The sequence below is a fragment of the Austwickia sp. TVS 96-490-7B genome (assembly GCF_019331795.1).
GTDB lineage: Bacteria > Actinomycetota > Actinomycetes > Actinomycetales > Dermatophilaceae > Austwickia.
In genome coordinates this window covers 178717-236387 of sequence record NZ_JAHPZL010000001.1, presented here as the reverse complement: position 1 = coordinate 236387, position 57671 = coordinate 178717, and the positions used below count along the sequence as shown (strand labels likewise).

Below are 57671 nucleotides of genomic sequence, written 5' to 3'. Positions count from 1 at the left end.
CCAGCGGCAAGTCCAAATTGCGGGCTAACAAATTGCCGGTCCCGCCAGGCAACAACCCCAACGGCATCTGCGTACCCACCAACGCTGTGGCCACCGCCCGGACAGTCCCGTCCCCGCCCAATGCACACACCACATCCACGCCCTGCTCGACCGCCAGGCGAGCCTGCGGCGTACCCGTCTCCTCCGGCGTGGTCTCCAGGATCAACGGGTCATCCCAGCCCTGCTCCTCGCTGACCCGACGCAACACCTCCACCACCGGAGCCATGTCGTCGAACTTTGTCGGGTTCACCACCACCGCAGCTCGCTGACGTGGTCCATCACCAGCATGATCCCGTGTCACCGCAATCAACTCCTCACCACGTCGACGACCCCACCGAGTGCGCCCTCCTAGCATCCGCCGACGCCGCCGCCGCGCAGCCAACGACCTCGCCGGACGAGCCGCCCTCGCAGGCCTCGTCGAGGATCGGCGCCCACCTGCCTGCTGCGCGCCCTGCCGTCTCCTGCGGGAAAGTACGCCGAAAACCAAGAGAGCCAGTGCTATTGCGCCCACCATCAGAAATGCCAGTACCACGGCAAGGTCGGACGCATGATTCACCTCATGAGATTAGCCGCTGCTGGTCATCGGTCTGCCGCCGCCTAGGCCCCTCGCGCGTCACCACCATGCCCCCCTCGCCCCATCCGCCTGGGATCTGACCCCACCCGCGCCGATTAACGGCCAGTCACCACCAGCACCGTGGGGATATGTGCTGGCCTGTCTGCACCTGCGACCGATACGCTGACATGCGTGATCGACATCAAATTGCTGCGTGACGACCCGGAGGCCGTACGAAAGTCTCAACAGGCCCGAGGGGAGGACGTCGGTCTCGTCGACGCGATCCTCGATGCCGACAAGCACCGCCGTGAAGCGCTCGCAGAGTTTGAGCAGCGCCGCGCCGAGCAGAAGATCACCAGCAAAGACGTCGGCGCCGCCATGGGTCGTCTGCAAGCTGCGAAGAAGAGTGGCCAGTCCGCGCAGGATGTCGCCCGCCTCGAAGGTGAAGCCAACGAAGCTCGTCGCTTCGCTGGAGACCTGTCCAACCGGGTCAAAGCGTTGGAGGCAGAAGCCGCTGAGGCCGACAAACAGCTCAACGCGCTGTTACGCCGGGTCGGCAATGTGATCATCGACGGTGTCCCCGTCGGTGGCGAGGATGATTACGTCGTCCTGGAGGAGCACGGTACGCCGCGTGATTTCGCCGCGGAAGGTTTTGCCCCGAAGGACCACCTGGAAATTTTGGAAGGACTGGGCGCCGTCGACATGGGTCGTGGCGTGAAAGTCGCCGAGTCGCGGTTTTATTACCTGGTCGGGCAGGGAGCCCGGCTGGAGTCAGCGTTGATGAATCTGGCCTTATCTCAGGCTTACGACAACGGGTTCACTCAGCTCGCCGTACCAACGCTGGTCAACCGGCCCACGATGGCTGGTGCCGGATTCATCGATGCCCATGAAGAGGAGGTCTATCTGCTGCGTGATGATGACCTTTTCCTGACGGGGACCTCTGAGGTCGCCTTGGCCGGATTCCACACCGACGAAATCATCGACCTGTCCGGTGGGCCCAAACGGTATTGCGCCCAGTCGACGTGTTACCGCCGGGAGGCGGGAAGCTACGGCAAAGACACCCGCGGCGTGATCCGGGTGCACCAGTTCCAGAAAATCGAAATGTTCATCTACTGCCGTCCTGAGGACGCACAAGCCGAGCACCAGCGGTTGCTGCGCCACGAACGAGACATGCTCGACCTGATGGAAATCCCCTACCGGGTCATTGATGTCGCTGCGGGCGACCTGGGTGGCCCAGCGGCCCGGAAGTATGACTGTGAGGGGTGGGTGCCCACCCAAGGCAAATACCGCGAGCTCACGTCGACCTCGAACTGCACGACGTACCAGGCACGCCGGTTGGCGATCCGTGAGAAACGTGACAGCCGCACCGAAATCGTCGCCACGTTGAACGGGACGTTGGCGACCTCACCGCGATGGTTGGTTGCGCTGGTGGAAAACCATCAGCAGGCGGATGGTTCGGTGCGGATCCCGGCCGCATTACAACCCTTCATGGGCGCAGATGTGCTCGTCCCCGGCGCTCGGTGAGGGGTCGCCGCCGGTGAGGTTGTCGCCGGTCTGATGCATCCCGATGCTCAGGCTCTCAGCTGTCCTGTCGAGTGGGAGGTGAGAGAGGGGGACCGGTGACGGGTAACGGGCGTCTGTGGTGCACCGCTGCGGTGACGTGGGGGGTGGCTGCGGTGATGGGAATGGGCGTGGCGGTGTTTGCGCCCCAGCTATTGCCCCAAGTTGGGCCGAGTGTGGCTGTGGCGCAACCCGCCCCGTCAGGGTCCCCGAGTGTTCGTCGAGTCGGAGTGCTCGGTGCCCCGGTCGGAGCGCGATCGGTGGCAGCCGATGAAGAACCCGGGGCCCGACAGCGGGCCGCTGACCAGGCCGCAGAATATGCGCGTTCCCGAGGATGGCGCACCGGAATCGCCGTCATCGACGTGACCACCGGGGATCGGACGTACGCCGGGGACGCGTGGGGTCTGTACCGCACCGAGTCCGGAGTGAAGCTGCTCATCGCCGCCCGCCTCCTCGCGGAAGGTCACTTGGATGGCAGGACAGAGCCGATGGCACGTCGGATGATCACCCTGTCTGACGACGACGCCGCCAACTCCTTGTACGCCGCTGCCGGCGGTGATGGCGTCCAGACCTGGGCTGCTGCTCGCTACCGAATTTCCCGGTTTGGGACGCCACCGGTGTCAGGGCCCGGAGTGTGGGGGAGTACCCAGGTCACTCCGGCAGGAATGGCAGCCTTCCTCGCCGCGGTGAAGAACGATCAGCGGGTCGGTCCGTGGCTGACCGATGCGATGTCCGAGATGACGGTGGTTGCCGCGGATGGCACCAATCAGATCTTCGGGTTGCGCGCCGCTGATCCTGGAGCGGTCGTCAAACAAGGCTGGGGTGGAGACGACGTCGCTTCCGGCCACGTTGAAGGAACCCCCAGCGTCGGATACGTCGACCGCGGCCGATATGCCGTGGCGATCTACACCACCCGACTCCCAGAGACCCCTCTGGCACAAGCCCAATCCGTGATCAGTGCGCAAGCCAAACTGTTGATGCCTCATGGAAGGATGCCGACGCGCTGACTCTGGTGCGGTTACGCTCGGCACCATGCGCACGGGACAGCGGTGGGTGGGGCGCGGAGCAGAAGCCGTGCGGGTGTTTTTTGACGTCGACGATCCGTGGACTAGACCCGGACCGACCCGCGCTGAATGCCGCTTCGATGTCTGGGTCGCGGTGTTGTTTTACCTGCTGGCTGCGCTGTCATTAGAAGTAGCTCGTAGCATGTCGATGCTGACCACAGTGTCGGTGCCCATCTGGGCGCAACATGCTGTCACCGCTTCAGCGGTGATCCCCCTGGTATGGCGCCGTCGATTTCCCGTCACCGTCATGGTCATCTTGCAACTTCACCTGCTGGTGGTGAGCGTGTGGCTCCCGATGATCGCCCAACAGTGGATCATGCTGGTCGTCTATTTTCTGGCCCTCGTCACCGGGATGGCCTGGGCTCAAGACCGCTGGGCACTCCTCTGGGCAGTGCTGGCCTCTTTGACCATGATGTTCGGTGGGACCGTGTGGTCATTCGCGCTGGGACAAGCCTGGGAACAGATCACTTCAAACTTTTCCGCAGTCCGGCAACCACAGGGACTGTTTAGCTTCGCCACCGCCACTACTCTGCTCGTCCTGATGGTCAACGGGGCGTTCTTCGGTGGTGCGCTGATCTGGGGACGCAGCAACTGGCGTGGCGCTCGCCGGCTGGCGGTCATGCAAGCGCAAGCCGTCACCATCGAGAAACAGGCAGAAGATTTACGGCGGCGCGCCGTGGTGGAGGAACGGCTGCGCATCGCCCGAGAATTACATGACGTCGTCGCCCACCACGTCTCGGTGATGGGGGTGCAGGCAGCGGGAGCGCGACGGGTGCTGACCAGAGATGTCGACGCAGCAGCGACGGCACTGTCAGCGGTGGAAAGTTCCTCCCGCCAAGCGGTCCAAGAGTTGAGGAACCTGCTGGGGACACTGCGGGATGTGTCCTCGGGCACGGCCAGAGCCGACATGAGCGACCTGGTGGATCGGGCCCCAGAACCGGGATTACGCGATCTGCCTGCGCTGGTCGCGCAGTCCGTCCGGCCCGGGTTCACTCCGACGTACACGCTGGTCGAAGACACCCCTGGCGCCTTGGACACGGTAGGTGCGCCCTTGTCGCTCTCCGCGTACCGGATCGTGCAGGAAGCGTTGTCCAATGTGGCAAAACATTCCACGGCGAAGCGTGCCACGGTCGTGGTCCGGGTGCGTCGCCACGGCAGCTCCGGAATCTCGCCGTACGTCGAGGTGGAGGTCGTCGACGACGGGAGCCCGTGCGGGGCGACTACTGGCACTGGGTTGGGCCTGGTCGGGATGCGGGAACGGGTCACTTCTCACAGCGGGCAGTTAGATGTCGGTCCCCGCCTGTCGGGGGGTTTTCGAGTGCGGGCCCGATTCCCACTGGAACCTCAGCTCGTTCCGACGGCACTCACGGCCGACCCGGCAAGGATGGCATGACCATGCAGCAGATGATCACTGGACCAGAGCAGACGTTGCGGGTGTTGTTGGTCGATGACCAGCAACTGGTGCGGTCCGGTTTTGCGTTGATCCTGTCGGTGGAAGATGACATCGACGTTGTCGGATCCGTCGCGGACGGTGCCCAAGCGGTGGAAGCAGCGCGGCGACTCCGACCAGATGTGATCCTCATGGATGTGCAGATGCCTGTCCTTGACGGGATTGCGGCGACCGCGCAGATCACCGAGGAAGACCTCTCGAAGGTCATCATCTTGACCACTTTTGACCGAGATGACTATCTCTTCGATGCCTTGCAAGCTGGCGCCAGCGGGTTCCTGCTGAAGAATGCTGACCCGGAGCATCTCGTCGACGCCGTCCGGGCCGTCGGGCAGGGGCATGCCTTGCTAGCACCGGAAGTGACCAGGCGGGTCATTGCCAGGATGACAGCCCGCGCTGACGACGGGCCGCGAATCCCGATCCAGCTGTCCCATGCGATGTCCCCAGCCGGGCGCCGCGTGTCCCTTTCCGGTGCGTCGGGACAGCCAGATCCCGGGGATGCTGCCCGGCACGGCTCAGCCGATCGGTTGTCGCTGCTGACCGACCGGGAACGTGAGGTGCTCCGGCTCGTCGCCAGAGGGATGAGCAACGCGGAGATCGCCACCACGTTGTTCCTCGGTGAAGCCACCGTCAAAACCCATGTCAGCAACTGCCTGGCCAAACTGAGAGTTCGTGACCGCGTGCAGGCGGTCGTGGTCGCATATCAGGGCGGACTCGTCCGGTCCTGAGATCGCCGTTCGGCTCCCCCTTGAGTCGGAGAAGACCGGAGAGACGACCCCTTCGGATCGCTGTCGTTCCCCCGCCGGATCCCTCCCAAGAGGGATCCGCAATCGGAGGTGCGGCCTCTAGCGTGATTCCTCTAGCGGAGCGTGAGAAGTGCCTCCGCCGAGGGAGGACGATGATGATTGAGCTCGAGGGGTTGACGCGGCGATTCGGCGATTTCACCGCGGTCGACGATCTCAGTCTGACCGTGCCAGAGGGCACCCTGGTCGGTTTTGTCGGAGCGAACGGCGCCGGAAAGACCACCACTATGCGCATGACGATGGGGGTGCTCGCCGCCCATGCCGGGCAGGTGCGTTGGCAAGGCCGACCCATCACCGCTGCTGACCGGCGGCGCTTTGGATATATGCCCGAAGAGCGAGGGCTCTATCCCAAACAGAAGGTCAGCGATCAGCTGATTTATTTAGCGAGGTTGCATGGCATGCCGGTCGGGGCAGCCCGTCGTGCGGTCACGGAACACCTCGACCGTTTTGGCCTGGCTGATCGCGCTAAGGACCATGTGGAAAAACTGTCCCTCGGCAATCAGCAACGGGTGCAGATCATCGCGGCGATGCTCGCCGACCCCATCGCGCTGATCCTGGACGAGCCGTTCTCTGGGTTGGATCCGATTGCCGTCGACGCGATGGTCGGGTTGCTGCGTGAGCACACCAAACGGGGAGTGCCGGTGCTGTTTTCCAGCCACCAACTCGACCTGGTTGAGCGTCTCTGCGACCAGGTTGTGGTGCTCTCCCATGGCCGGGTCGTGGCCAGCGGCGTTGTCGCAGACCTGCGGGCTCAAGCCACCACCCGGCACCGCCTCGTCGTCGACCATGACGCCGGCTGGATCAGAGACGTCCCGGGGATCGCCGTGGAGGATGTGGATGGTCCTCGCGCGTTGCTGCAGATTCAGGGGTCTGGCGCGGAACATGCTCTGCTCAGCGAAGCCCTCCGACGAGGCACCATCATCGAATTCGGTGCAGTCGTCCCCACCCTCTCCGAGATCTACCGCGAGGTGACCGCATGAGCGCCCCCATTGATCCCACCTCGGCCGACCGCCCCACCGAAGCTGCCAGTGACGCCGCTCGCCACCAGCTGGCCTGGCCACTGGTGGCGATGCGTGAGATCCACGTTCGACTCACCGACCGGAATTTCCTCATTGCCACCGCCATGACCACCGCTGTCCTCATCGGGATCATGGTCCTGCAGGGGTGGCTCGCCGACCGGGGTGACCACCACACGATGGTCGTCAGCAGCACCCAGGGCAAAGAACTCGCTGAAGCGGTCAGCACGGAAGTCCACCGCGCCAACGACAAAAACACGCTGACGGTCCGGCAGGTCAGTGACGCTTCCGCTGCACACGCTGCCCTCCGTGATGGCACCGCAGACACCTACCTGCATCACCAAGACCGCGGATGGACTCTCACCACCAAAGATGGCGCCGCATCCCAGCAGATCAGCGCTGCCACCGCCGACCTCGTGCGCACTCGGGCACTCACCGATAACGCCACCAAAGCCGGGACCACCGTGGAAGCCCTCACCGCAGGAAGCGCTCTGGCCCAAGACCATCTCGACGGGTCGCAATCAGCTCCGTTGATCCAGCTGATCGCTGGTTATGTCCTGGCGATGCTGTTTTACTTCGTCAGCCTGATGTTTGGGGTGGCGATCGCGCAGAGCGTGGTCGAAGAAAAACAGTCCCGCATCGTTGAGATCATCGCCAGCGCGGTGTCGCTGCGTCAGTTGCTTTTCGGCAAAGTCATCGGCAATACCGCCCTGGCCTTGGCTCAGATGGGTTTGTTCGTGGTGACCGGCCTGGTGGGTCTGCAGTTCACGCCGTACTCGGCTGTCCTCGCCTCGGTCGGTGGCCCGGTTGGCTGGTTTGTGGGGTTCTTCCTCGTCGGGTTCGTCGCCCTGGCCTGCTTGTGGGCTGTCGCAGGGTCCCTGGCGAGTCGGGTCGAAGATCTCCAAGCCACGCAGCAACCCCTGTTGCTGTTGGTGATGCTGGCCTTTTTTGGCGGGATGTTCAGCAGCGGCACTGTGCAGGTCGCGCTGTCCTTCGTGCCGATCTCTTCCGCAGTGACCATGCCGATCCGGTTGCTGGCTGGTCCGGTCCCGATCTGGCAGCCGCTGATCGCTTTGGCCAGCAATCTCGCCTTCGCTGCGGTGAGTGTGTACGTCGCTGAGCGGCTGTACCGTCGCAGCATCCTGGCGTCCGGGGGGCGCGTCGGGTGGCGTCAGGCCTGGTCTGCCGCCGACTGAGTCGGCAGTCGGTCCGGGGCGAAGAGATCCGATCCGCCCCGGACCGGTCGATAGGTCGACGACTGTTCGTCCGCGCGATGCCGGGGCGACATGCCCGGTCGGTGGCGGACACAGTACGGTCGCAGAGGTCGACCGACGACACAGACTGACGACAGCCGCCAACACCCTGGCCGTCAGGGGGACGAGGAGTGGGACGCCACCTGGTCGCCCGGGCACACCGGGCCGCAGGTCAGCGCAGCGGACGGGGCGCCGGCGGCGAGGAGGACATGATGGGTAGGACTGGGCACAGCATCACCGTGGGACATGACGGCCGGAGTGACACTGCGGAGCGCGCCGAGCTGATAGCTCGCACTGATCGGCCGTACTGCCCGACGGTGCTGCCTACCGCGACGGGACGACACCTCGTTGCCCTCGACATTGACGGCACCATCCTGCGTCATGACGGCACATTGTCACCGCGGGTTTCTCGGGCAGTGCGGTCCTGCGTCAGCGCCGGTCATGAGGTGGTCATTGCCACGGGACGTTCACTCCTGGCAGCTATCCCGGTGGTGCGCAAGCTGGGTTTACGGCGTGGCTATCTGGTCTGCAGCAATGGTGCGGTCCTCGCTGAGATCGACCCGCAACGTCCGCTGGGGGCGAGGCTGCTGCTCACTCACACCTTTGATGCGGCCCCCGCGTTGACTCGGTTGCGGGATGCCTGGCCGGGCGCGCAGATCGCTGTCGAGGAGGTCGGTGTGGGTTTCAAGGTGAGCGCGCCGTTCGCACCGGGGGAGCTCGACGGCCGTATCAGGGTGGTCGATTGGGATGAACTGGTGGCTGGCCCGGCCACTCGGGTCACGTTCCGTAGCGATACCGGCACCGCGCAGGACTTCATCACGCTGGCCTCCCGGCTGGGCTTGCATGGGGTGAATTATGCGGTGGGATTCACCGCATGGCTGGATATCGCCCCGGACGGCGTGAGCAAGGCGTCAGCGCTGCAGGAGGTACGTCGTCGCTTAGGGATCAACGATCGACGTACGGTCGCCGCCGGTGACCAACGCAACGATCTGGAAATGCTGGCCTGGGCGCAGTGCGGAGTGGCGATGGGCAATGCGCCAGCTGAGGTGCGCGCTGCGGCGGATTACGTCACTGGCACGGTCGATGAGGACGGATTGGTGCGTGTCTTGCGGGCGGTGCCCTCCGCGCGTGCGCGCCGACGCTGCGCCTGAGGCGTCATAGCCGGCCATGGACACCTGTCCGTATTGGACGTCCAGAATGTTTTTATTGCCGACGCTGTCATTCTTATCGGTCGTCCGAAGATGAGTTCTCGCCTGGGTAAATGTCGGCGACAAAGCTCGGCGTCAACGAAATTCGAGCAGTATGACGACTCTCTTCCGAGAGTCCTACATGACCGTTCTTCCGGGTCGATTGAAAGGGTGCAATCGCCCCTACACCTCTGACGCACAGAAAGGAGGATCGTGCTCATTTCAGCTGCTACCGGCCCCGCCGTCGGGGAGGGTACGCCGACGGTGGCCGACCCTATCTTCGCCAATCATCTGCGAATCGCCGATTTTGCGGCCGCGCTGTCTCAGCGACTCCTCGCCGAGACGCGGACCAACAGCGAAGCGCCCGACGACGAATATTTGCGAGGTTATGCCCGCGCAATGTCCGATTTCTCCGAAGCCCTCACTGCGGGGGACATGTGTCCCGGAGGGATGTTCTGCCCAGAAAAACAGGCCAGCTGAGCCTCAGATCGACGACCGCCGAGCCAGGCTCCTCTACACCTGGCGCCCCACCTGGTCATCTGCCGAAGCGCCCACCCCCTATGTGGGCGCTTCGGCATGTGTGCTGACTGTCCGGGGCGTACCGCGTCCTCGACGTGCCGTCGTGCGGCCTAGTCAGCGCTGCTGACGGTGGTAGGGGATGGGATGATGGAATTGCCATGAGCGATGACCTCTTCATTTCCAGTCCTGCTAATCCCCGCTTGAAGTCCTTGGTGGCGTTACGCCGTCGCCGAGTGCGTGACCTCCAGGGCCTGACGTTGTTAGAAGGTTTGGCCGAGACGGGATTGGCGGTGGCGGCCGGGGTGCGCCCCCAATGCGTGTATTGGTGTCCCGAGTTGGCGGGGGAGTTGGCCGCGACGGAGACGTTGATCTCGCTGGTCGCTCAGGGAGGTGGCCAGGTGGTGCGCTTGTCCCGGCAGGCGTTCGAGAAGGTCGCCTATCGGGAGGGCCCGGATGGGGTGCTGGCGGTGGTGTCGACGCCGGGCAGAGCTTTGGCGGAATTGGCCTTGCCGGAATCGCCGTTGGTGCTGATCGCTCAAGGGGTGGAGAAGCCGGGCAACTTGGGGGCGATGCTGCGCACTGCTGATGCGGCGGGGGTGGCTGCGGTGGTCTCGGCGGACCCGGTGACGGACTGGGGCAACCCCAACGTGGTGCGCTCCAGCAAGGGAGCGGTGTTTTCGGTGCCAGTGGCGGCGGCGTCGTGGCCTGACGTGTCCGCGTGGGCGAGCGACCGAGGGCTGGCACTGGTGGCGACGACGCCGGAGACGCAGGTGGGTTATGCGCAGGTGGATTACACCGGTGGGGTGGCGTTGATGGTGGGCGCGGAGAAGACAGGTCTGACCCCTGAGGCATTGGCGGCAGCGCATCATCGGGTCCGTATTCCGATGTCGGGGCGGGTGGATTCCTTGAATGTGGCGACGTCTGCGGCAATTGTGTTGTATGAGGCCGTACGGCAGCGTTCTGTGACTTCTGGGGCAGATGTTTCCGGAGTGATTCAGTAAAGCTAGTGTGATTGCCTGGGAGTGGCTCTCAATGCCCTGGCATCGTCAGTCGACCACCCATTCAGCGAGCTTCCCTTTTAATACGCTAAACCCTTCTGCTCCAGGCGTTTTCCGGCAGGCGTGGGGGCTATGCCACCATGAACCCATGCGAGTCGATCATGTGTCCTATGCCGCTGAGAAGGATGGGGTGCGGGCGACCGCCGACCGCCTTGCGGCGCAGCTCGGTGTCCGAGCGGTCAACGGCGGGGTCCACCCGAGTTTTGGGACCCGCAATGTCATCCTGCCGATGGCCCACGAGCGATACGTCGAGGTGGTGGAACCCCTAGACCACCCGGCAACTGACAAAGCCCCCTTCGGGCAGGCCGTCAAAACCGCCTGCGAAGCCGGTGGCGGCTGGATGGGTTGGGTCGTCCGAGTCGAGGACATCGCCGCGGTAGAGCAGCGCCTTGACCGGGCCTCTGACGAAGGCCACCGGGTCTTCCCGGACGGGCGACGGCTCGACTGGCGTCAGATCGGTGTCCACGGCTTGATCAACGACCCCCAATTGCCCTACTTCATTCACTTCCTCAACCCGGAGCTGCACCCGTCCCGCGCAGTCGAGGTGGAGCCTGAGGTCAACATCAGCGGTCTGACTCTGGCTGGCGACCCGGCCCGGGTGCGCGAATGGTTGGGGCTGCCCGCAGACAAGACCTCCACCGTGATCGACTTCTCGTTCATCGCGCCCAAGGGCAACGCGGGTCTGCTCTCGGTCACCTTCGATACTCCAGCCGGACAGATCACCATCTGATCCAGGACCGCCCGCGGGCAGGGGTGAGGCAGCCACCGAACTCGGGTGGCAGCTCGCCCCTGCCGCGGTCCGATTTCTCTTCGGTCAGAGGGTTGCTGGGGTGACCCTCGGCTGAGAACGGCTGGGCTTACACCCCGGTGATACGGCAGAAGCTGTCGTAATGGTCGCCGGTGTAATACCACTGCGGTGGGGCCGTCGCCGGATCACCGCCGGTGACAATCCGTCGCTGCGCCCGATGCTTCGCCCCAGGAGTAGGGACGGTGTATTCGCGGTAGTACCCACGCGGATGGGCAGGGAGGCGCCCCTCATGGTTACCAAACGTGACCCCGTCATTCCGCGGATGCGGGAACGGACCACCGGCACGGATCAACTCCGCCGTACGGCGTGCTTCTTCCGGCAGTGAAGCTAATTCGCAGCTCTTCGGCTCACCAGGAGCAGCCGAGGAGCCAGTGCGGCCCGGTGCATCGGAGGCGCTGGGCTTCCCAGCCGCACCGGTCGAACTGCGAGCGCTCCCGGCCGCAGCTCGACTACTCGCGGTGCTTCCCGGCTGTACCAGTGGGGCACTGCTGTCCTTCCACGGCTGCGCGATGAGCACCACCGCGATGGCGAGGACCACTAGCAGCGGTGCCCAGATTTTACGCGCGGCCGCCCACGGACCCCGGGACATTGAGAACTGACGGTCACCCACGGTTTTCTGTCCTTGATCGGGAAGAGGATGCACCCGGCGGGAGTGCCCTGTCATCAAAATCGGGGCTGACCGGGAAAAGCACCGTTTCAAAGGCGAAACCGGCAGTGGCCAGATCGCCACTGGCATCAGCGAGCACCTGACATATCACCGTCCACAGATGCGGAGCAGCTGCGGCAAAAGAGTCAGGTCCGTGCCAACACAACAGCAAACGCTGGTGCTCAGGCCACCACTGCGGCAAGTCGCGCAAGGCATCAACGATCGCATCGACGTTGTGGTCGGCTGCGCCAGGCAGACGCAACGCCCCCGCCAAAGCAGGCAGCACGCGCGACCGTGACGTCAACGCGGCGCCGTCCAGATCTCGCAGCAGATACCCGTGGCGGCGCGCCGCCGCAGCAATGGCGTCATAGCGGTGTGCTGCGGCGGTCAAGACATGCTGACCGACCAGGTCAGGGACGACATCGGCGATGCCGGGCACAGAAGCAGTCATGGCCGGGGCGTCAGCTCAGTCGAGGTAGTCGTGGACCAGGCGCGGCGCCGCACCGACGTACGTCAGCGGGGTGAGACCCACCAGCCGGTCCTCAACGTCAGCAGGCAGCCCTAGCCCCCGAACGAACTCGACCAGTTCGTCCTGTCCGATCCGACGACCCCGGGTCAGCTCCTTCAACCGTTCGTAGGGATTTTCCATCCCGGTGACGCCTTGAGCACCCAGCGCCCGCATCGCCGACTGGATCGGCTCACCCAGCACTTCCCAGTTGGCGTCGAGGTCACGGGCCATGGCGGTCGGCACGGCATCGAGTCCGGCCAACCCGCGACCGACGTTATCCACCGCCAACAAGGAATGCCCCAGAGCGGTGCCGATATTGCGCTGCATGGACGAGTCGGTCAAGTCGCGTTGCAGCCTGCTGGTGACGAGCGTGGAGCCCAAGACGTCCAGCAGAGCGTTGGAGACCTCCACGTTAGCTTCGGCGTTCTCAAACCGAATCGGGTTGACCTTGTGCGGCATCGTCGACGACCCGACCGTGCCTTGACCCCGCACCTGCGCGAAATAGCCCAGCGAGATGTAGGTCCACATATCAGTGCACAGGTTGTGCACAATCCGATTGAAGCGGGCCACGTCGGCATAAATCTCGGCCTGCCAGTCATGTGACTCGATCTGTGTGGTCAAAGGATTCCAGGTCAAGCCCAAAACCTTCTCCACAAACCTGCGTGACACAGCCGGCCAGTTCGCATCGGGTACGGCGGCCAGATGAGCGCCGTAGGTACCCGTAGCGCCATTGAGTTTGCCGAGGTATTCGGCCCGATCAATCCGAGCGAGCTGACGACGCAACCGATGCGCAGTCACCGCCAACTCCTTGCCCATCGTGGTAGGTGTCGCAGGCTGGCCATGAGTGTGCGCCAGCAGCGGAACCTCCGCCAAGTCACGGGCCATCGTCGCTACCTGGTCGGCCAGAGCGGTCGCGGCGGGCAGCCACACCTCAGTGACAGCACCCTTGACCATCAAGGCATAAGAGAGGTTGTTGATGTCCTCGCTGGTGCAGCAAAAATGGATGAGCTCCGCCAGTCCAGGCTCCTCCGGGGTGATCTGGGCGAGGCGCCGCTTGAGGTAATACTCGACCGCTTTGACGTCATGGACGGTCTCGCGTTCGATGGCGGCCAGCTCAGCAACATCCTCCGCCGAGAAATCCTCGACAACAGCTCGCAGGGCTGCCTGCTCCTCACCGGTGAGGGCTCGTACGCCGGGAACGACCTGCTCAGTGGTGAGATGAATCAGCCATTCGACCTCGACGTGGACGCGCTCGCGGTTGAGCGCAGCCTCGGAAAGGTGATCCACCAGAGGTGCGACAGCGCCCCGGTAACGACCGTCGAGCGCGGTGAGGGCGATGGCGGGGGAGGCGTCAGCAAGTGAACCCATAGCGTCATCCTCCCATCGTCAGCCGACAACCCTGGCGCGGGTCAGCTCAGTGGACTCTGCTGACCACCGGAGATCGAAGCTCTTCCGCAGAGCTACGAGCTGCGGGGACGCTGGCTAAACACCGGACCAGCAAGGATGGCAGGGCTGTCGGCTCCAACGGCTCAAACAGAATCCGGCCGCCTTCCTGTACCCGCACAAACCCACCGTGGGGTGCGGCCACGAAATCACCGGCGATATCGCCGAGCTGCCGACCCTCACGATCCTCACGGGCGGCGCCGAAGAACCCGTGCGCGACGGTGCGCTCAGAGATTTTCTCCATCATCCGGTAGAGCCCCATCGGGAATCCCTCCCGGGCCATGGCTCGATCGATGGTGGCGGCAGGCACGGAACGGGTGGTCATCTCCGCGATCGATTGGAGTCCTTCAGCACGCACCGACAGCGTCGGGAAAGACCACGACGGGATCTGCGGCAGGAAGCCGGCCAACATCGTGCCGAGGCGGTCCCAAGGCGTCATGGTGATCCAGATCCCGGTCGGTGACTCAACCACCACGATGGGCCGGTCATCGCCGACGATGGCGGTAGCTGTCACCCGGGAGTCGAATTCGTCCCGATCTTCAGCGACCACATAGAGGAAAGCTGAACTGACTGTTGTCCGCAGAGTGGACACCAACGTGAGCAAGTGTCGAGTCCTGAGGGGCCCCCATCGCTGGGTCAACGCGTCAATGTCGTCCTCGACGCGACGGCCGGTCCGGCTGCGCGATGTGGACACCCCCACTGGCCCTGACGGCCCCAGATGCAACGGAAATGGCAGGGAGATGCCGTAATCCCACAGGACGTTCTCGAAGTCCTCGATCGACCACAACTCGTCACCCATGGGCCACCTTCTTCCAGGGGCTCTCGCCCGGTCGGACGACCGACCTGAAGAATGATGACATATCCACCAGGGACGAGTCGGGACAATCTGCCCGCAACGTGCCAGACCCCGCCCCTCTCTCAGCACCGGTGAGGCCTGTGGTGAACTCCGCTGCGCCAGTGACGAATGTGACGAGATGACGCAGCGGGGATTCACTCAGCGGTCCGCTAAGACTCCCTGGAGATGCACCACCACACCCCGGCACGCCTTCTCGACCTGGGCCAGGCATCGCTCGAAGTCTTCGGCGTTCCCGTAATACGGATCGTCTAGACCGATATCACCTGCCGCGCGAGCCTGCGGATCGTACCGACGCAACAGCTCGATCTCTACGTCGCCACCGGCATGTCGGGGACCCACCGGCACTCCAGCCTGATCTGCCCATCGTCGTAACTGACGAACATGCCCCTCATCAGCCGCGAGGATCAGGTCGTGGACGTCGAACCAGGCGAGGTCATACTCCCGAGCGACATGGGATGACCCGTCATACCCCGCTCGCGCTAACGCAGCCACCGCCCGAGGATCCGCACCGTCACCAGCGTGCCAGCCACCGGTTCCTGCCGAGTCCACCTCGACCAGGGCCGCTAAGCCAGCGTCGTCGAGCATCGAGCGGAGCACCACCTCTCCCATCGGGGAGCGGCAGATGTTGCCGGAGCACACCACACACACTCGGAACGGTCGCCTCCGCCCAGTGACAGCACCGTCCGATGAGATCTTGCTCACTGCGAGTCCGAGTCCTTCAACGCCGCAGCCATGTCAGTCAAGTTGACGCACAGTTCGAGGAACAACCGGGCCACCGTCACCTTCACGACACCCCAAAAGATGGCGCTGATGAACATCGTGGCGAGGATGGCTGTCGGAGCTGAATACGGAGCCGTATTCAGCAAATGCTGGAGCGCGGTGATGATATCGATGACTGCCCACATCACGACCACCCAGAACAACACCGGAGCTAACGCCCGGGTCGCTCGCGATGAGAAGGAAAAGTCGAGCATCGCGCCGAAACCGTCGTGATGTGCCGGTGCCGACGGCGTACCAAACTGTGGTGACTCGTGCCAGCCCCACTGCTGCCCACCTGGCTGAGCCCCTGGCGCAGTCTGTGCACCGGTCGGCGCACCCGGAACACCCTGCTGCGGATACCCGCCAAACTGAGGGGGCTGATAGCTGCTCTGCTGCGGGTATGACCCTGGAGCGGCATATCCGGCTTGCTGCGGATAGCTGCTCTGCTGGTAGCCCCCCATGGGTGCAGCTTGCTGACCGTACGGCGACGCCGCCTCACCCGGCTTCGGCGCCGCGGGAGCAGCTGGCGCTGATCCGCTCTGCGGTGTGCTCGTGGCGCGTGCCTGCTGCTCAGAGGGGACATTCAACCGCAGCGGCCCTGATTCGGCGTGACCAGGGGTCCCCCATCCGCCCGACGACGCGCTCTCATAACTCGTCTGAGGCTGAGCTCCCCATCCCGGATGCACCCCGGATTCGGCGTCTGCCGTCTCTGCCGCAGACGGTTGCGGCGCTGGCGCCGACTGGTGCGACTCCTCGGCCTCCGCAGCGGGGGTGGGGCTGGGCCCCGCAGGCACGCGCCCTTCAGGATGGGGCTGGTTGGGGTGGGCGCTCGAAGGCCCGCCGTGGCCCTGGCTGTCGCTCATCAGGGGTACCTCCTGGAAATGGGTGTGATCACCACTGTGTCATACCGACGGCCCGGCGCCATACGGTGCCGATAGTCCGTGCCTCGAGACACCCGTAGAGCTCTAGGGCGTGCTCGTTGACGGACTGTTGGCACAGGTCACCGCGATTCGCTGCGCGGTATCTTCACCGAGGCCCCGCCAGTGGGGTCGGTGCTTCAGGAGTCAGATCCAGCACCTCGTCCGCGTTGTCAATGCCTTCGGCGCGGTGGGCGACCACCACGACAGTGCGGCCCTGACTGGACCGACGGACATCAGCCATCACCGCAACCGCCGTGGGATGGTCCAGATGGGCTACCGGCTCGTCCAGCAACAGCACTGGGCGGTGAGAGAGCACGGCCCGGGCGATGGACAGTCGAGCTCTTTCTCCGCCGGATACGCCCTGACCGCCGGAGCCCAATCGGGTATCCAACCCCTCTGGGAGCCCTGAATACCACGGGTGCAAACCTGCCAGCTGCAAGGCTGATTCGATCTGGGCATCAGAACAGTCCGGCAGCGCGAAACGCATGTTTTCCCGCAACGACGAGGCAAACACGTGCGGTTCATCATCTACGACCGCGAGGTGCGCCCGTACCTGGCTTAAGGCCAATCGGGTGACATCTTCCCCATCGACGCGATAAGCACCGCTGGCCGGATCGATATGGCGGGCCAAGACCGCCAACAAAGTCGACTTTCCGGAACCATTCGGTCCGACCACAGCGACATGACGTCCCGGCTTGATCGCCGTGGACAGTCGTTGCATCGCGGCGCGTTCACCATCCCACGACGCGGTGACCCGGTCCAAGGACAACTCCGGCGGGACAGTGTCGTGTCCACCAGAATCACGCCAGGACACCGGTGGGGGAGTGACCCCACCAGGACCGACCGCCAAGGTCGGCGCCACCGTCGCTGGGTCACGCACCGCAGCAGTCTGATTCAGCAAGGTATCCAGCCGGTGAGCAGCACCACGAGCGCGGGCCGCGGCACCCACCGCATCTGGGATAGCCGCAGTCACCTCGCCCAACGCGATCGGGGTCAACAGGAGGAACGCCGCCAATGGGGTAGGCAACCCCTGCGGCACCCATGTCGACACCACCGCGGCCATGACGGCAGCGTGGGCCACCGTCACCAGCGGCACTAGTGTCACTCCGACCGCACGGCCCCAAGACTGGCTGCGCAACGCCCGCCCTAAGGCAGCCTGTGCGTCGTCCAACCATTGTGTGGCACTGGCTTGCGCACCAATCGCGGCGATCTCCAACGCATTGTCCGTGATGAGCGTCGAGACCCGAGACACCTCGGCGCGTGCCGCGACCACCGCTTCCTGGCGTCGGCTTTCCAGACGATGGTCGACCCATCCCACCACCAAGGTGCACGCCGCTGTGGACAAGGTCACGGCCGCAGCGGGGAACAGGATGACGGCATTGGCTAACGCTGCTAACCCTGCCGTCACCACCAACGCGACGAATGGCACCACTACACGCACCTGGGCATACGCGATGTCGTCCAAGTCATCGACCACTCCGGCCAACACATCACCGCGGCTACGCCGACCCAGCCGCGCCGGAGTCAGCGGGATCAACCGTTCATACGTGCGGGCCCGCTCATCAGCGAGAAACCGCAATGCGGCGTCGTGGCTGCGGACCCGCTCGACGTACCGCAACGCGGGCCGAGCGATCCCCACCGCCCGGACTAGCACGATCGCCGCCAATAACGTCAAAATCTGCGGATGGTACGACGCCGCAACGATCAACCACCCGGCCGTCGTCGTCAACGCCACCCCGCACGTCAGAGCGACCCCACCGACCAACGCGGCAGACATCACCCCTGGGACGATCCGTGGTCGACCCCCGACCCGACCCGGGACCGCAGCGTCATCGCCACCGGTCGTCGACCCTGACGATCCAGTGCGCTTCCCATCGGCAGCGGACGGCTGCGGGGTCATGCGCCACCTCCCAGATCGAGGACACGATCAGCGCGCCGTAACAGCCCCTGACGATGCGTCACCACCACCACCGGGCGGGTGCGCGACATGGACACCACCAGATCATCGATCAGAGCTTCCGCTTCCCGATCCAGGTGGGCGGTCGGTTCGTCCAGGACCACCATCGGCGGATCAGCCAGCACAGCCCGAGCCAACGCGATCCGGGCCCGCTGACCAGCAGACAACCCGAAACCATCGTCACCGACCGGGGTGTCCAACCCCAACGGCAGCGAACGCACCATGTCAGTCAATCCCACATCGGCCAACGCTTTGCGCAGATGCCCATCAGTGGGCATCCCCCCAGATCGGCCCGCGCAGCCCAACAGCAGGTTGTCCCGCAGCGTCGCCGCCGCCAGGAACGGGCGTTGAGTGATCAGATGCGCTGGCGGTGCCTCGACGGTGCCCGCATCCGGTTGACGCAACCCCGCCACGATCTCCACCAACGTGGTCTTACCCACCCCGGACGGCCCGATCATCACCGTTAGTCCTGGTGACGGCAGGTCAGCGTCAATGCCGTCAAGGATCACGGGAAGGCCCTCGCCGTAGGCATACCGCACCCCGCGCAACCGCACCGGCGCGGTCTGCTGCGGCTCGGACACCCCCGTCACCCGAGCTGACTCCACCGCTGCGGGTTGCTCACCCAACTCCTGCAACACCGCATCCAGGGCATTTGCCCCATCAGCGGCATTGTGGAATTCGGCCCCGACCCGCCTGATCGGCCAATACGCCTCCGGCGCCAACAGGATCAACGGCATCGCCAACGCCAACGACATCTGATCCTCGGCAAGCTGGATGCCCACCCAGACCGCCACGATCGCCACCGAAATGGTCGCCAACAACTCCAACGCGGCCGAACTGACAAATGCCAACCGCAACGTCCGAACCGTCGCGGCACGATGCTGATGGCTGACCGTACGGATCGTCTCCGTCTGGCGTCGCGCCCGACCGTACGTGACCAGCGTAGGTAACCCCCGCATCACGTCAAGGAAATGGCCAGACAACCCCGCCAACGTGCGCCACCGCCGCTGGGTGGCTTCGGCAGTCGCTGACCCGATCAACGCGGCAAATAACGGCAACAAGGGCACCGTCAGCACGGGGATGAGACCCGTGCGCCAATCCAGGAGCAGCATCGCCAAGATCGCCGCAGGCGGCAAGATCGCCGCATTCGCCAAGGTGGGAAGGTAGCGGGCGACATACGGTTCGATACTCGTCGCGCCCTGCGTCGCCAACGTCAACAGCCGCGCCCCGGCATCCCGCGAAGCCGCATCCCGATGCAACGCCGCAGTCAACAGCAACCGCCGTATCGCCCCGGACACTGCCACCCCGGTCCGTACCGCCACGACCTCAGTCACCCCAGTCGCAAGCGCTCGTACGGCGAAAGCGACAGCCGTGGCTGTCGCCGCAGGCCACCACGGAGCGTTCTGCGCGACAGCGACGACCAACGCAGCGATGGCGAACGCCTGCCCAATGGCGGCCAGCCCTTGGACCGCTCCGAGAGCGAGCAGCCCCACGATCCCGGCTCTGCTGTCAGGCACGACGCGCAACAGGCGAGGGTCGAAAGGCTTCACGGAAGCTAGTTCACCAGATTTCTGGGTTCGGACCGAATGGGGGGTCCCCCGGCAGGACATCGATCAGGCGCCTCAACACGCCTCCCATGCTCAAGGCACACCTCAGGAGAAGGCAGCAGCCTTCCACGACAGCATTCTTGGCGAATAGCGGGTCATCATGTCCCGGACATGCATCCAAGGGGAGAGAACACACAGCGTCGGGCCCGCCCCACGAGGCGAACCCGACGCTGCACATCACACCGTGACCACGGGCCGATCAGATCATCAACGGACCGACCCGACATCGATCAGTAATGTGCCGGAGCAGGAATGTGCTTGGTGCTCAGGCGACGACGGAACACCCAGTACGTCCAGATCTGGTAGGCGAGCACGATCGGCACAAAGACCACCGCAGCGCCCGTCATGATCTGCAAGGTGTACTCCGAACTGGACGCATTCGCGATGGTCAAGCCAGTCTGACCTGCGATCGAGTTGGGCATCACATTGGGGAACAGCGCCACAAACAGGCTGGCCACACCCAACGTCGTACAGGTGAAGGTCCCCGTGAACGCCCATCCCTCACGACCCAGCTTCGCCGCCCACAACGCCGCGAGCAGGCACACCGCGGACAGTGCGGTCAACGCCCACGCCAGCGGCTTGTTGCCAGTGTTGACATTGGTCCAGGACAGGAACACCACAGCAAGGACCGCCGTCGCCAGACCGGACTTCATCGCCACAGCCCGGGCTTGGTGACGAATGTCGCCCTCAGTTTTCAGCGCCACAAAGAACGCCCCATGCGTCAGGAACAGGAACAACGTGGTCAAGCCACCGATCAGACCCAACGGGTTCAACAACGTGAATACGTTGCCGGTGAACTCCATCGTGGCGCTGTCCAATGGCACCCCGTTGACGATGTTGGCAAAGGCCACACCCCACAGCAGCGCCGGCACAAAAGAGCCGCCGATGATGCAGTAGTCCCAGTTACGACGCCACGTCTCGCTCTCACCCTTGCCGCGGTACTCCAGACCCATGGCCCGCAGAATCAGCGCCACCAAGATCAGCAGCAGCGGCAGATAAAAACCAGCAAACAAGGTGGCATACCAGTGCGGGAACGCCGCGAAGGTCGCCCCACCCGCGGTGAGTAGCCACACCTCATTGCCATCCCAGTGCGGGCCAATGGTCGTGATGAGCAGGCGCTTACGGCGCTCGCTCTCCTCGGGGTCGCCCTCGGGGTCTTTGCCCAGGATCCCCATGAGCATGCCGACGCCCATGTCGAAGCCTTCAAGGCAGAAGTAACCGATCCACAGGACGGCGATCAGCAGGAACCACAGGTTCTGCAGCATTTCGTAGCTCATGACAGTTCTCTCCTTCGCCCCGACTCAGTAGGCGTAGGCCAGGGGAGCATCGGTGTCGTCGTGCTCAGGTTCGTGACCTGGCTCGGGGACGGCTTCAGCGCCCATCCGCACGTATTTCAGGAAGAGCTTGACCTCGACGACAGCCAGGGCGGCGTACAGCAGTGTGTAAACGATCATCGAGAACAGCACCTCGCCGGAGCTGACTGACGGGGATACGGCGTGCTGCACGGTCATGAGCCCGTTCACAATCCACGGCTGGCGACCCATTTCGGTGAAGATCCATCCGAAAGAGTTGCCCAGGAGCGGCAGGAAGGGGGTTGCCACAGCGACCCAGTGCCACCATCGCGGGGCGAGGGCTTTCTCGCCGGCGTTCTTGCGGGTGGCCCACAGCACGAGCAGCGAGGCGGCCGTCCCGGCAAAGCCGAAGCCCATCATGAACCGGAAAGTCCAGTAGGTGGTGGGGATGTTCGGGGTGTACGACGTGGAACTGTCGCTGGTGAACTTTCCGCCAGTGAACTTGGCTTTGGCCTCGTCGCGCAGCGGGTTGATGCCCTTGACCTCGGCGTTGAAGTCGCCGTGGCCCAGGAAGGACAGCAGGCCGGGAACCTCGATGATGCGGGTGGCTTTGGTGCCATCCAACGATCCGATGGACAGCACGGAGAACGGCGCGTGCGACTGGGATTCGTAAATCCCTTCGGCGGCGGCCATCTTCATGGGCTGCACTTCGGTCATGATCTTGCCCTGCAGGTCACCGCTGATCATGACGCCCAGCGAGGCGACCAGAGTCACCACAGCACCCACCCGGGTGGCCTTGCGATACATGCTGGCGTTGTCACCGAGGTTTGGCCGACGCAGGTGCCACAGCGCCACGCCCATGACGACAGCTCCAGCGGTCATGTACGCCGCGAAGATGACATGCGGGAACGTGACCAGCTGCACCTTATTGGTGAGCACCGCAACGAAATCGGTGAGTTCAGCGCGGTTGGTCTTGGGGTTGAAGGTGAACCCGACCGGGTTCTGCATGAACGAGTTGGCCGACAGGATGAAGAAGGCGCTCATCACAGTGCCCAGATGCACCAGGCACATGGTCAGGGCGTGCAGCTTCTCCGGGATGCGGCCCCAGCCGAAGATCCACAGCCCCAGGAAGGTGGACTCCAAGAAGAAGGTCAGCAGGGCTTCGAATGCCAGGGGGGCGCCGAAAATGTCGCCCACGAAACGGGAATAGTCCGACCAGTTCATGCCAAACTGGAACTCTTGGACGATTCCGGTGACCAGGCCGAGCGCGAAGTTGATGACAAACAGCTTCCCGAAGAACTTGGTCAGCTTGTACATCTGCGGGTTGTGCCCGCGGACCCACGCCACGTGGAAGCCGGCGACGATGCCGGACAGTCCGATCGTGATCGGCACGAAGAAGAAGTGATAAACGGTCGTGATGGCAAACTGCCATCGCGCCAGATCCAGCGCGTCCATAGCCCTCCTGTCGGTCGTTCGCATCTCTTCCGGAGCTGTTCCGTGCTCCGTTCGCGTCACAGGTCTTCGGAAACGTCAGATGGACGGGATAAATCCGTCCAGAACTGGTGATCACCATGGGTATGGCGTGATCGACGGGGGCGTTCTTCTTTGTTTTCGTGTTGCCTTTCACACGGTGGTGGTGACGCGTGAGGTGCATTTGTTACGGAACTGACCGGTTTTGGTGGTAAACCCTCCGGTCGCCGCGAGACTACCATCCATCCGTCCAAGACGAATGACCAGCTGGAACATCCGGGGAATCGTCTGAGGGCTGTGCTGTCGATGTCATCGACTCAGAAGCTGGCACTCATTCCGATTCCTCACTCCCCCTAAGCGACCCAAGCTCTTGTGGTCTGACATCCCCGGAGGGAGTCATATCGAGCGTGTCCTAGTGGCTCCCGGTGGCGAGAATGCTCGCGCTGGACGAGACTGGCGAGCCAGAGGGGTACGACGTCCCCGACGTACCTCACCATCTCGCGCACCGAGAGTCGCGACACGAAGGAGGACGACGTGGACGCACATGACTGGGACGAGCGATACGCCGCAGGACGGGTCTGGTCCGTCGAACCCAATCGGTGGGTCGTGAGCGAACTGTCCGGGGTGACCCCAGGGCGAGCGCTGGACGCCGCCTGCGGCGAAGGGCGAAATGCTCTCTGGTTGGCAGAGCAGGGCTGGCAGGTCGATGCCGTCGACTACTCCCAGGTGGCTCTCCAGCGAGGCCGCCAGGTCGAAGCCGAATGTCGGGCGGCGGGCCAGACTGACAGCTCACCGATCAGCTGGATCCATGCCGACCTGACTGAGGAAGGCACGGTGGCCGGTCACTACGACCTCGTCCTGGCTGCCTATGTCCAGATTGAGGCTTTCGAACGCACCCCCCTGATTCGTGCTGCCGCAGCGACACTCGCACCCGGCGGCACCTTGCTGGTCGTAGCGCACGACACCAGCAATCTCACCGACGGGTGGGGTGGGCCCCAGGATCCAGCGCATCTCTACACCGCTCGCGACATCGCCTCCGATGTGCAAGACATGATCAGCTCCGGCGCGCTGGCCGTGGAACGAGCTGATCGTGTCGCCCGAGAGGTCGACACTGAAGAAGGCCCTCGCGTCGCTTGGGATGCGCTATTTCGGGCTCACCGGCGCGACAGCACGAAAGGATTGACATTCGTCTGAGCGGATGTTGCTGGCTGCGGCAACGCCGGGCTGGTGAACTCGGGCTGGTGAACCTGGGCTGGTGAACCTGGGCCGGTGAGTTCACTGTGAGCCGATTAGCCCTGACCGGCCAGCTCCGAGGCGGTGGCTTGACGGACCACGAGCCGGGTCCAGGCGCCGACGTACACACGCTTGTCGTCGTCGATTTCCACACGCTGACCAGCGGGGATCGGATCCTCTGGGAGGCGTCCGCTGGCTGGACCCACGAATGTCCCATTGCTCGATCCGAGGTCTTCGACCCACCATCGACGACCATCGGTGGAAAACTCCGCGTGCCGTCGACTCACACCGGAATCTGCGCCGCAGTCCACGTCAGGGACAACCCGTCGACTCGCGGAGTATCTCCCGATCAGGGCCCGTCCACCGATTCGTACGACGTCTGGAACTCCTGGTGAGGGGCAGATGTCATCGCTGTCTTGGACGGCATGCCATGCCGGGTCGATCCACACCTCGACTACCCAGTCCCCCGTGGAACCCCGTGAGGGGGCTTGGTGCGGTGGAGAGGTCACCTCCAGGAAGGAGGTGTCGGCAGTCGCCGACGAGGTCAGCGGGGAGGCGGATGGCATCGGTGGGGTAGCGGGCAGATGCGAGGAAGAAGACAGCGTGGACGAGGCCGATAAGGGTGCGGCCGGAGACAGCGACGACGAGGCGGGCGACGACGCGGGGAGGGACAGCGACCCGGGCGTTGACAACGACGACGAGGAGATCAAGGGGGTCGACGGAGCGGAGGGCAGCGAACTCGGCGACAGGATCTCCGGGATCGATCCGCCCATCCCACTGCTGGGCACGCCAGACGATGGTGGCGCCGTGGGGAGCGGCGACTCCCACGATTGCGCTGGCGCTGGCGATGGTGACGGGGAGAGTGGGGGAGCGGATGAGGGTGAGGGGGGCGAGGCAGCCGACATCCCCCACGCGCTGACTCGGGTGTCGACTCCAGCCAGGCCTTCACTGAGCGGACGGGGCAGCGCGCCTGTGGTGAAGTCATAGCCGCAGACCTCACAAAACAGGTACGTCGTACTCCCTGCGGTGCCGCAATGCGGGCATTCCCGCGACGGACGCGTCGATGCAGCTGGTGTCGCCGGGGTCGGCGCAGCTGACGCCCCAGCCGATCCGGTCAGCGAAGGTGCGCCCGATGCCCCGGCCCATTGTGGCGGCGAGGCAGGCGCCGTCATCGGCGAACCACAGACATCGCAGTAGTCCGACGCCGAACTCGAGTGCCCTTCTGGGCAGACGCTGGTCATGAAGCCACCTGTGTCATCTCGTCGTCGGAGGCTGTCCATCCGTCACGGAGGGCACGACGACATGTCATTACTTCTTGACACGGATCGTCTTCGTCGACGCCGTATCCAAGGCCATCTCATCCAATTTATCCACATCGTGCCGCAATCGGATCCGCCCTGTCGCGGCGTCGTCGATATCTACCACCCGTCGCAACCGATCTGTTGCCGCATCGTCACCTGTCTGTGCTGCCAGCTGCACCGCTCGGCCCAGACGGGAGGTCGCCGTCTCCGCGTCACCGACCGCCTTGGCTGCCAGGCCTTCCTGGATTGCGCTGGCCAGTTCGGTCTGGCCGGTGTAGTGCGCCACCTCTGGGCTGATCTGAGCAGTCAGCCCGAAGTCACCAGACCATTTGGCTTTGACCAAGCCCTGCGCGACCATCTGACCACCTACGACCAGCTGCACCCGAGAAGCCAACTGTTCTTGCCCAATCGCCTTGGGCGACAAGCGAACAGCCACATGGTATTCCCGAGTTTCATCCCCCCAGGAACCCGTTGGATAAGCCCCCGTCAACGGATTGACATCCCGACGACGCGCCGTCAAATCCTCCAACGTCGGCGACACCTGCCGCACAAACAACACCTGCGCCCCCTGCGGCGCCCACACATTCAACGTCGCCTCAGCGACACCGCGCCCCATCGACGTGCGCATCAGCGACTCAAACTCCCGAGCCATGTCCTCCCGACGCGGGATCAAATCCACCGTCCCCAACAACGCCTGCGAAATCCGACGTACCTCATCGACCTGCCACGCGGCACCCAACCCTCGACAGTCGCACTGAAAACGCCCCCGCACCGTGTCAATCGAACGGGTCAGCTGCTCCGGCGACTCATGCTGATTTTCACCGTCCGTCAACAAAATCACATGCTTCTGCACCAACGACGGGACCGTGTCAAACAATTGAGCCGCAGCCAATAACCACGTCCCCATCGCCGTGCCACCATCGGCACGCAACTGATGCAAACTGTCCTTCGCCGCCTGCCGGGTCTGTCCGTTCATCTGGACCATCGCTGCCGAATACCCGTCCGGGTAACACAACCGGGCCTGATGATTCCCCGCCACAATCGCGAACCACACCCCGTCCAGGATCTGGTCCAAAGCGGCACTCGCCGCGTACTGCGCCGCCGCAACTCCGGCCGCTTCCATCGATCGAGACGTATCGACGACGATGATCTCTCCGGCGTCGCCCGCACCAGTCTGGCCCGCTCCACCAGCTCCGGAGCAACTGAGCGTCACGATGGCATGAGCATCGGTGCCGCCCTCGGGCAAGAACTCGTTCTGATAGACCGACGCGCTGAAATCAGCCACTCTCACTCCTTCGTCGCTTGCGAGGCTACGCTGCCGACCCGGTCCCGTGCGGCGCGGCCTCCCCCGGCACGCCGGTGATCACCACTGCTGAATCTTCTGGACTCGCCGGGGCCATACCCGGCGCCAGACGCGCCAGAGCCACCGTGACGTTGTCATGTCCGCCCTGCTCAATGGCCCACTCGACCAGCGCAGCCGCCAACGGAAGGGCCAACGGGCGTTCCTGCACCGACGCCGGTAGACCGAACGTGTGATGCCCCTGGGTCAGATCCCAGGCGCGTTCCTGGAACACCGCTTGCAAGACGATCGGCTCCGACGCGTAGTTCCATAGACCGTCCGAGCAGAGTAGCAACCATCCCGGCTCGGCGATGTGGAGCGAGGTCAACGACGGCATCCGGTCAGGACAATCCTCTCCCAGCCATCGCGTGATGGTGTGGGCATGCGGGCCGCTTTCCGCCTCCTCACGAGACAGGCCCGCGCGGATCTGCTCCGTGGCCCACGAATCATCGGTCGTCAACACCAAAGGATCACCCGCATCTGGGAGCCAATAGGCGCGAGAGTCACCGATATTGCCAATCACTGCCAGGTCGCCTTCGACGACGGCAGCGACCAAGGTGCACGACGGGCCATTCAAACTCGCCGGATCCATCATCGGCGTACCTTGAGCTGCTGCTTCCTGGACCATGAGATCGCGATATTCCTGAGCTGTCGCCGCCACCGCATCAGCTGCAGCGTCCGTTGCGGCCTCCAACCGGTGCCCCATCGCCCCGATCAACGCCGAAGGCACCCCCGCCATGCCACGAGCCTGGGAAGCCGACAACAGGTCGGTCGCAGCCTGCGCCGCAGCCATGCTGGCATGCGAGGAGTACGGCGCCGTGGAGACCCCGTCGCAGACCACCATGGCGGCACGGGCCACGCCGTCGCTGCTGGCCCCTATCGACATCGACAAAGCATCTTCGTTGCCGGGGTGGCGCACTCCTCGGTCACAGATGCCCGCCAGCCAGGGAGCGAGGTCAAATTCGAAGTGATGCCGGGGATCGACGGCCTTGGCGCCGCAATTGCCGCAATAGCCATCGAGATAGGTGCCGCCACACTCTCCGCAGGGGTCCTGTGCACCGGGAGCGGGGGATTCGGTCTCGCTCGGTGCCCCTGAGGTCGGCGGGTGCGCGCCGCCCAGCACCAGCAAGCCATCGACGTCACGGCCGGTCGGAATGCTCGCAGCGGCCGCCGATCCGGTCCCGCCGGGGGGAACTTCGTTCCCGGAGGGGGCTGATGGCGCCACCGACGATGCCATGGTGGGTTCTCCGTTTTCGACGTCATGCGGCCTCGGTGCAGCCGGTGCCAATCCCTCGGGGATCGCGGTGGCGTCGACCATCGGCAACGGTGTCGTCGCTGGCAGGTCCGGCACTCTGGGCAGCGACACCGTCGCCACCTCAGATGCGTCGACAAAACCGCCGTACCCCTGATCATCGGCGCCGACGACAGCGCTCTCCCCGCTCTCGTGCTGCGGCAGATATGCGTCGGCGGAGAGCGGGTATCCATCGGCCGACGTCCCGTCGTCCACTGCTGGTACGACGTACTCCTCACCCTCTGCGGGATAGCCGTACTCGTGCTCGTACCCTGCCGCTAATTCCCCCGAGTAGACCTCCAACTCGCGCCCACATGCCTCGCAATACGGCCCCGCTGCCACCGACGACTCACAACCCGTGCACGTGACTCGGGCCGCAGGAAACTCCGCGGAACCAGCGTCGTGCGGTTCGTCCAGCCACACGAAACCGCTGGGGTCAGCTGGGTCGATCCGGTCCGGGACAGCGTTGTCCGCCGGAAAATCAGTCTGCGGCTGACGGGGACCGGTCGCCTCTGCGCCTCGTCCCCGACCTGCGTCACGCCACCGCCCTAACTGCCACCACGCACGTTCTCGCCGTGCGGGAGGGTCCTCAGCGAGGGCGTCCTCCTCGGATCCCTCAGGGGGACGACGTCCCGGGTCGTCGGGGCTCTGCGCCGGCAGGGGTGGAGTGGTCATCGCAGGCTCCAAGGTCTTACTGCGTTCGCCCGGTCCACCAGAGCGGTCCGGATCTGTGGGTCAGGGGTGAGATGTGCAAGATCACGCAAGGTCGACTCCAGGGCCCGCTGCAGAGCTGCCCGACGGGCCGGGACACCGTCCACCGTGACATCGGGTTGCGGGCCATGCCGGGTGACGATCTGCAAAGCACGGTCAAAAACGTCCGCACGGAACCGGGTCCGTTCCACGATGTCCGCATCAGCTCCGCGCACCGTCTCCATCGCGGAAGAAAGCACGACCAAGCCGCCGTCAGTAATCCGGGACAGCATCTGGGCCCGCAACCATTGCGCCCGTGGGTGAGTACGGTTGCTGGCGGGCACATGGTCTAGAGCAGTGATGGCGCCGCGCAGATCGCCGGTCGCCGCCCGGAGCCTGGCCAAGCCGAATGCAGCGACAGGGACGTACGCCGAGTCGGCGCGCAGACAGGTCAGATATCCGCTCTCCGCAGCGGTACGGCGTTCATCAAGCTCAGCGGTCAACGCCATCGCCAGGACCGGCGCCAACTCCCCGGGGACCTGCGCCGCTACCGAGGAGAACGCCGCCTGCGCGGCATATCTGTCATCTCGGGACAGTGCCTCCAAACCGACCAGCCACACTGCACGCCAATCCCACGGATCTTGAGCCAGGAGAGTCTCGGTGGCGCTGGTCACCAAGTCAGGGCGGCCGCCCCGGATCCCAGTCCGAGCCTGCTCCAGGAGGACTTCTGCCGAGATCACTGGCGCATGCGCGAGATGGTCATACCGTGCTCCCGGCTCTTGGGCCTGCACCGTCTGCAACCATCCGGTCATCGGGTCGGCGTCGTCCGGACGCAACGCGGGCAGCTCCCACCAGCCAAAATCCTCGCCACTCGGCGCAGGTGGGTCAAAAAACAGGGAGGGGCGGGTCTGAGTTGCGGCGGGCGCGCCCCGACGATCCAGGACCACTCTGCGCAGGACGCCGTGCAATTGCACCCGGAACTCCTCAATGGAGGTGAACCGGTCATCCGGGTCGGGAGCGCACGCCTTGGCGACCAGTGCGTAAAACTCGGGATGTTGCACGAAGACCGGGACCTGCTGCATCGGCGGCAGCGACGTCGCATACGTCGACTGGTAGCCACGGAACTCGGTGGTGAGGACCACCAGCGTCCGGCCGATCGTGTAGATGTCACTGGCGATGGTCGGGCCGACCTGAGCGATCTCCGGCGCTTGGTAGCCCACCGTGCCGTAGATCGGTGACTCCACGTCGTCAATCCGACGGACCCCCCCGAGGTCAATGAGTCGGACTTCGTCGCCGGTCTGAATCAGGTTGTCAGGTTTGAAATCGCAATACAGCAGCCCTTTGTCATGCAAATACTGGAAGGCGGGGAGGATCTCCAGGACGTAGGCCAGGGCTTGGTCCACTGGGAACGGATCGTAATGGCCCGCGGTGGCCATTCGCGTTTTCAGCAGCTCCTTGAGTGGGGTCCCGCCGACGTACTCCATCACGATGTAGCCGGCACCGTCATGGGTGACGAAGTTGTAAATCTCGACGATCAGCTGGTTGCTGACTTCGGCGAGAAACTCCTGCTCAGCGATAGCGGCAGCAAGCGCGTCGGCATCTCCGGCGTTGAGCAGGCCTTTGAGGACGACCCACCGGTCGGAGACGTTTTTGTCCCGTGCCAGGTAGATCCAGCCCAGCCCCCCGTGGGCGAGCGGGCCTTCCACTTCGTACTGTCCCGCGACTAAGTCCCCTTTGCCCAGTTTGGGTCGGAAGCTGAACGGATTTCGGCACTGCGGGCAGAAGCCCTCTTCGCGCCCTGGCTGGCCGTCGTGGGACCGTCCCACTGCCGCGCCGCAGTTCGGGCAGTTACGGCGCTCTTCGGGGACTTTCGGGTCGATCAGGATCACCGTGGACGGGTCACTGACCGGGACGGTGGGGACACTGGTCAGCCCGGCGCCTAAGGAGGTCGCACGGGTGCGTCTGCTGGTGCCGAACCGTCGGGTGGCTTTGGTGCCTCGGGCGGAACCAAGCAGGGTGCTGCCGCCGCGCGTGGTGGGGAGGCCGCCGGTACGACTGGCTGGTGCGGGGGTGACGGCAGCTTGCTGCGGGCCGAGGACGGACACTCCGCTGCTCCGGCTGCGGGTCGACATCCCTGGCGGGGTCGGCAATGACGGCGGTGGAGCGGGACCGGCTGGGCCGGGTGTGCTGAGTTGAGTCGGCAGGAATCCGGAGGGATGTTCAGGTGCGCCACAGACGTCGCAGTAGCCGTCCATGTAGGTCCCGGCGCATCCAGGCTCATGGCATCTCACGGCCGGGGCTCCTTCCGTGGACCGACCTGACTGGCTGCGGTCACGTACGCCTGAAGCGCAGCGACCAGGGCGCCCAGTCTGCCGACATGGATGGGGCGCGTGGCCCGAGTGGACTCGATCAGCGCCACCAGCGAAGACAGGTCCTCCTGGTGCGCCGGGTCGGTCAGCTCAGCACCTTTGGCGGCATAGGCGTCAGCGGCACCGAGGAGTTCATCACGATGTTCCAACGCCCCGGCGTACGCGGAATGACACTGTGCCAGAGCCTGGCTCACCATGTCGATGCGTTCGAGATAAACCGTCAATGCGGTGGGGTCGGTGGGTGGATCACCCAAAACGTCCGGATTGGGTACGGCGAACCGCGGCGCAGGCCACACGTCCTGCACACAGCGTGTCGCCAGCTGCTCCACTGCCCTGCTGCACGCATCCAGTTCGTCGCGACGCTGCCGAGCTCGTTGCGCATCGGCTTTGGCTTGGGCTCGACGGGCCGCCCCCACGATCAGGTCCCGTTCGGCCTGCGCAGCGTCTAACTCGAGTGATGGCAACAGGCCACCGACGTCTGCGCCCCGGCGGGAGCGTTCGGTGATGTCCCGAGCCCGCTCTTCTAGACGATCGTGCACCCCCACGACGTTGTCTCGGGCAGCGGAGGGCACCAAGGCGATCTGGTCGTGAATCCGCGCGATCGTCGCCCGTACCTCCCGCACTCTGGCGTCCACGTCCGGCTCGGAACCGTCCATCCGCAGCCGTCCCCGCAGCGAGGATGCCAACGAATCGGAGAGACGGCAGGCCTCCGGCAAGGACACCGCCAATGCAGAGCTGCTGTCATGTCCGGGGTCCAGCCGACCCCAGATCAGCGTGCTCATGCGTCGGCGGTCGGCTTCCATGACTCTGCCATCGTCCCAGGTGGCGACGAGCAGGTCATGCCGATCGGAGACGGCTTTCCATAAGGTCATAGACAACATCACGTCAGCGGTCAGCTGGTCACCTTCTGAGGAGCGCAGACTCGCTTCGTCGAGGACGTCGAGTTCCGCCCGGCGGCGGTCTCGCCACTCGCCCAGCGACGTGAGGTACTCCAATAACGCGGCGGGGGCGATGTCTTCGCCGAGGCTTCCCGGCGCGGCCGGGGCGACAGCGAGCTGCGTGTTCATCGGTGATCGGCTCCTGTTCGAGCGAAGAGGGGGAGGGAGTGCCACGGGATCACCGGTATTCCGCCAGGCGCCGTCCGACACCAGCCCAGGCGCTGGCACCGGCGATCAGTGACAAGGCGAACAGGCCGTATCCGACATTGGCGTTGGGCCGGTTCATGCCGTTGTTGTCCGCGCGATCCAAGGTGGCTAGTCCCTTGCTCAGCTCACGCAGGTCAGCCAGGCGTTGCGTGACCGCTGTCTGTCGGGTCGGGATGGAGGAGCGTGTCATCTGGTCCGCTTTGATGGCTTTCCCGGTGAATTCGCGCCACAGTGGTTTTGCTGCGGAAATATTGCTCATCCGGGACTCGCTGGAACGCAAGATTTCGTCACGAGCCTGCAATGCCTGGGTGGAATCGATCCCCTGTAGGAGGGTCCGAGCCTCCCATTCCACTGACGCTGCCGCATCGGCGCGCAGCGATGCCAGGTCGTCACTGGCCCCAGAGATACTGGCGGAACTCAGCACCTGCACCCCCATGATGGTGACCACACCGGTGAGGACTATCGCGCCCACCAAACCAGGGTTCACCATGCGACGGGTCTTCCTGGCCAGCCATACCGACACCCCCAAACCTCCGAAAAGGCCGATGCCGCCGATGGCAGCCAACGACCCACCTGCGCTGACCGACGTCCCAGTCGGTGGAGTGTTGAGCAGGTTCATGGACTCTTTGAAGTTATCGGACGGCTGGCTCAACACGGGGGACGACGAATTGGTGGTGATCTTTGTCCGGGCGCTGTCGACCTGTGACTGACGCTCCGCCAACTGGTCGGACACCGTGTATAACTGCTTGGCCCGGTCTGGGTATAGCAGCGCCGCCGCGCCGATCCGGGAAGTCACCAGACTCAAGGCAGCGTTGGCGTCCTTGGTGTCCCCGCCCGGTCCAGCTGCCGACACCGTCGAACTCGCCAAATAGGTGTCCACCCCAGCGCGCAGGTCGGCGTACGTGCGTGTCGGTGAGGTCGGTGGCGCTGTCGCTGCGGTAGCGATCTGGACCATCCCGACCACCCCCGGGAGCAGACATGCTGCGGCGGCGATCCCTCGAGCCAACCGAAGTCGGGCTGGTGTCGAAGAAGCCCCGGTGAAGCGACGAATCTGGGCGCGACCCACCTCCCCGCGAGAGCCCACTCCCACCCCCGGTCCTGGGGCGATGGTTGGAGTGGCCCGCCGGTCCCTAGCTGCCGAGCCGATGGGTGCGCCCCGCGACGGTGCCGGAGGTTGGGGACGGTATGTGGTGGCGGGAGCGGGTGCCCCTGGCGGCTGAGGTGTCGGTGTGCTCACGGGGTCCCCTCCGGTATGTCGTCGTCGGTGCCAGTTCGGGCACCGACCGGGCCACCCTTGCTGCCTGTGGCGGGGGCAGCCTCACCGACCGAATGGTCATGGCTGTCGGCGTGCAAGTCGACGCCGTCGCGGTCTTCTAAGTCGACTCGGTCCAATGTGCGTAATTGCGTCAATGTCGGGTCGTCCTCGTCGCGGAGTCGCCAGGCTTGCCTGCCGATCGCGGCTTCCAGGGTGTTTCGGGCAAAGCGGCCGTTGCCGAATCCTTCACCCCGTGGGGTGGCGGCGAGGATCTCGCGGAACCGTGTCACGGCGGAGTCGGTGAGGTCGTAATCGGTGCGTGCCGCCATGCCGGTGAGGATGTCCTGCAATTCCTGATCCGAGTAGTCGTCAAACTCGACCGTCGTACGGAATCTGCTGGCCAACCCGGGATTCTGGGCGATGAAACCGGCCATCGGCCCTGGATATCCCGCGACGATGACCACGAGGTCGTCGCGGTGGTCTTCCATCTCTTTGACCAGGGTGTCTACGGCTTCTTGGGCGTACTGGTCACCTTTGAGGGTGTAGGCCTCGTCGATGAAAAGCACTCCACCTAGCGCTGAGGCCACAATCTGGGTGGTTTTCTGCGCGGTCTGTCCGAGATAGCCAGCGACCAGTTCGGCCCGATCCACTTCGACCAATTGACCTTTGCTGAGCAGCCCCAACGCCCGATAGATGCCCCCCACCAGTCGGGCCACGGTGGTTTTACCGGTCCCAGGGTTGCCCACGAACACCAGGTGCCGGGTCAACGATGCCGATTTCAAACCGGCTTTTTCTCGCCGGGCTTCGATGCGCAGCAACGCCACTTGGCGGTGGATTTCCCGTTTGACGGCGTCCAGGCCGACGAGATCGTCGAGTTCAGCGAGTAACTCTTCAACCGATCGTTGAGGTACGTCGACCGCTGGGACCTCCACTGGTGCTGCTGGAATCGGCTCAGCTGCCAGGTCAGCGTGGGAAGGATGCTCAAGGCGCCCCCCTGGGCTTGAGCCATCTGGGGGTGGTGCCATGCCGTCACGCCACAGGTCGTGGGCGGCTTGCCGTACGGCGGCCAGTTGGTCCCACATGGTTTGGGCGTCTCGGCGAGCGCGGTCCATGACGGTGTACTGACCGGGATGCTCACTGGCCTCTTGTGATCCGGGGAGCATCGGCCCTGGTGGTGTGGCGCCGGGTAGGACCAGCGGTGGTGCTGCGGGGAATCGGGCCCAGCCACTGTCCAGGGGGCTGCTTTCACGGAGGTCAGCTGGTCCGGGTAGGCCCATACTCGCGGAGCTCCCTGATCGGGGAGCACCGATCCCGGCTGCAGACAGTTGGGCTTGGCCAGCCTGCGCGGCTCGACCTGGTGCGCTGGGGGGTGCGCCGTCCAGGGTGCACGCTGCGGTGGCTACTTCCACGAGGGCGTGCGCATATCGGGAAGCGTCCGGGTGGGTCGTGTCGACTAATGCGGACAGCAGCAGCGTCGGTCCGTTGAGGTAGCGCCGACCCCGCGGCGCTGCGTCGAAGAAATCGCTGGTACGCCGTCCAAGGAGGTCCGCCCAGGTGGTGGGCGCGCGGTGGGGGCCGCCGCTTTCCAAGACCGCTGCGGACAGGGCCAAGCCTTCGGCGAGGACGTCGTCCTCACTAATGCCGATGCTCTTCCCGAGTGCCGTCAAGTGCTCCAGGGCATCGATCAGCGAGGAAGTCGGCGTGGCCGACGGGTCCGTCATTCTGCTCTCCTCGGTCTGCGGGTCCGGTGGCCTGGATGTCCAGGGCGATCGGACGGCAATGGTGCTGCGATCAGGTCCAGGTGGGCGGGGCGAGTCGTCGAGGCTCGTCTGGGGTGGTGGCTGTGGGCGGGGAGCTCTGGTCGTTGGCCGGTCCACGATGCAGCGGAGAGGGTGGTTGATCAGCGCTGGTGGTGGCAGCAGGTTGCGGTGGATCCTGCGCTGCGGTCGCGGTGCTGGCCGGGTCTGGCAGTGGCGGGGTGGGGAGGCTGTGGTCGACTTCCAAGTCGCCTCCATTCGCTCCTTGACCGAATTTTTCGGTGAGGAACCGTCCGTGTGCGACGAGCGCGGTGGCGTCGTCCCGGCAGACCGCGTCAAAGACTTGGTCCATGGTGGCTCCGAGCAGGTCGAGCTGGTCGACCAACACCATGAGTGAGGTGCGTCCTTGATCCACGGGGCGGGTGTCGGCGAAACGGCGTGGCAATCGGAGGTATCCGCCGACAGCTTCGGGGAGATAGTCGGTGGCGGTGGCCATCACTGAGTAGGCGCTGGTGCTGCCGCGGATGGTGTCGAGGCGGGGAATGGTGTCCCGCACGACGTGGGTGACTCGTTCGACGCGGGCGCTGACGCATCCAGGGACCGCGCCCCCGGTGACCATCGACTCCACCCGGTCGAGGGCCGCACCCAGATCCTCCCGGGTCGGTGTCCCCCCGGCACGGGAAGTCTCCTGCTCGGGGGTTTCGTCCTCTGGCGAAGCGGTGGAGGTGCCGAACTTCGCCAGGAAATCTCCCAGCGCCATGAGCGTGTCCTTGTCCGTCGTCCTGAGCACGATGATCCGTTCCTATGGCTGTGGTGCGACCCTCGGGTGTCTCCGGGGTGGTTCCGGGTCGGTCAGCGGGAGGTGGGGCCGGTGATGTCGAGGGATCCGCTGTTGACCCGCATGTCGTGTTGCTGAGCTCTGGCCAGGTAGTGCTGTGACTTCGCGACCTCATGTTCGAGGACGCCGATGGTCCCGGCCATCGAATCGAGGGCTTGCACCCGGAAGGTGTCGATGGCATCCATGGTCTGGTAGATGTTCGCGAAGGCCGCTTGAAGCTGCGGCAAACCGATGGTGGCAGCCGCCGCTTGCTCTTGGATGCGTACCGAGTTGTCTCGCAACATCGCTGAGGTCGACTCGATGAGGTTGCTGGTGGTGAGGTTCAAAGCGGTGATCTGTTCAAGCACCAATTTTTGGTTGTTCAACGCTTGAGCGACGATTACGGCGGTCCGCAGGGCCGACACCGTGGTGGTCGACGCCCGATCCACACCCTTGATGAGCTCCAGGTTGTTTTTGATGACGATGTCGATCGCCAAGTAATTCTGGATTGATACCGCCAGCTGGGTGAGCAGATCCTGGTGTTTCTGACGCACGTAAAACAGCACGTCTTCACGCAACGCCTTCGCCTTGTCCGGGTCGGTGGTGTCAAGTTCGGCGGCCTGCGCGGCCAGTTTGGCGTCCAGCCGCTCCGCGATGTAGACGTACTGGTTCAACCGGCCCATCGTCGCCCACAGCTGCTGCTTCTCCAGGTTCAGAGCGGCATTGTCCTTGGCGAGCTCGTCCTGGCCGCTGCGGAGTGAATGCAGAATCCCATCGAGATGCTTCTCCGCCGACTCGTATTTGCGGAAGTAATCAGTCAATCGGTCACCAAACGGGATCATCCCCAGGAACTTTTTGGTGCCCTTCGCCTGCCCCGGATCGAGTCCTTCAATGGTTTTACGCAGGTCAACCAAGGTCTGGCTGACCTTGGACTCCTTGCTGACACCGCCTTCTTGGAGCGCCTTGATCGGGGTCTTCAACAACCGGTTCGAACTCTCCGCAGCATGCCGGATGTCAGCGTCACCCATGGTGCGGATGTCGGCTGCGCGCGCTTCAAACTCCGGGGATTTCAAGGCAGCCGCATTGAGTCCGCTCAGGAACTGGTCGACTTTGTCATCCAACGCAGGCACGGTCGCCGGGTCCACCGCTGGTGCCATTTTCGGAGCGGCGGTCGACGCGACCGGTTGCGACGGAGGCGGGGCTTCCAAGGTGAGGACTGGTTCCCCGGCGGTGGCGCCCATACCTGGTGGCGGCTGCAGCGGCTGTGTCATGACTTCTCCGTCCTCGTCGGTCCGCGTCAGACCGATACGCGAAATGGTGGGATGGCGTGTCGGTGACGACCACAACATTCAAGCCGTTTGCGCGACGCCGGTCCACCGCCGTCCACAGCCTCCGACACCGACCTTCGCCAGGGACGGTGTCCTCGAAGGGAGGACAGCCATTAGAACAATGCGTTCCCATCCTCCCTGAGATGACCGATGCCTCCGAACATGAACGTCGCCAGAGCGTGAGAGCTGACCGGGTGACGTGCTCGGCTGGGAAGGCGTCGGCGTACCGTGTCATTCTGGAATCTGCTGTTCCATCCCCTACGAGGAGCTATTCGGATGCCGTTGCGAACCCTGACGCCCGCCCGGGACGTCCGTCGTACCGTCGCTGCGGTGGCGTCGATGGCTGTATTGTGCCTGGTCGGCTCCGCATGCTCCGCTGAATCACCAGGAGAAGCGTCAGCAAGCCCCAGCTCTGCCAGCGGAAGTTCGACGGCTAAGAGCGACCCCTCCTCTGCGCCGCCGGAAGGATCAGGCGCCACCGCGCCGGGGATCACCCCCACCACGTTGCCGCCGATCGTGGCGGAGAGCACCGCCAAAACCAACATCTCCTGCCGAGAGATCATCCCGGTCATGAACGACGCGATTTCGGCAGGAAACAAAGCCAATAACAACCCAGCCCAGATGCGCACCGCAGCGAACGCCTTCACCAAAGCTGCCGGTGAGATCGCCGCGATGGCCAAACGCAGCGACGACACCGAACTGGTGAAATTGACCACCGCAGTCGCCGGCCAGCTGAAAAAGGTGTCTGACGCCTACTCCAGCGACGGAGACATCGACGGCAGCGCACTCAACAAAGCCACCTCCGCGTTGACTGCACACTGCAAGAAGACCGGCCAGTGAGCTGCACCGCCTCCCGGGCCAGGTCGTGGGCTCTCTGACGCCCCCCACCGGTCGGTCAGGTCACGCACGTGAGCACGTCGTACGGTAGGCGCGTGAACGCCTCGGACACCTCAGGACGCACCCAAAGCTCGGGGTTTGCCCGCTTCCGCAGAGCCCGAGACATCATGCGCGCCGAAATGGACCTGCAGGAACGCCACGACCGCACCACCGCCGATGGTGACGCCTACCATGCCGCTGCGCTCCTCGCCGGCCGATCCCTACTGATCGTCGGATTTCTCTACGTCTTAGTGCTGCTGCTCAAACAGATCGGGCTGGTGACCGTCACCCTCACCGTCGCGGTGATGCTCAGCGCAATCCTGGAACCCATCGTCGGAGTCCTCGTACGCCGCGGAGTGCCACGATGGTTTGCGGCGACCATGGTGTTCCTCCTCGGTATTGGCTCCATCGTCGGGGCACTGTGGTTTGTGGTCAGCGAAGTCACCGGCAACACCGGGGTGCTCACCACCAGACTGCAAGAAGCCGCCATGCAAGTCTCGACCTGGCTGCAAAACGGTCCAGCGCACATGTCCAGCGACCAGGTCGAACAACTCCAAGGACAGTTCACCTCCCGACTCACCGTCGCCCGCGGAGATGTCGCTGACGGCGCATTGGCCACCGCCAGCAGCGCCTTCAACATCATCACCGGGGCCATCCTGTGCCTGTTCACCCTGTTGTTCCTGCTGCTGGATGACGGCCAGATCTGGCGGTGGGTCGTTCGGTTGTTCCCCGCCCGCGAGCGCCTTCGTGTCGAAACTGGCGGCACCGCCGCCTGGCGGACCCTGGTCGCCTACATGCGCAGCACCATCGTGCTCGCCGTCATCAACGCCCTCAGCATGGTCCCAGTGATGATGATCGCCGGCCTAGACCTCGTGGTCCCCCTCGCAGTGCTGCTGTTCCTCGGATCGCTGATCCCGATGATCGGGATGGTCATTGCCGGAGCGGTACTGATGCTCGTCGCCCTCGTCCTCCAAGGACCACTCACCGCTGTGGCGATGGTCGTGGCGCTCTTCCTCGTCGTCCAAGTCGAGGGCAACCTCATCAACCCCTACATCCTCGGCAAAGCCGTCCAAATCCACCCCCTGGTCATCCTCGCGACCGTCACCGGCGGCACCATCGTCGGCGGCGCTTTCGGCGCTTTCGTTGCCGTCCCCCTCGTCGCCGTCGTCAACAACGTCTTTGTCGCAGTACGAGCCGCCACCCCCTCGCCTGAAGACCCCACCTCGACGATCTGCACGTGCCACCGAACCCCTCGCACCCCCACCACCGAACCCACGCCGACCACCGCCACATCGGTGGACCACCCCGACGACCAACGCGAACCCTGCGCCACGGCCAGCACCTGAATCGACCCCCACCACCGATGACACCGTCCGCTCCCGCTGTCCAAGACAGGCCAACTCGACGGCAAACCTTCAAGCCCGAGGACCCGCTGCCGATGTGAGGGATGTACCGGCGCTGAGCCACCCTGCGGAAGGAGATCGTCATGACGACGTTCGGACTGTCCCCCCTCCTGAGGTCGGCCTCCGCCGCGATCGGATCCCCAGTGACCGGTGATCTGCGCTGGCTCTACGCCGGTCCACGGGACCTGGCCGCCCTCACCGAATCCGACCGGGACCTCATCGCCGTCGTCACCGGAGAACACCTCCCAGAGCACGTCGAAGGCCTAGGGGTCCGGGTCAGTTTCTTCACCCTCCAACTCGCCTTAGACCGACTCACCGGCCCCCTGTACGACGGTCGAGACGTGTCCATCAGTTACATGGAAGACATTTACTCGGCGTACGACGCGGACTGCCCTGCCGGCAACCCGTTCTCCGGGGATCTCCTCGACCTCGCCTTGGCCTACCTGACCGGCCGTGATCTGGCCAGGCAAGATGACCAAGCCCGAGGAGGATCCACCGGATCCCTCGTCGCCTAACCCCACCCACCGGTCCACATCGCCGGTCCACGACTGCCATTCCGGTGCCGGGTGTTCTCTCGGGGGGATCACCCGTCACCGGAATGGACGCTGCCCGCCAGAAGACGCAGTCCAGGGACACCCTCAAAAACCTCTAGGCTTGCTCCGGTCGGAGCATCCCCGGCCGTAGGAACGGCCCGGAGGTAGATCGATGGCATTGGGATGGACCCTGCACGGAAACGGGAAAACACTCGGCCCAGACGACGTCGTCGCACCCGGAGAACGACTCTCCTGGGGACGGACCATCGGATTAGGCATGCAGCATGTCGTCGCCATGTTTGGCGCGACCTTCGTCTTCCCGGTAGTGATGGGCCTCAACCCCCAACTCGCCATCATGATGAGCGGATTCGCCACCCTCTGTTTCCTCGTCGCCCTCCGCGGCCGCGTACCCAGCTACCTGGGCAGCTCAGCCAGCTTCGTCGGCGGAGCGGTCGCTATCCACCGCTTAGGCGGCACCCCACAAGACATCTCGGGCGCCGTCCTCATCTCCGGCCTGGTCCTCGCCCTCATCGGCCTGTTCATCCACCTCGTGGGCGCCGCAGCGCTCACCGCAGTGCTCCCACCGGTCGTCACTGGCGCCGTCGTCATGCTCATCGGATTCAATCTGGCTCCAGTGGTCGCCAAAATCTACTGGCCCCAAGACCAAGGGGTCGCCTTCACCGTGATGATCGCCGTCATTGCCATGAGCGTGGGACTGCGAGGGTTCTTCGGACGAGTCTCCATCGCGCTCGCCTTGGTCTTCGGTTATGTGTTGTCGGCGATCTTGGATAAGGTCACCGGTCCGATCACGGCATTCAACGCGGCCACGCAGACGATCGATACGCATCTGCGGGTGAACTGGTCTGCGGTGGAAACTGCGCCGTGGTTTGGTTTCCCCCCGGCGACTGATGCGGCAACTGGTGTGGTCGGATGGCACCTGCCGCATTTCTCGCTGACTTACGCGTTGATCGTCCTGCCCGCAGTGATTGCGCTGGTTGCGGAGAATGTCGGACACGTCAAAGCTGTGGCGGAGATGACAGGCGCTGACCTGGATGACTTGATGGGTAAAGCGATCATGACTGACGGGTTGACCTCGGTTGCTGCCACCGCGGTTGGTGGTGCGCCCACCACCACGTACGCCGAGAACATCGGCGTGATGGCGGCGACCCGGATTTATTCGACTGCCGCTTACTTTGTGGCGGCGCTGACGGCGATTGCTTTTGGGTTCAGCCCCAAGTTCGGAGCCGTCGTGTCGGCCACTCCCGGTGGGGTGCTCGGGGGGATCACCGTGGTGTTGTACGGGATGATCGGGTTGCTTGGCGCGAAGATCTGGAAGGAAAACCACGTCGATTTCTCCACGCCGTTGAATCTGGTCCCGGTCGCTGCGGGCATCATTATCGCCATCGGTGACGTGACGTTGACGATCGGTCCGACCCAGGTCGCCGGAGTGTCGATGGGTGCCTTCACGTTGACAGGGATCTCATTGGGCACGATCGTGACGGTCGCGACGTACCACTTGGCGCGGGCGCTGGCACCCGCGGACATGATCGCGCGGGCGGATGGCGCGGGCATGATCATGACTCGACCAGGACTCGATGATGTGGAAGAGCTGGGATTGGACCATAACCATGGTCATCGCCAGACTCGAACATCACCGCCGGTGAGCTGAGCTGGGATCTGGCGGAAGGTCGCGCAGCTTCCAGGTCAGGTGATATTGCCGCGGCTGAAGTAGGCCTTGCCCGGAGTCATCGTCCCGAGAAGCTCAGGGACGGTGACCAGGGTGAAGCCGCGCTGCTTCAACCCGGCGATGATTCCGGGCACTGCATTGATGGTGCTGGGGTGCACATCGTGCATCAAGATGATCGATCCATTGCGTGCGGTGGCAAGGGCTCGACGAGTGGTGACGGCGGTGTTGCGATTCTTCCAGTCTTCGGTGTCGACGTCCCAGAGCACGATCGACGAGCCGAGGGCGCGAGTCTTCGCATTAAATGCACCGTACGGCGGTCGCATCATCGTCGGTGAAGTTCCGATGATCGACTGAAGTAGCTGATTGGTGCGATCCACTTCGTTTTGCTGTTTGACGGCGTTGAGTTCTGTCAGCTGACGGTGGTCCCAGGTGTGGTTGCCGACGGCCATGCCCATCGCGATTTCGCGGCGGACGACTTCAGGGGCGGCAGCGACGCTCTGACCGACGACAAAAAAAGTCGCTTTGACCCCGGCATGCTCCAAGGTGTCCAACAGTTGGTTGGTCTGCGGGCCGGGACCGTCGTCAAAAGTCAACGCGACACATTTGGCGACAGCACAGTCGGTGCTGTTTTTCACTGGTGTGGGGGTGCCACTGGGAGTTGGGGAGATTGCGCCGTTCGGGGTGCTATTTCCAGGTGTGGTCGTGCTCCCAGAAGTCGGTGAGGTGGGGTGGTAGACAGTGGGTTTGGTGGTGGCGTCCCGGACTTGCTTGCCCGCAGCGGACAGCAGCGGATCGGTGTCCTTCCGGGCCAGTACGACGGTCTTCACCCCGTCAGCCAACGGGAGGACCGTCCCTTGGTCGAGGGACATCACCACGGCACCTTGATCGGTGAACCACATGTCACGCACGGTGTCGTCGACTTTAACTTTGGTCGTGGTGGGGCTGTGTCCGGACTGGGTTAAGGACGTCATCATCAGGCGCCACACGTCACCCAGTTTGTCCTTATCGAACAGCTGGGTGGCACCCCACACCTGCCGGGACTTGGTGTCGGCGTACCAGGTGCGATGACTGATTTGGCTGTGCGTCCCGCTGCCAAACAGTCCGGTCTCAGAGCGAACGCCGACCACATCGCCGCTGGCGAGGATGGGTACGGCAAAGGCCGATAATTCAGGGGGATTGTTGGCCGACGGTTTGTGACTTCGCAAGAAGCGATCGAATTCGCCTTTGGCCCAGTCGGCAAGGGTCCTATCAAGATCCGCTGCGCCTGTGAGGCCGGGCCAGCGGACCGACGCAGGAAGTGCGGGGTCATTGTGTGACAGATGCTGTGAGCTGTCCCCGGAAAGCAACACTTCGTCAGGGCCGCCACCAGCCCAGTTGACCGGTTGGGAACGGGTCATAGCCTGACCGCTTTGAGCGGCAGGCACGTTGCTCTTCTTCTCGGACACAGAGCATGCAGCTGTCGAGGCAGCCAAAGCTGCGCACAACAAAAACGCTGGAAGGCGTCGACGCATAACTCAACGGTAGGGTGCGCTGCCGAGAACAGCCTGAGTACTGTCCCGGGTTGACGCTGTGGACCGCTCCGCCGGTGGCGGCATCCGATCCCGGTGAATCACGGGAACGGATGCCGCACAGGAGTTTTCAGGCGAGCTGGTCAGCCTCGACGACGTGGACTCGGCGTACTCCCAGCACGGAACGTGCAATGGCAACGGCCACTTCACGTTCGGTGGCATTCCCGGCGCCTGCGACTTCGACCATGCCGTGATCGACAGTGATCTTCCAATGAGTCTGGCCGTAATCGTGGAACGCGGAGTGCAAGTCGTCGAGAAGATCCTCATCGTCACGCCACAGGGCACGGATCACGTCGCTGCGGCTGACAATGCCGACCAACTGGTTGTCGTCCCGAACCACCGGGAGGCTCTTAATCGAGGTGTGGGTGAACAGGTCGATGAGGGAAGCAACATCGGTCCCCTCAGTGGTGTTTTTCGGGTCAGGCGTCATGATCTCCCCGACCGTTTTAGGCAGCGGCTCGCTCTGTGCCACGGGAAGCGCGTGCGCCCGAGAATCGGGCTCCACTGCACGACGCAGAATGTCAACCTCAGAGAGGATGCCGATGACCCGGTGCTCGTCGTCGACAACGGGGATGGCGGTGACTCGGTGCTCGGCGAGCACTTTCAGTCCCTCCTCGAGGTCTGAGTCTGCGCGCACGCTGAGGGCCGGCGCGGTCATGATCTCGCGGACGAGCATCCTTCTCACACTCCTGAAGCAACGGTGTTCTGGCTGGCCCAGTCTGTCACCCGATCTGTCCTGGCGTGGTGCCTGCCCGCGGCGCAGGACCCACGGAAGCGCTGCCTGAGTCGCAGGGGATCTCGACGAGACAACATCCCGGGCGGGCGAAGGGAGTCAGTTTCATGGCACGGGCTGTGTCGACACCGTGAGCACGATAGATGCCTAGCAGGGTGCCGCGGTGCAGTGAGCAGACCACGTCGGGGTGGCGACGTGCGATGCTGAGCAGGGGGCACTCTCGCAGCGCGATCGTGCCATCTGGCGCGTCAGCAGGAGAATATCCCTGCTCCGTCAAGAGCGCTCGGGCGCGCGCAGTGGCGGCATTGACGCCAGGAGCAGAAGGCTCAGCCAAGGACATGCCCCGGCGGATTCCCGCCCGGATGCCCCAGTCCTGAGGGTCCAGGTCCGTCTCCTCGAGCTGGGTGATCAACAAGTCGGCTAAAGCGCATAATTCGCGGGTGTCAGGTCGCTGGGTCTCCCAGTGATCAGCCCGATAGAGGATGGCAGGTCGTCCCCGACCCCGAGCTGGCGAGGTGGCCCGGGTTGCTAGTCCGGCCCGGACCAGGGCGTCGAGGTGCTCCCGGACCGTGTTGGGATGCTGATGGCACGCGTCAGCCAGATCAAACACGGTCACCGGTCGGGAAAACCGGCTGAGGGTTTCCCACACCGCGGCACGTGGCACAGATAAATGCAGCAGGGGATCTCTCCGGGGCGCGGCAGGTCGTGGCCCCAGGGGCTCCTCCTGGCCCGGGGGTGGGGGGACGCCGTCGTCGGCTGATCTGCTGCTTTTCACGGGCGCACTGTAACGACCGTCTCTGTGGGCAGTCCAGGAATAGCAGCTGTCCGGGTACGATGCGCGAGGAACCGTGGCAGGTGTCCGGTCCCAGGCGTCGACCTGTGTGAGCTCGACGTCATCGACGAGTTCGAAGGGGAGAGGGCGATGGCGGATCAGATCGTCGAAGCTGAATCGACCACGACGTCACCGGCTGGTGGATGCGGCAGCGAAGCCCCAGGATGCGATGGCCAGGGTGGCTGCGGCAGTGGTGGCGGTTGTGGCGGACACACGGTGCAGTATGTTCCGTTGCTTGACGCCCGGACGATTGACCCGGTGATTCGTCAATCAGCAATTTTTGGGGTGCTGATTGGTCTGCCTTCGCAAGAGTCAGTGGTGGTGGTGACGGATCAGGACCCTGAGCCGGTCGCAGATCTGCTTGCTGAGCAACTTCCCGGTGAGTACACAGTGGTCACCGAATCCGTGGATGAAGACGAGCTCCAGGGCGTGTCGTATCGGGTCCGGTTCATCCGTAGTTGATGGTGTCACAGCGCTGTTCTGTCCGTTCCGTTCACGGATGGACGGACGTGCTGGATCTCCAGTTTGGTGAAGAAGTTTTCACAGGGAGAAGCTGATTTCGCTGCCGCGGGGTAGCTTCTCCCGCAAGGAAGTCCGCCATAGGTAAGTGCTATCGACGCTGTTCATGAAGGGCACCGGAGAGGCGCTGAAGTCGATCACGCGGTCAACGCATGTCTCGGTCGGCCTTAGGCTTCCGCTTTGAGCCCTGTCCACTCCTACGCACACCTGGAGTGCCACCATGCAATCCGTCGTCGATGTCCTTAACGACAAACTCACCTGGCTGCTGGTTGTCTGCCTGCCCGCCGCTGGGATCTATTTCACGATCGTGACGCGCGGCGTGCAGTTCCGCCATCTCGGCAATATGTGGCGGATCATCTTCTCCAGCCGAGGTAACGGCGGTGCCCAAGGGATCAGTTCGTTCCAGGCGTTCGCCATCAGCCTGGCCAGCCGGGTCGGCACCGGCAACATCGTTGGGGTGGCCATCGCGCTCACCTTGGGCGGTCCCGGTGCGATCTTCTGGATGTGGGTGATGGCCTTCCTGGGGATGGCCACGGCGTACGTCGAAGCGACCCTCGCTCAGCTCTACAAGATCCCGCACGAAGACGGATCGTTCCGTGGTGGCCCTGCCTATTACATCCAGCGTGGCTTGAAGTCGCGGACCTTCGGGGTGGTCTTCGCCGCCGCCCTGGTCTTCACTTTCGGATTCAGCTTCAACGGGGTCCAAGCCAACACCATCACCGGTGTGGTTTCCAGCACGTGGGGTCTGGACAGGGTCTATGTCGCTATCGGTCTGACCGTGTTGACCGCGCTGGTGATCTTCGGTGGGATCCGTCAGGTCGCAAAAGTCACCGAGTGGATGGCGCCGTTGATGGCGTTGATCTACGTCTTGCTGGCCGTCGCGGTCCTGGCGTTGCGGATCACTGACGTTCCTGCACAGATCGTTCTGATCTTCAAAGCGGCCTTCGGTATGGAACCGGCGATCGCCGGGGCTCTCGGTGGCATCATTGCCGCCCTGCTCAACGGCGTGAAGCGGGGAATGTTCTCCAACGAGGCGGGCATGGGCTCGGCACCAAATGCCGCTGCGACCGCCACCACCAGCCATCCAGTGCACCAAGGGTTGATCCAGTCAGCCGGGGTTTTTGTCGACACCATCGTGGTCTGCACCGCGACCGCCGTCATGATCCTGCTCGCCGGGCCGGAGATTTACACCGCTGGCGTTACACAGAAGTCCGCAGCAGACACCTTGACGCAGACCGCAGTCGCCTCCGAACTGGGCACCTGGGTCAACCCAGTAATGGCGGTACTCATCTTCGTTTTCGCGTTCTCGTCGATCCTCGGTAACTACGCCTACGCCGAGATCAATCAGGACTTCATCGGCGGTGGGAAAGCCGGCAACCTCGCCATACGAATCCTGGTGGTCGTGGCCACCCTGTGGGGAGGCATGCAGAAGCTCGGTTTGGTGTGGGACCTCGCGGATGTGGCGATGTCCGTGATGGCCGTGATCAACCTGACAGCGCTGGTCCTGCTAGGACGGTACGCCGCCGGTGCGCTGCGAGACTTCGAAGCTCAGCCCGGATCACTGATGTCGCGGGTGTTTGACCTGTCTGGGAACAAACACGTTCCTGATGACATCCCCGGTGATGTCTGGCACAGCGACCACGCTCAAGGCGTCGCTAACTCGCCGCACGGTTCTGATGGCGAGGCCGCTCGGGTCTAAGCGCAGGCTTGATTTTCACCGTGCCGGAGTCCCCTGATGGGGGCTTCGGCATGGTGTTGTGGGTGATGTGTCGTGGTGTGTGACACGGTGCGGAGCGCTGGGTCAGATGTGGGACGCAGGAACTTGTGTGGGGGTATCACAGGTATCGGTATGACGACCCGGTCACGGTGTCGTTCACGACACCGTGACCGGTGAGCCCCTGGGAGTACTCTCTGATGTGCCAGCCATCCGGCTGGTTGAACGCGATAGAAATCTGTTCAGCTTGACCACCGCCGACTCCTGGCGTTCCAGAAAGCTGGGGTAGACGTGCCATACAGGATGGCGACCCCCTCTGAGGCCGCCAACGAGGCATGGAAGTTCAGCACTACCAACGGCGGAACGTCGTACGAGTTCGCGGCGGAGGAGGCGTTTGGCCATGATTGACCCCACGGATGTTCGCACTAGAGATGATCTGGTTCGCTACTTGGACGGCTTGGCGAGGGCGGTCAGCCTCAATCAACGCGAGGTAGAAATGGTCCGCATTGAGGACTTCCTCGAAGCTCTGGCAGCCTGGATTGCTGACATGGACGGATACTTCGCCAACCAGGGCGTTGAGCCGCCGAGTGAGGGGACTTGGCAGGTGATGGCCATGGCCGTCGCCGCGGGGCTGGTCTACGAGTGAGATTGTCACTCTGGCCGGGTGGGGATCGGCTGGCGAGTTCGCTGGGCAAGGAGGGCGGCCTTGTCCGAGGCCAGATCACGCGGGGTGAGCGCGCCACCGCCTCGCAGTTTGACGATTGTGGGAGCACTCAAGGATGGCTCCGTAGTCAGACTTCAACAGGGCCGGTGACGTACATCGATTCAAACGGAGTTGTACGGCTTACTATCAAACAAGGCAGTCCGAGGGCTCCAGGTGGCGCTGGGCCACACGTGGAGATTCGCAATGTCGATGGCGTCAGGGTCGACCCTTACGGCAACCCTGTGACCCGCAAGAGCCCGGCGACCAGTATTGCTACCACCAGGCTACGGATCCGACTGATCCGCGTTACCGACTTGAGGTGGTCGGGCCAGGGAAACCCCGCAGCCACCGACGAAACGGGAGAGCGCGATTACGGATCCATGGATTCCTTCGAAGTCCAAGAAGGCGTGTTCACATTAGTCGGCGACTTCGGCACTATCGAAGCTCGTTCTGTGGTTTCGCCGCAGGTTGTGTTGCTTTGAAGGAGGAACTGTCCGTGGCGCACTTGTTTGGTGGGCTTGGAAGGAGAGGGCGCATGCCTGAGGTGTTTCCTTAGGAGTTTTTGTGACGATGTTGTCCAGGTGGTCTGTCACCGGGAGCCGGGAGTGATGTTGGCGCAGATCGCGAGGGGCTTCGGTATTCACGAGATGACGTTGGATACGTGGCTGCTCAAGGCCGATATCGAGAACGGTGCTCGCTCGGGTGTCACTGTGAGTGAGTTGGCTGGGCTGGGTGATCTGTGGCGCCGGAACGGGCTGCTGGAGCAGGTGAATGAGGTGTTGCGTCGGGCTGCGGGGTATCTCTCGCAGGCGAACCTGCCTGGAAAATGATGTCCCCGGTGGTCCGAATACTTTGCCGATGGCGAGATCCCTGTCACGCTGATCTGCCGGGTGCTGAACGTGTCTCGTGCGCAGTGCTACCGGTGGCTAGCCGCGCCGGTCACCGCAGCTGAGGTTGAACAGGCTGATCGGACGAACGAGTTGTGGTTGACCAACATCACTGAGCACCGCACCGATGAGGACAAGCTGTACCTGTGCGCGGTCAAGGACGTGTGCTCTAACCGGATCGTGGGCTACTCGATGGACTCACGGATGAAAGCGCGACTGGCGGTGAATGCGCTGGACAACGCTGTAGCACGCCGCGGGGACGTGGCCAGCTGCCTCGGATATTCGCAGCGCGGATCGCAGTTCCAGGCACGACAATTCGTGCCCGCCTTGAACCGGCAGCGGTGACGCACCCCAGACGAGCTCCGAGCCGCGATCGTCTGGTCCAAGTACGTGGGCGAGAGATTGGACGGTCTAGACGGCCAGATAACGGCGTACAGCTCGGTCACGCACAAGGACTACACGATGCAGTGCACGGGCAAGGGCGTGGCCCACTGCGTCGGCGGCATCAACGCCGTGGTTATCATCTACGGCAGCCAGCTCATGACGCGGTGGGGATCGCGGCGCCAATCGCTCGGAATCCGACCTGGTCGCAAGGCTCTCAGCAGCCCACGGCTAGGTCGCCCAGCGCCGTCCGCACGACCGCCGTCAGTGCGTTTAGCGCGGCCGTCTCCGCGCTGAACCCATCAGGAGCCGACGTTGCGATGGCGATGCCCACTTGCTTGCCGGAGAGTAACCTCGTCAAGCCGAACTGACGCACCAAGTAGCAGCCGGTGGGCCCCAGCCCCCCTTGAAGGTGCAGACCGATGCGACGCGACCCAAGCCCCAGCGTTGATCGGCGCGGACGCGCCCCATCGCGGCGGTGCTCGTGGAGGCGCCAGCTGCAGCTAGCTCTCTGGATTGAACAGTTCGGTGTTGACGCAAATAGCGTGGACGATCTTCTGCCTGGTGTGAAGCAAGGCTGGCCATCGCGGGTAGCAGGAAATGGGAGGGAGACGGTCTGGCAGGCGCCGGGGTTAGCCCGGAGATTTCATGGTTGTGAGCGTGCTGTGACCTGAAAAGTGCCCTTGAACTGCGAGGGTAGCGATTGTCAAAAGTCAGGAGAGTGTCTGGGAGTGGTGAGGTTTGAGGGCTGGCGGCGCGGCGTGAGGGCGTAGCGGGCCATCGGCGCGATCTTCGGTGTGTACGGCCGAGTACTCATTGAATGAAGGGGTCCACCGATGGGGCCATGCCACAGTCTGCCCTGTCCGAGCTTCTCGAGGCGTTGTGTGCTGGTGATGGCGTCGACCTGATCCGTGGCTCGGTGTTCTCGGGTCCTGGTGGTTTCCCGAAGTTTGAGTCGACGTGGGAAGGTGACCGACGATGGACTTCGGCTCTCGACAGTGATCCTGAAGGGCGGTGTGTGATGCCAGATCAGGTCGAGGTTCCACAGTTGGATGACCTCAGCGAACTCGGTGTCGTTGTCGAGGTCTCTGAAGAGCCTGGCGTTGCATCTGTGACAGCGTGGGCGAAAGACGGAAGCAGCGTCACCTGTACGTGGAATGAGATTGCTGGTTCCGCGACCATCCGCTGTATCGATGGCGATGAAGAATGGCTTGACTTGTATCGGGAGGCGGTGTCAAAGGTTTCAGTGCGAAGCCACCGTGGAGGCGTCCAGTTTCTCGTTTGGTCCCGCTCAGAAGGGGTAGGCGGAGAGTTGCTCGTCCAAGTTGGTGAGCGTGTGATGATGCGCGACGTTGTGCTTCGGATGTAGCGATTACAGCTGAAGTTGAATGGAAAGCGAAAGGCAGTGGCAGCCGCTGACCCACCGGCCCATTCGCATGTTCGTCACCAGATGGTATGCAGCTGCGATGCTGCACCCGTGACCAACCGGCAGCCGACCATGCCATGAGGGTGGAGACGTTTCTTCCTAGCCGGCATAGCTATCCTGGCTATTGGCTTGCTCGGCGCCGAGCCCGCATCGACGCTGGTCACCCTCGCGGCCGGGCCGCCGTGTTCGCCGCCATTATTGGGGTCGATTTGAACTAGTGCGCGGGCAAGCCAGCGACGATACCTGAAGTAAGCATGAGGCGCACCGAACGAAGAGCGCGTGCCTGATCAGGCCACGGGCTGTGGCACGCTTTGGAGCCACCCTCCGTGATCCAAAGCCAGCCAGGCTGCGGCGACGTGAGGTTGAGTGAACAGCGTGGCCTTGCGGGTCGTCCAGTCGCGGACGCTCTGGCCTGCCTCTTGGGGTGAAGCCGCGCCGTCTTGCGTCGTAGCCCAGTGCACCGATGCCAACAGCTCCAGCCCATAGGCGCTTTCGAAGCCCGAGACCAACTCCAGGACGCGCCGGAACGCCTCGCGAGCTGTCGGATCCTCGGCCAGAGCCTGCTCCAGTGCCTGGCGACCTGCGCTCGTCACCTCGATGGGCTCGAGGTCCAGCGGCCGAGAGGTACCGTCGCCGAAGCCGCAGACGAAGTGGCCTTCCATGTCGCGCAGGCTCTTGCGGAGGTCGTCGGCGTAGGGACCATCGGGCCCCTTGGTGAAGGGAAGCCGCATGTCGATGCCCGCCGCTGGCAGAAAATTGGAGAGCTTTTGAATTTCCAACTGGGATGGCCACTCTTACGAGAGCTGCTCATAGGCGACCTTGAGGCCAAGGAGAGCAGCAGGGCCTGAAGTCAGGTTCCGGGGCGCCATATCTGCTCCTGCCGCCACGTTTTGGGGAAGCCCATGTCGACGACTGGAGCGAAGCCCGTCAACGACTGCAGTGTCTCGACCAGCGCCCTGACCTCGCTTGGGAAGGTGACGGTCGGGTTAAACGACTTGGAGAGGTAAGCCAGCCAGGTCAACCAGGGATAAACGCTCCCGCGGGCGCGGATGCTGGTCAGGTGTCTCAATTCGTGGGGCACATCGTCTGGCTGGAATCTGCGCATGCTCTGCGTGAGCGTCCTGTTCCAGAGCCGGCCGTGGTGGGCGGAGATGTTGCGGACGATGTTGAGTCCCTCGGCAATGTGCACCAGTAGGCTGCCGTTCTCGACCCCGACAGACCTCGCGACGGTAATGGCGTCACCTTTGCGGAGCAGGCCCATCACTCGGCTCAATGCACCGAAGTCCCAGGTCTCGCACGCGACCCACACGGGTGGGGGCGGGTCGTACTTGTGCTTGAAGTGCGCGACGAAGTCCTCATTGCGCGCCTGGCGAAGAAGCTGCTCCGACCTGGACTGCCAAGCATCGAAGCGAGTTCGCCCGCCACGGATGGTCGTGCGGCAGGCTGTTGGGTCCAACGCTTCGATATGCGCATGCCCGAACGGATCACGAGCACCGAGGACGTCAGCTACCCGCGTGCGCAGGCCGACTTCGACCGTTCCCGTAGCTGCGAGGCACAGCCGACGCAAACGGAGATCGAACTCATAGAGCGCGGCGACCTGCTCGAAGGTGGTGCCAGCGCGGATCGTGTCGGCACGAAACTGGGTCCGTGACTCCGGCTGAGTGCCAGGAGGAAGGAACTCACGGTACGGGTATGTGTACGCCGAGAGGCGGTAGTAGCCGACGGCGCCGAGCAGCCGCTCCGCCGCGACGACGTCGACAACGACTAGACCGCGTTGGCGAAGCAGACAGACCTGCCCCGAAACGCTCAGATGGGGCTTGCGGTATGGGGCAGTCACGCCTGGCCGCTTTCCTGTCCAAGACATGAAAACCGGCCCGTGACGACGTTGCCGTCGACAGAGGGGCCGGTGTTAATGCGATAACTATACCGCGCTTGTAAAGCTGCTTTACATCAGACCTGACTTGCACAGGTTTAGTGGGTTAAGGCGTCGAGGATGGTTTGGGCTTGGGGTGGAATGGTCATTAGCGACCGTAGTCAGGACACAAACCCCGCAGGTGTGATCGGATGGGGGCGACCGTGTGGAGACCACAATGAATGAGCTGACGCAGGAAGGAAGGTTCCGAGTGGGGCCTTTTAAGTGGTACCTTGCCGCAACCGCGATCTCGGCTCTAGGCGATGGGGTTCGTGTTACGGCGTTGCCCCTGCTTGGCTTGGCTGTCACGCGTGATCCGGTAAAGCTGGGTGCGCTGACAGCAGTAGCTACCTTGCCACTACTTCTCTCACCGGTAGCCGGCGTCGTCGCCGACAAGGTGGTCCGTCGAGACATGCTGATCGCTGTGGACGCGGCCCGGTGCGTTCTCGTCGCTTTTCTCGCTGTGATGGTTGTGATGGACCTTGTCTCTTACCCGTTACTCGTTTTAATGGGAGGCATGCTGGGGCTTGGGGAGGTTCTTTTTGGAGTGGGCAATCAGGCGATGCTTCCAACACTTGTCGATAGATCTGAACTTGCACGAGCGGGCGGTCAACTGCAAGCGTCGAACCTTATATTTCGCACGTCGGTCGGGCAACCACTGGGCGGGTTCCTGTTCACCATGGGCATGGGAATTCCTTTCTTTGTGGATTCGATTAGCTTTCTGGGTGGCATATTCTGCTTGTCGGCGCTGCCCCGGGTGCAGACTGAAAGTTCGGCGGGAGGCTCCGCTGGGGAGATGCTTCGCGAAGGCTTTCGCTATCTAAGAAGTGATTCTCTCATGATAGTGCTGGCCAGCAGCCTAGGCGTTATTAACCTATCTTTCGGGGCAGTTATGGCTCTAGAGGCATTCTTTGCTTCTGATCACCTGGGCCTGGATGCGGTTCAGTACTCCGTATTCGTGACTGTTGGTGGGTTCGGCGGCGTCCTAGGCAGCCTAGTGGCTCACCGATTCGCAAAGCACTACGGTGTACTGCCTGCGGCGATTTCAGCGCAGCTGGTATCAGCGGTCGCCTGCGTCGCGACGGGGATGTCGCATACGGGATGGGTTGCGTCCGTGATGTTTTTTTGCCTAATGCTCGGCACCACAATATACCAGGTTCTTACGGTGGCGCTTCGGCAAGGGATTATTCCTTCTGCAATGTTGGGGCGAGTTAATGGTTCTTTCAGACTAGTCGGGGCGGGGAGTGTGCCCATAGGGGCATTTCTGGGAGGCATACTTGCAGAGCGGTTCGGCTCGAATATTCCGTTTATCGTAGCTGGCACCATGCAGGTTGTTTGGTTTAGCGCCATGCTACTTCTTGTAGCCTCTGGTAAGATCCACGAGGAATGAAAGGTGTGCCGTGGCGCTTCACCACACAACCATCGCAGTCATGTACGACTTGAGGGTGCGGATCCCTTACGGATCAGCAGGTGCTTCCGAAAATTGGGCCGCTGCGTTTTCGTTGCGGATTTCACTGATCCTCATGTCGCCAAAGCACTCGACTCGCTCTCCTTAGCGGGCGCAGTGGTCAACTCGCAAGGCAAGTCTCCCGGGGGCATCGCGGAGGAACTGTCACGCTTTCACCCCACTGGTATCACCACGTTCAGTGAGTCTTGCATTTTATTGACAGCCGCTGTGGCAGACCTGTTGGGTTTGCCGTAAATTTTTCCAAGGATACAGCGTCTGTGCTGCGTGATAAGTCTTTGCAGCGACATTGTCTAGCCGAGGCTGGCGTTGACATGGTAACAAGTGTGGTGGTCGGCGATCGAGATGGGGCTGCGGCCGCCCTCCGCAATATAGGCGCGCCCGCATTTATCAAACCCATCGACGGGGTAGGCAGCGCTGGGTGTGCGAGGCTTGACACTTTAGGGGATTTCTCTCGGCTTTTCGCTGAAGTGGACTTATGCGGTTTAGGCCAGGCTAGATTCGTTGTTGAAGAGTTACTCGAGGGCCTTTGTCCCTATCCTTCGTTCGCTGACTACGTCTCAGTCGAGACGATCAGTGCCGGGGGTGATAGAGCGCATGTTGGACTTACTGGACGGATAAGGGGACCCCGAGGATTTCGGGAGGGCGGGTACGTATTTCCGGCCGCGCTCGACTCTACTCGACGTGGAGCTTTGTTAAATCTGGTAGACTGCGAATTGGCTGCTTTGGGTGTGCAAGATGGCGTCACTCACGCGGAGGTAAAGCTCACCAGTCCCGAGCCACACATCCTAGAGGTGAATGGCAGAATGGATGGCTACATTGGCGACTTGTTGTTGCGAGCTGCTGGCTTCGACATGGTAAAGGCGGCGCTAGTAGCCAGTGCATTGGGCAGTCTCCCCAGGCCGATTCGCGAAGCGGGGGTCCCCGATGTTGCGTTTCAATGGTTCTTGTCCTCACCTGAAGGGGTGTGGCGGCTAGATGGTTTGCAAGGGTGCGAGGCTGCTCTCTAAGTAGACGGTGTGGAAGTTGTCGATGTTCGAGCTGAGATCGGGCGGCTTTATGACTCCGCGAGTGGCGCTGAGAGCGTACTGGCGTACATCCACGGTAGGAGTGGAACACATGCGGCGGTTGAGGCCATTGTTTCGGAGCTGTCCACGCGCTCTCGCGCGCGGTGGAGCCCTGTAGCCCGTTAGGTTCGAGGCGCCACGTATGGCATGGCGTGGCATATTGCTCCGGGTCGCGGTGATCGGCTAGTCCGGTGACTCATTGCTGGACGATCGCCTATTTTCTTCGGTGTCCCCGGCCTAGCCATTGACTATGGTCCTCTGCGGTTGCAGCGGGGCCAGTGGCGGAACTCCAGCACTGTGCCTGTTACCTTGCTGGTGGCCCCCTAGGGCGGGGTCACGGTCGCCGGGCTCGGCATGACTTACTGCCCCTGTCGCACGCATAGCGGGTTCTAGCGGTCATCTCAACACCCAGAGATTTTGGCCTGACTTGCACAGGTTTAGTGGGTTAAGGCGTCGAGGATGGTTTGGGCTTGGGGTGGAATGGTGGTTTGGGTGATTGCTTCGTTGCTGGCGATGTGGATGGTCGCGTCGTGTAGGGGGCGCAGGGTGTGGGAGATGTTGTTGATGCTGTGTTGAGTGCGTTGCTGCAGGTGGTGGGTTACGGCTAGGGCGGTGGCGGGGATGTTGGTGACGTAGCCCTTCAACCTGGCCAGGTGTTGGGCGCGGGGTAGGGATGCCTCGTCTAGGACCGCGGTGTCGCTGTGGATGGTGACGAACCGTGGGGTGTGGGCGGCGCGTTTGCCTGCGACGACGGCTTTGGCGCGGTTCTTCTGCAATGTCAACGTGCGCCCGTCACGGGCAGCTCGTTTGGTGGTGTAGGCCCACACTGCCCGCCATGACTTTGGGTGCATCACCGGATCCCACACCGGTTCGGCCATGGGGTTGGGGGCGTTCTCGTTGGGTGTGGCGGCGTGACGGGGTGTGATGGTGTCGATGAGTTGCCCGTCGGTGAACGTGTCCGCGTGCCAGCGGAAGTGGGATGACAGGTCGGCGGGTGCTTTGGTCTGGCGGGATCCGACGATGAATCTCAACTCTGCAGCGTCGAGCTCTTTGAGGTCCGTCGCGGACAGCATCCCGGCGTCGGCGACGACGACCATGTCCGCGACGCCGTGGCGTTCCTGGGGTGCGCGCACGGTGGGCAGGTTCGTGGCGGTCTCGGCCTTGTTGCCCTCCCAACAGGTGACCTCTAGGGGGAATCCACGCCGGTCGACCAACACACCGATCACGACTTGGGGATCGACCCGCCGCTCCTTGGAATACCCGACCTTGCGCAGGGAGTCTTAGTGTTCGGCTTCGAAGTACAACGTGGTCACGTCATACAAGACCAGCCTCAGATCTGAGTGAGTTCAAGCGTGGGCGAAACACGCTGACGCGATTCGGGCACGGTAGTCCCGCTCGTGGGCACACCGCAACGCGGCTAAGAGCGAGTTGCGGTGTCGGGGGGCGAACCCCGAGTTCGGTCAGGACACGGGGGCTGTCACGGACCGAGGTCGGCTCAACCAGACGCGCCAGAACCAGTGGGAAGAACCCCTCATCGCCCAGGCTGGCTGAAGCCGAACTGGTCATAGGCCGCAGCGACCACCTCAGCCAACACGCGACTACACGTGCCGGTCACCACCGCGGTCGCGAACCCCGCAGCAAGCCCTAAATGCTCCACAACCTTGTCCCGGCCTCCCTGACGGACAGCTATCTGGACCATGCTCGCTCCCGACGCAGTCTTCACCTTCGGCAAGAACGGGCTCACCCCGGGCAGCTTAGTGTGTCAACACCCCACCCCACAGGGCCCTGAACAGCAATAAAACCAGCCAGCACCACAAAATCCAACCCCACCTGCGCAAGTCAGGACCTCCCACGATACGGTGAACGAGTAAAGGCCCCCCTACGGCGCACCGTCAGGTGCTTACTCAGCGAATGTCGGACGTCCGCTAGGTTTTCTTTCCTTCTTTCTCTTTTGAGTGGCCATGCCTCGTGGCCAGCTACGTCGAGCACGCTCCAGACCGACGTCTCGCCGCTCTTTCCCCTCGGCTCATTCACCTCGGCATCTAAAGACCTCGATGAGTGACGTTCGCTGTCGATGAGCAAGTGACTGGCCGTCTACGTCAAGGAGACGAATCGTGAGCATGTCGATCGGAGCGGTCTCGTCAGCGTGGGCACCACCCAAACTGGCACGCGTTGCAGCCTCAGCGCAGAGCGACGACGCCGCGACGGCAGGGGGATGCTTCATGGACGGGATGTTTCACTCACCGAAGCTGGACCAGTTCTTCGCCCAGTATTCCGGCAGGCCCTACACATGGCCCCCCAACCCCGCAAACGAACCGAAACTGCGCCCATTAGCAGAGCTTCTTACCCGAGCAGAATCCGGTAACGCTTTCCGTCGTAAAGAACCTTTCGATGTCGTAGGTTTCTTGCATAATATGTCAATTAGCGACCCGGAGGCCTTTAGCTCAAAACTGGCGGAAGCAGGCAGAGTCTTCTTCGGAGTGAATGTGGGAAAATCCGACTCTGAAGCATTACAGAAAAGCTTCAAAGACAGCATTCGTCGTTATATCTGATGAACCGTCGTATGGTGAGGGCGATTCGCCCTCATCACCCGACTCGAGCTCTACCGAATCGGGTGGTAGCCAAGAATGACCTAGAAATGCCTCGTAAATAACGCCCAAAGTAGAACCGTCGTA

52 protein-coding genes and 2 pseudogenes (1 of these 54 running past the window's edge) are annotated in these 57671 nt (G+C 63.4%); 25 read left to right on the top strand and 29 right to left on the bottom strand.

Features of this window, described 5'->3' with window-relative positions:
- A protein-coding gene (locus tag KEM60_RS01070; protein ID WP_255574105.1) for a diacylglycerol kinase family protein crosses the window boundary here: on the bottom strand, window positions 1–340 show its start. The gene continues 821 nt to the left of window position 1, outside the view; only the first 340 of its 1161 coding nucleotides appear in the window; the start codon lies at window positions 338–340; its stop codon lies off the left edge, out of view.
- A 444-nt stretch (window positions 341–784) separates the two neighbouring features.
- Here KEM60_RS01070 and serS point away from each other — a divergent pair, with 444 nt between their 5' ends.
- The 10 genes from serS (at window position 785) to KEM60_RS01020 (ending at window position 11229) form a co-directional block, all read left to right on the top strand.
- Window positions 785–2116, top strand: coding sequence for a serine--tRNA ligase (gene serS, locus KEM60_RS01065; protein ID WP_219105640.1), 1332 nt, complete (start codon window positions 785–787; stop codon window positions 2114–2116).
- Window positions 2117–2211: 95 nt separating this feature from the next.
- The gene (locus KEM60_RS01060; protein WP_219105639.1) at window positions 2212–3159 is read left to right on the top strand and encodes a serine hydrolase; all 948 of its coding nucleotides are present in this window, start codon (window positions 2212–2214) and stop codon (window positions 3157–3159) included.
- Between the two features lie 25 nt (window positions 3160–3184).
- A complete protein-coding gene (locus KEM60_RS01055; protein WP_219105638.1) occupies window positions 3185–4609 on the top strand; it encodes a sensor histidine kinase in 1425 nt (474 codons plus the stop codon).
- Complete coding sequence (locus KEM60_RS01050) at window positions 4606–5391, top strand: response regulator transcription factor (RefSeq protein WP_255574104.1); 786 nt, start codon at window positions 4606–4608, stop codon at window positions 5389–5391. The genes KEM60_RS01055 and KEM60_RS01050 overlap by 4 nt, the downstream gene beginning before the upstream one ends.
- Before the next feature lie 173 nt (window positions 5392–5564).
- Window positions 5565–6446 carry an ABC transporter ATP-binding protein gene (locus KEM60_RS01045; protein WP_219105878.1) on the top strand — a complete coding sequence of 294 codons (882 nt, stop codon included), beginning with the start codon at window positions 5565–5567 and terminating at the stop codon, window positions 6444–6446.
- Window positions 6443–7678 (top strand): ABC transporter permease, encoded by a 1236-nt coding sequence (locus KEM60_RS01040; protein ID WP_219105637.1) that lies wholly within the window; start codon window positions 6443–6445, stop codon window positions 7676–7678. The genes KEM60_RS01045 and KEM60_RS01040 overlap by 4 nt, the downstream gene beginning before the upstream one ends.
- Before the next feature lie 266 nt (window positions 7679–7944).
- Window positions 7945–8886, top strand: coding sequence for an HAD family hydrolase (locus KEM60_RS01035; RefSeq protein ID WP_255574103.1), 942 nt, complete (start codon window positions 7945–7947; stop codon window positions 8884–8886).
- Window positions 8887–9135: 249 nt separating this feature from the next.
- Window positions 9136–9402 (top strand): hypothetical protein, encoded by a 267-nt coding sequence (locus tag KEM60_RS01030; protein WP_219105636.1) that lies wholly within the window; start codon window positions 9136–9138, stop codon window positions 9400–9402.
- 197 nt (window positions 9403–9599) lie between these two features.
- Window positions 9600–10442 carry an RNA methyltransferase gene (locus tag KEM60_RS01025; protein ID WP_219105635.1) on the top strand — a complete coding sequence of 281 codons (843 nt, stop codon included), beginning with the start codon at window positions 9600–9602 and terminating at the stop codon, window positions 10440–10442.
- Window positions 10443–10587: 145 nt separating this feature from the next.
- On the top strand, window positions 10588–11229 hold the full coding sequence (locus tag KEM60_RS01020) for a VOC family protein (RefSeq protein WP_219105634.1): 642 nt from the start codon (window positions 10588–10590) through the stop codon (window positions 11227–11229).
- 127 nt (window positions 11230–11356) lie between these two features.
- Here the strand turns inward: KEM60_RS01020 and KEM60_RS01015 are convergent, their stop codons facing one another.
- From KEM60_RS01015 to KEM60_RS00970, 10 genes are all read right to left on the bottom strand, one after another.
- Entirely contained in the window at window positions 11357–11917 is a 561-nt protein-coding gene (locus KEM60_RS01015) for a ribonuclease domain-containing protein (protein ID WP_255574101.1), read from the bottom strand.
- Window positions 11910–12404 carry a barstar family protein gene (locus tag KEM60_RS01010; RefSeq protein ID WP_219105633.1) on the bottom strand — a complete coding sequence of 165 codons (495 nt, stop codon included), beginning with the start codon at window positions 12402–12404 and terminating at the stop codon, window positions 11910–11912. The genes KEM60_RS01015 and KEM60_RS01010 overlap by 8 nt, the downstream gene beginning before the upstream one ends.
- 15 nt (window positions 12405–12419) lie before the next feature.
- Window positions 12420–13829 carry an adenylosuccinate lyase gene (gene purB, locus KEM60_RS01005; RefSeq protein ID WP_219105632.1) on the bottom strand — a complete coding sequence of 470 codons (1410 nt, stop codon included), beginning with the start codon at window positions 13827–13829 and terminating at the stop codon, window positions 12420–12422.
- Between the two features lie 46 nt (window positions 13830–13875).
- Window positions 13876–14703, bottom strand: a complete 828-nt coding sequence (locus KEM60_RS01000; RefSeq protein WP_219105631.1) for an ESX secretion-associated protein EspG — start codon at window positions 14701–14703, stop codon at window positions 13876–13878.
- Window positions 14704–14898: 195 nt separating this feature from the next.
- On the bottom strand, window positions 14899–15462 hold the full coding sequence (locus tag KEM60_RS00995) for a low molecular weight protein-tyrosine-phosphatase (protein ID WP_255574100.1): 564 nt from the start codon (window positions 15460–15462) through the stop codon (window positions 14899–14901).
- Window positions 15459–16382, bottom strand: a complete 924-nt coding sequence (locus tag KEM60_RS00990; RefSeq protein ID WP_219105630.1) for a DUF4282 domain-containing protein — start codon at window positions 16380–16382, stop codon at window positions 15459–15461. Before KEM60_RS00990 ends, KEM60_RS00995 begins: the two co-directional genes overlap by 4 nt.
- A 163-nt stretch (window positions 16383–16545) precedes the next feature.
- Window positions 16546–18339, bottom strand: a complete 1794-nt coding sequence (gene cydC, locus KEM60_RS00985; RefSeq protein ID WP_219105629.1) for a thiol reductant ABC exporter subunit CydC — start codon at window positions 18337–18339, stop codon at window positions 16546–16548.
- Window positions 18336–19946: a thiol reductant ABC exporter subunit CydD gene (cydD, locus tag KEM60_RS00980; RefSeq protein ID WP_219105628.1), complete on the bottom strand. Its 1611-nt coding sequence runs from the start codon at window positions 19944–19946 to the stop codon at window positions 18336–18338. The genes cydC and cydD overlap by 4 nt, the downstream gene beginning before the upstream one ends.
- Window positions 19947–20233: 287 nt before the next feature.
- The gene (gene cydB / locus KEM60_RS00975; protein WP_219105627.1) at window positions 20234–21280 is read right to left on the bottom strand and encodes a cytochrome d ubiquinol oxidase subunit II; all 1047 of its coding nucleotides are present in this window, start codon (window positions 21278–21280) and stop codon (window positions 20234–20236) included.
- A gap of 24 nt (window positions 21281–21304) precedes the next feature.
- Window positions 21305–22750 carry a cytochrome ubiquinol oxidase subunit I gene (locus tag KEM60_RS00970; protein ID WP_219105626.1) on the bottom strand — a complete coding sequence of 482 codons (1446 nt, stop codon included), beginning with the start codon at window positions 22748–22750 and terminating at the stop codon, window positions 21305–21307.
- 549 nt (window positions 22751–23299) lie between these two features.
- Between KEM60_RS00970 and KEM60_RS00965 the strand changes: the two genes are divergently transcribed.
- On the top strand, window positions 23300–23959 hold the full coding sequence (locus KEM60_RS00965; RefSeq protein ID WP_219105625.1) for a bifunctional 2-polyprenyl-6-hydroxyphenol methylase/3-demethylubiquinol 3-O-methyltransferase UbiG: 660 nt from the start codon (window positions 23300–23302) through the stop codon (window positions 23957–23959).
- Between the two features lie 95 nt (window positions 23960–24054).
- Here KEM60_RS00965 and KEM60_RS16335 read toward each other — a convergent pair whose 3' ends face one another.
- The 11 genes from KEM60_RS16335 to KEM60_RS00915 form a co-directional block, all read right to left on the bottom strand.
- Entirely contained in the window at window positions 24055–24447 is a 393-nt protein-coding gene (locus tag KEM60_RS16335; RefSeq protein ID WP_255574099.1) for an FHA domain-containing protein, read from the bottom strand.
- Window positions 24404–24910 carry a hypothetical protein gene (locus KEM60_RS16330; RefSeq protein ID WP_255574098.1) on the bottom strand — a complete coding sequence of 169 codons (507 nt, stop codon included), beginning with the start codon at window positions 24908–24910 and terminating at the stop codon, window positions 24404–24406. Before KEM60_RS16330 ends, KEM60_RS16335 begins: the two co-directional genes overlap by 44 nt.
- A gap of 84 nt (window positions 24911–24994) precedes the next feature.
- The gene (locus KEM60_RS00955; protein WP_219105897.1) at window positions 24995–25144 is read right to left on the bottom strand and encodes a hypothetical protein; all 150 of its coding nucleotides are present in this window, start codon (window positions 25142–25144) and stop codon (window positions 24995–24997) included.
- Window positions 25145–25306: 162 nt separating this feature from the next.
- The gene (locus tag KEM60_RS00950) at window positions 25307–26584 is read right to left on the bottom strand and encodes a VWA domain-containing protein (protein WP_219105624.1); all 1278 of its coding nucleotides are present in this window, start codon (window positions 26582–26584) and stop codon (window positions 25307–25309) included.
- A 25-nt stretch (window positions 26585–26609) separates the two neighbouring features.
- A complete protein-coding gene (locus tag KEM60_RS00945; RefSeq protein WP_219105623.1) occupies window positions 26610–28604 on the bottom strand; it encodes a PP2C family serine/threonine-protein phosphatase in 1995 nt (664 codons plus the stop codon).
- Window positions 28601–30910 carry a serine/threonine-protein kinase gene (locus KEM60_RS00940; RefSeq protein WP_255574096.1) on the bottom strand — a complete coding sequence of 770 codons (2310 nt, stop codon included), beginning with the start codon at window positions 30908–30910 and terminating at the stop codon, window positions 28601–28603. The genes KEM60_RS00945 and KEM60_RS00940 overlap by 4 nt, the downstream gene beginning before the upstream one ends.
- Window positions 30907–32055, bottom strand: a complete 1149-nt coding sequence (locus tag KEM60_RS00935) for a hypothetical protein (RefSeq protein ID WP_219105622.1) — start codon at window positions 32053–32055, stop codon at window positions 30907–30909. Before KEM60_RS00935 ends, KEM60_RS00940 begins: the two co-directional genes overlap by 4 nt.
- Before the next feature lie 49 nt (window positions 32056–32104).
- Window positions 32105–33370: a hypothetical protein gene (locus KEM60_RS00930; RefSeq protein WP_219105621.1), complete on the bottom strand. Its 1266-nt coding sequence runs from the start codon at window positions 33368–33370 to the stop codon at window positions 32105–32107.
- On the bottom strand, window positions 33367–35109 hold the full coding sequence (locus KEM60_RS00925; protein ID WP_219105620.1) for an AAA family ATPase: 1743 nt from the start codon (window positions 35107–35109) through the stop codon (window positions 33367–33369). The genes KEM60_RS00930 and KEM60_RS00925 overlap by 4 nt, the downstream gene beginning before the upstream one ends.
- A gap of 70 nt (window positions 35110–35179) precedes the next feature.
- A complete protein-coding gene (locus tag KEM60_RS00920; RefSeq protein ID WP_219105619.1) occupies window positions 35180–35905 on the bottom strand; it encodes a hypothetical protein in 726 nt (241 codons plus the stop codon).
- Between the two features lie 92 nt (window positions 35906–35997).
- Complete coding sequence (locus KEM60_RS00915; protein WP_219105618.1) at window positions 35998–37233, bottom strand: toxic anion resistance protein; 1236 nt, start codon at window positions 37231–37233, stop codon at window positions 35998–36000.
- A gap of 333 nt (window positions 37234–37566) precedes the next feature.
- Here KEM60_RS00915 and KEM60_RS00910 point away from each other — a divergent pair, with 333 nt between their 5' ends.
- From KEM60_RS00910 to KEM60_RS00895, 4 genes are all read left to right on the top strand, one after another.
- Window positions 37567–38130, top strand: a complete 564-nt coding sequence (locus KEM60_RS00910; RefSeq protein WP_219105617.1) for a hypothetical protein — start codon at window positions 37567–37569, stop codon at window positions 38128–38130.
- A 92-nt stretch (window positions 38131–38222) separates the two neighbouring features.
- Window positions 38223–39512, top strand: coding sequence for an AI-2E family transporter (locus tag KEM60_RS00905; RefSeq protein ID WP_219105616.1), 1290 nt, complete (start codon window positions 38223–38225; stop codon window positions 39510–39512).
- 140 nt (window positions 39513–39652) lie between these two features.
- Window positions 39653–40084, top strand: coding sequence for a hypothetical protein (locus KEM60_RS00900; RefSeq protein ID WP_219105615.1), 432 nt, complete (start codon window positions 39653–39655; stop codon window positions 40082–40084).
- A 190-nt stretch (window positions 40085–40274) separates the two neighbouring features.
- A complete protein-coding gene (locus tag KEM60_RS00895; RefSeq protein WP_219105614.1) occupies window positions 40275–41771 on the top strand; it encodes a uracil-xanthine permease family protein in 1497 nt (498 codons plus the stop codon).
- Between the two features lie 35 nt (window positions 41772–41806).
- Here the strand turns inward: KEM60_RS00895 and KEM60_RS00890 are convergent, their stop codons facing one another.
- From KEM60_RS00890 to KEM60_RS00880, 3 genes are all read right to left on the bottom strand, one after another.
- On the bottom strand, window positions 41807–43300 hold the full coding sequence (locus tag KEM60_RS00890) for a polysaccharide deacetylase family protein (protein WP_219105613.1): 1494 nt from the start codon (window positions 43298–43300) through the stop codon (window positions 41807–41809).
- A gap of 127 nt (window positions 43301–43427) precedes the next feature.
- Window positions 43428–44033 carry an HPP family protein gene (locus KEM60_RS00885; protein WP_219105612.1) on the bottom strand — a complete coding sequence of 202 codons (606 nt, stop codon included), beginning with the start codon at window positions 44031–44033 and terminating at the stop codon, window positions 43428–43430.
- 46 nt (window positions 44034–44079) lie between these two features.
- Window positions 44080–44754, bottom strand: coding sequence for a metalloregulator ArsR/SmtB family transcription factor (locus tag KEM60_RS00880; RefSeq protein ID WP_219105611.1), 675 nt, complete (start codon window positions 44752–44754; stop codon window positions 44080–44082).
- A gap of 258 nt (window positions 44755–45012) precedes the next feature.
- Between KEM60_RS00880 and KEM60_RS00875 the strand changes: the two genes are divergently transcribed.
- From KEM60_RS00875 to KEM60_RS00865, 3 genes are all read left to right on the top strand, one after another.
- Entirely contained in the window at window positions 45013–45384 is a 372-nt protein-coding gene (locus tag KEM60_RS00875) for a DUF2249 domain-containing protein (protein WP_219105610.1), read from the top strand.
- A 277-nt stretch (window positions 45385–45661) separates the two neighbouring features.
- On the top strand, window positions 45662–47140 hold the full coding sequence (locus KEM60_RS00870) for a sodium:alanine symporter family protein (protein ID WP_219105609.1): 1479 nt from the start codon (window positions 45662–45664) through the stop codon (window positions 47138–47140).
- Window positions 47141–47555: 415 nt separating this feature from the next.
- Window positions 47556–47801 (top strand): hypothetical protein, encoded by a 246-nt coding sequence (locus KEM60_RS00865; protein ID WP_219105608.1) that lies wholly within the window; start codon window positions 47556–47558, stop codon window positions 47799–47801.
- 5 nt (window positions 47802–47806) lie between these two features.
- Here KEM60_RS00865 and KEM60_RS16325 read toward each other — a convergent pair whose 3' ends face one another.
- Window positions 47807–47932: a hypothetical protein gene (locus KEM60_RS16325; protein WP_255574095.1), complete on the bottom strand. Its 126-nt coding sequence runs from the start codon at window positions 47930–47932 to the stop codon at window positions 47807–47809.
- Window positions 47933–48049: 117 nt separating this feature from the next.
- Between KEM60_RS16325 and KEM60_RS00860 the strand changes: the two genes are divergently transcribed.
- The 4 genes and pseudogenes from KEM60_RS00860 (at window position 48050) to KEM60_RS00845 (ending at window position 50495) form a co-directional block, all read left to right on the top strand.
- Window positions 48050–48340: a hypothetical protein gene (locus tag KEM60_RS00860; protein ID WP_219105607.1), complete on the top strand. Its 291-nt coding sequence runs from the start codon at window positions 48050–48052 to the stop codon at window positions 48338–48340.
- Between the two features lie 126 nt (window positions 48341–48466).
- Window positions 48467–48688, top strand: coding sequence for a hypothetical protein (locus tag KEM60_RS00855; RefSeq protein WP_219105606.1), 222 nt, complete (start codon window positions 48467–48469; stop codon window positions 48686–48688).
- A gap of 144 nt (window positions 48689–48832) precedes the next feature.
- A pseudogene (locus KEM60_RS00850) lies at window positions 48833–49078 on the top strand (DDE-type integrase/transposase/recombinase); the annotation flags it as partial.
- Between the two features lie 892 nt (window positions 49079–49970).
- Window positions 49971–50495 (top strand): hypothetical protein, encoded by a 525-nt coding sequence (locus KEM60_RS00845; protein WP_219105896.1) that lies wholly within the window; start codon window positions 49971–49973, stop codon window positions 50493–50495.
- A 344-nt stretch (window positions 50496–50839) separates the two neighbouring features.
- On the opposite strand, the gene KEM60_RS00840 is transcribed toward KEM60_RS00845, so the two are convergent.
- Window positions 50840–51331: a hypothetical protein gene (locus KEM60_RS00840; protein ID WP_219105604.1), complete on the bottom strand. Its 492-nt coding sequence runs from the start codon at window positions 51329–51331 to the stop codon at window positions 50840–50842.
- A 71-nt stretch (window positions 51332–51402) separates the two neighbouring features.
- Complete coding sequence (locus tag KEM60_RS00835; RefSeq protein WP_219105603.1) at window positions 51403–52389, bottom strand: Abi family protein; 987 nt, start codon at window positions 52387–52389, stop codon at window positions 51403–51405.
- 253 nt (window positions 52390–52642) lie between these two features.
- Here KEM60_RS00835 and KEM60_RS00830 point away from each other — a divergent pair, with 253 nt between their 5' ends.
- Both KEM60_RS00830 and KEM60_RS00825 read left to right on the top strand, forming a co-directional pair.
- Window positions 52643–53854, top strand: a complete 1212-nt coding sequence (locus tag KEM60_RS00830; protein WP_219105602.1) for an MFS transporter — start codon at window positions 52643–52645, stop codon at window positions 53852–53854.
- An 881-nt stretch (window positions 53855–54735) separates the two neighbouring features.
- Window positions 54736–54939 (top strand): hypothetical protein, encoded by a 204-nt coding sequence (locus KEM60_RS00825; RefSeq protein ID WP_219105601.1) that lies wholly within the window; start codon window positions 54736–54738, stop codon window positions 54937–54939.
- Between the two features lie 494 nt (window positions 54940–55433).
- On the opposite strand, the pseudogene KEM60_RS16780 reads toward KEM60_RS00825, so the two are convergent.
- A pseudogene (locus tag KEM60_RS16780) lies at window positions 55434–56695 on the bottom strand (IS1634 family transposase).
- Window positions 56696–57110: 415 nt separating this feature from the next.
- Here KEM60_RS16780 and KEM60_RS00810 point away from each other — a divergent pair.
- The gene (locus tag KEM60_RS00810; RefSeq protein ID WP_219105598.1) at window positions 57111–57548 is read left to right on the top strand and encodes a hypothetical protein; all 438 of its coding nucleotides are present in this window, start codon (window positions 57111–57113) and stop codon (window positions 57546–57548) included.
- Window positions 57549–57671 lie beyond the last annotated feature (123 nt).

Coding starts and splice junctions, on each gene's coding strand:
- KEM60_RS00825 (WP_219105601.1), top strand. CDS start 54,736: ATGGATGGCTACATTGGCGACTTGTTGTTGCGAGCTGCTGGCTTCGAC.
- KEM60_RS00890 (WP_219105613.1), bottom strand. CDS start 43,300: ATGCGTCGACGCCTTCCAGCGTTTTTGTTGTGCGCAGCTTTGGCTGCC.
- KEM60_RS00855 (WP_219105606.1), top strand. CDS start 48,467: ATGTTGGCGCAGATCGCGAGGGGCTTCGGTATTCACGAGATGACGTTG.
- KEM60_RS00885 (WP_219105612.1), bottom strand. CDS start 44,033: ATGCTCGTCCGCGAGATCATGACCGCGCCGGCCCTCAGCGTGCGCGCA.
- KEM60_RS01050 (WP_255574104.1), top strand. CDS start 4,606: ATGACCATGCAGCAGATGATCACTGGACCAGAGCAGACGTTGCGGGTG.
- KEM60_RS00900 (WP_219105615.1), top strand. CDS start 39,653: ATGACGACGTTCGGACTGTCCCCCCTCCTGAGGTCGGCCTCCGCCGCG.
- KEM60_RS00920 (WP_219105619.1), bottom strand. CDS start 35,905: ATGGCGCTGGGAGATTTCCTGGCGAAGTTCGGCACCTCCACCGCTTCG.
- KEM60_RS01020 (WP_219105634.1), top strand. CDS start 10,588: ATGCGAGTCGATCATGTGTCCTATGCCGCTGAGAAGGATGGGGTGCGG.
- KEM60_RS00830 (WP_219105602.1), top strand. CDS start 52,643: ATGAATGAGCTGACGCAGGAAGGAAGGTTCCGAGTGGGGCCTTTTAAG.
- KEM60_RS01045 (WP_219105878.1), top strand. CDS start 5,565: ATGATTGAGCTCGAGGGGTTGACGCGGCGATTCGGCGATTTCACCGCG.
- KEM60_RS00865 (WP_219105608.1), top strand. CDS start 47,556: ATGATTGACCCCACGGATGTTCGCACTAGAGATGATCTGGTTCGCTAC.
- KEM60_RS01040 (WP_219105637.1), top strand. CDS start 6,443: ATGAGCGCCCCCATTGATCCCACCTCGGCCGACCGCCCCACCGAAGCT.
- cydB (WP_219105627.1), bottom strand. CDS start 21,280: ATGAGCTACGAAATGCTGCAGAACCTGTGGTTCCTGCTGATCGCCGTC.
- KEM60_RS00990 (WP_219105630.1), bottom strand. CDS start 16,382: ATGAGCGACAGCCAGGGCCACGGCGGGCCTTCGAGCGCCCACCCCAAC.
- KEM60_RS01035 (WP_255574103.1), top strand. CDS start 7,945: ATGATGGGTAGGACTGGGCACAGCATCACCGTGGGACATGACGGCCGG.
- purB (WP_219105632.1), bottom strand. CDS start 13,829: ATGGGTTCACTTGCTGACGCCTCCCCCGCCATCGCCCTCACCGCGCTC.
- KEM60_RS00910 (WP_219105617.1), top strand. CDS start 37,567: ATGCCGTTGCGAACCCTGACGCCCGCCCGGGACGTCCGTCGTACCGTC.
- KEM60_RS01055 (WP_219105638.1), top strand. CDS start 3,185: ATGCGCACGGGACAGCGGTGGGTGGGGCGCGGAGCAGAAGCCGTGCGG.
- KEM60_RS00925 (WP_219105620.1), bottom strand. CDS start 35,109: ATGACGGACCCGTCGGCCACGCCGACTTCCTCGCTGATCGATGCCCTG.
- KEM60_RS01025 (WP_219105635.1), top strand. CDS start 9,600: ATGAGCGATGACCTCTTCATTTCCAGTCCTGCTAATCCCCGCTTGAAG.
- KEM60_RS00875 (WP_219105610.1), top strand. CDS start 45,013: ATGGCGGATCAGATCGTCGAAGCTGAATCGACCACGACGTCACCGGCT.
- KEM60_RS00870 (WP_219105609.1), top strand. CDS start 45,662: ATGCAATCCGTCGTCGATGTCCTTAACGACAAACTCACCTGGCTGCTG.
- KEM60_RS01010 (WP_219105633.1), bottom strand. CDS start 12,404: ATGACTGCTTCTGTGCCCGGCATCGCCGATGTCGTCCCTGACCTGGTC.
- KEM60_RS00955 (WP_219105897.1), bottom strand. CDS start 25,144: ATGGGCCGGGGCATCGGGCGCACCTTCGCTGACCGGATCGGCTGGGGC.
- KEM60_RS01000 (WP_219105631.1), bottom strand. CDS start 14,703: ATGGGTGACGAGTTGTGGTCGATCGAGGACTTCGAGAACGTCCTGTGG.
- KEM60_RS00845 (WP_219105896.1), top strand. CDS start 49,971: ATGCCACAGTCTGCCCTGTCCGAGCTTCTCGAGGCGTTGTGTGCTGGT.
- KEM60_RS00895 (WP_219105614.1), top strand. CDS start 40,275: ATGGCATTGGGATGGACCCTGCACGGAAACGGGAAAACACTCGGCCCA.
- KEM60_RS00935 (WP_219105622.1), bottom strand. CDS start 32,055: ATGAACACGCAGCTCGCTGTCGCCCCGGCCGCGCCGGGAAGCCTCGGC.
- KEM60_RS00915 (WP_219105618.1), bottom strand. CDS start 37,233: ATGACACAGCCGCTGCAGCCGCCACCAGGTATGGGCGCCACCGCCGGG.
- KEM60_RS00970 (WP_219105626.1), bottom strand. CDS start 22,750: ATGGACGCGCTGGATCTGGCGCGATGGCAGTTTGCCATCACGACCGTT.
- KEM60_RS00945 (WP_219105623.1), bottom strand. CDS start 28,604: ATGACCACTCCACCCCTGCCGGCGCAGAGCCCCGACGACCCGGGACGT.
- cydC (WP_219105629.1), bottom strand. CDS start 18,339: ATGACCCCGCAGCCGTCCGCTGCCGATGGGAAGCGCACTGGATCGTCA.